Genomic DNA, 57671 nt, shown 5'->3' on the forward strand with positions numbered 1-57671 from the left:
CCTATTTAAAAGTGGTTTTAGCTGCTTTTGCTTTTGTTAACTGTCAAAGTCGGGAAAAGCATCCATATTTATTCCTTTCAGTGCAAGTGTATATGCAATATCCAATTGGTTATTATATCATAAGTTTCAGTTTTATCAAGAAATCTCGTGATTTTACGCCGTTTTTTTATCAGTAAACCGGTTTTTCTTATACTCTTTAAGAATTCTTTGCCCTGCTTAAAGAAAACAGGAATTCCTCACAAATTAAATGCGATGTGATATAATAACATAATTGTATTTATGCAATCTAAAAGTTTTTTAGCAAAAAAAGATTATCAATCCATAACTCGAGGTAAAACAATGAATCGTTTTGAATTAGTTTCCAGCCATGATGACCTGGGTGTCACGCCTATTGAGAATATTTTTATCAATCACTATATGCCCATGGCTCGGGGGGACTACGTGAAGGTCTATCTTTACGGCTTAAAGCGATGCTTCAATCAGGGTCTGACCCCCATCAGCAACGAAGATATCGCCAAAGATCTGAATTTATTAGAAACCGATGTAAAAAAAGCCTGGGATTATTGGGCTTCTGAAAAAATCATCGCCATTGAATACACCGGCACCAGGGATGCGCTGGTTCGTTTCTATAATATCACCGGTACTATTCTCTATAAAAACGAGACTATCCCGGAAACCACAGTTCCTAAAAACGCCCAGTCTTCCAACAGCATGGAGGACCGGATTCAAAGAATGTACACCACCATTCAGGATATGTACGAAAGCCGGACCATCACTAAAAAAGAAACCCTGCTGTTCAAACGCTGGCTGGATGAATACAATTTCACCCCGGAAGCCGTCATTCTGATTGTGGAGTATTCCATTAACATGATCAATAAAAAAGATCGCACCTTTACCCCGGCCCAGGTAGTTTCTTATCTGGAAACCGTCGCCAAGGGTTTTTATACCGCCCAGGTCCGCGATCACATCGAGGCTGAGGCCCATATTAAAGACTCCGCCCATAAACGTACCAGCTATTTCCAGATTTTCAAATATCTGGGCATCCAGCGAAACCCTATGGTTTCTGAGCGGCAGATGATGGATACCTGGTTTAATGACTATGGTTTTTCGATGGAAATCATTGTCCAGGCTTTATCTCGAACCAACAAACCCAATATGAAATATATTGATGGAATTTTGAAGAATTGGCACGAACAGGGCTTTAAAACCCTGGAAGACATTAAAAATGACAAACCGAAACCCAAATTTGATCATAAAGAGTCCCTTGAACCTATGAGTGATTCCCGTAAACAGGCTTACCTGGATATGGAAGTCGATTATGCCGAGGATTTATGGCCGGAACTGGAGATAAACGATGAAGACCTATAATGATGCCTTTGCCCTGCTGCAAGAAAAACAGAATGCCTATCAATTCAAACAGCGCAAAAAAAAGGAAGCCCTTTATGGTCAGATTCCCGAGCTATCTGATCTGGACAATCAAATCAACCGCCTGGGAGTTGCCTTGACCCGGGCTACCATCGCCAGGGAGCTGGATAAAACCGCCGCCATCCGTCTACAGATGAGCGAGATCGAGGCCAGAAAAAAAGCCCTGGCCGGAGAAAAGGCCCCCCTGCTGACCCACTCCTACTATTGTTCCCTTTGTCAGGACACGGGGATTCTCCCGGAGGGGATCTGCTCCTGTCTGAACCAGTGTCTGGCAGAGATCAGTTTTTCCAGCTATGACCTGAAAACCCGGGCCCAGCGGGAAACCTTTGAAACCTTTAACCCTGACTATTATTCTGATCAACCGATCGCTTCCGGATCTGCCAGCCATCGCTCTAATGCCCTCAACATTAAAAACAATATGCTGAAATATTGTCAGAATTTTGAAAATATTGAAGACCAGCTGCTTTTTACCGGACCGCCTGGGGTCGGCAAAACCTTTATGTCCAACTGCATTGTCAATAAATTGACCGAGAAAGGTTATGGGATTGTCTATGTCACTGCGGCTCACCTGGTCGCCAGCATTCAGGATCAGCTGTTCCGGGAGAAGAAAACCTCTACCGAAATTTATGAACCACTGCTGCTCTGCGACCTCCTGATCATCGATGATTTAGGGGCTGAATTTTCTTCAGAATACAGCCAGAAACAGCTCTATGAGGTGATTGACAGCCGCCTTAATGCCGAAAAAAAGATGATCATCTCCAGTAATCTGACGGTTCTCAAAATTAAGACACTTTATGACGAACGGCTTTCCTCCCGGATCTCCGGCAATTTTAAAACCATTCCCTTTTTAGGGGAAGACATTCGTATTCTTAAGGCCCGACGGGGCCGATCCTAAAAAAGGTGTCCGGACTGAGCTCCGGACACCTTTTGTTAATTCTAATTGCTGCGTTTCTGATAAATGCGGGCATTCGACACCACCGGCTCAAATTGATGTTCTAATTCGGCTGGCAGCTTCTGGGTTTGTTCCATGGCCAGATAGCCACCCTCCATCAGAGCCTCATAAAACATCCGGATCACATTAATGCGTTCCTGCTCATTAAAATGAAGCAAAACATTTTTACATAAAACCAATCCAAAGTCTTTCCCAATGCTGTTCAAGGTCAACAGATTATGCTTCTGAAAGGTTACCGCGCCCCGGATCTCAGCGGTGAGCCGATAAGAATCCCGGTTTTCAACCTTGATAAAATATTTTTCAAAAATTTCGACGGGCATCCGCTGCACCTGTTCCCGGGGGTATTCGGCGGCTAATATAATCTTATCAAAAAGGTCACTGCCGTCAATATCGGTTGCCTGTATTTTAACCTTTTCAAAATCACACTGATCCATCCGATCCCGCAGCAGCATCGCCAGGGTATAAGGTTCCGGTCCCATGGCACAGCCGGCATCCCAGATCTTAAGCTCCGGCTTTGAGCGAAGGTCTGGAATGGCGTGGTCGCAGATCAGTTCCAGGGTATGTAAATCTCTAAAAAAATAAGTAAATGCCATCGAACCCTCCCAATATTCTTTCTGTTTCGCAAAAGGCATGAGCGCCGGCATGTGCCCGGAACTATCAAAAATTTAATTTTACTGTTTATTCCGGCTTTTTCATCCCATAGATATCATAAATTTCCTGGGTGTATTCCCCATCTTCATGATAAACAATCAGCGGAGCATCTGTTTTCAACCCCGGCTTACCGCTTTTTCGCCCCTCAATCAAGACCAGATTGGCTTCTTTTTTAATAGACGGATAAACGAATTGCAAATGCTTGACCTCAATTTTATAAAACCGCATCAGTGAAATAATATCCCCCAGCCGCTCCGGCCGGTGAACCAGAAACAGGCGGCCCCGATCCTTCAACATCCGTTTGCTGAAAATGAGAACATCTTCAATGCTGCATAAAATTTCATGCCGTGATATTGTTTTTGTCTCACAATTGTTCTTGAGTCCAGCCTGGGCCCGCATATAGGGCGGATTACTGACCACTACATCATAAGTGTTGGGGAGAATCTCACTGCCCGGCTCTTTAATATCGCCGGCAATGATCTTGATCTGGGCTGATAACCCATTCAAAGCCATACTCCGTCTGGCCATTTCCACCAGAGGTTCCTGTATTTCCAGCCCGGTGATGGAGGCCGCCTTCGTTTTGCCATAAAGCAATAGTGGTATAATCCCCGTCCCGGTTCCCAGATCGATGATGTGAGGAGCCCCCTTTGTTCGCTGGGAAACAAACCAGGATAACAAAACAGCATCCATTCCAAAACAGAAATAATCCGGATTCTGGATTATCCTTAGATTTTTAAGACCTAAATCCTCGATTCTTTCGCCTTTTTTTAAAATGTTATCCACAATTAACTCCTTCTATACGTATAATTTAATAGTTTTCACAAATAATCAACAGACTTATCCACAATTTCGGCAGTTCTATCCACTATATGTGGATAAGTATTGTAAATACTCCACCTTTTCGCCAAAACTTCCCTAACCATGGGCTTTCATGATTATCTTTTTTTCAATCGATCTGTTGATTATTTTTTAATGACTTATCCACATATACACAGACATCCGTTGATACTTATCATCCAAATGATCAAAATCCGGTAAGCAGGCGGTTTAGACTTCTATTTACGATGTTTTTTGATATCATTGCCTGTTGATAAAAAATATTTTTTCTGAATTCATTGCCTTTTTTCGATTTTCCCTTTTATGTAAGCAAAATCTTTGCTATAATGTGTAGTTGTAGAGGACTATTTATAATTTATTATAATGATTCTCACGCCTCTAAAAGCTCCTTTATCATCCACGATTATGATGATAAAGTCAATGACCAAAAAATATTGCAATGAAATTACTTGCGAAAGCGATGGATACATATGAATAATGACAAAATCCAGCCGAGTAAATTGGATATTATTCTCGAAAAAAAACAGCATCTGGATACCACCATCCAAGAATGCGAAATACGAATTGATGCAAAGCTGGCTTCACTCATTGATGACGGTTTCATTTCCCGTGAAGTGAATGCTGAGGTCCTTGAAGCGGCCATTCAGGATCCCTACCAACCCGGTGAACATTTTCTTTCCGGTGTTGATATATCAGATGATGATGCTCTGGATCAAGCTGTTCTCAATTCCCGTCCTTTCGAAACTCGGACCAACCGGCTGGCATTTGATGGTGATCGTCTCACCAATCAACCATCGCCACTCAATGAATCGGCTGGCTTTTCCACCCCCATCGGCGAAATCGAGGATGATGAAGAGTTGCCCACCCTGTCAAAGATACTGGGTCGAACCACCCCCTACGCTTACGAATCGGAGCGCACCGCTTCCATTTCCAGGGTGTCCGTCGCATCAAACGAGGCTGATCAATCCACATCAAATACCGTTGATGCAATTCTCAAATCCAGATTTTCCGAAGTGACCGAACCACAGCCTCCTCCCGAAGCTGTTTTAGAAGCGCAGAAGCCCTCCCCACCACCGGTCCTTAAACAAGCGCCGGAGCCCCCTCCGGATAAACCGATTCTGACTGTGACAGCACCGGTTCAGGAAAAACCACTGCCGCCAGAAAAAAGAAAGGCGGCGAAGACCAAAGATAAGGCTGCCAAGCAGCAAAATACCAAACCACCTAAAAAAACAAACCACCTTCCCCTGAAAAAGCCCAGCTTTACCGATATGGTGCCGCCGCTTGTTTTTTTCTTTATGGGACTGATGGTTTTTGGCGCTTTTCTGATTTTCACCGCTTCAGAATTTAATTTTATTGACTACAGCGTGGTGTTTATTTTATTCACCTGTCTGATCTTTACGATTGCCATGCCCTACGGCGCCAGTATCTTTTTTATGATCTTGTTGCTATCCAGTTATGTGGTTTTATCGCTCATTTCTGTTTTCTACCTTGGCATTCCCTTTAAATTTTATCAGGTCGGCTGGCTGATCGTAATTCCGATGATTTTATGGAGTTCTGCCTTATTGATCAGAAAGGTTCGGGAGCTTTTCCATTTCAAAAAAAATCTGGAGCACCAGATTGCTTCCTACGATAATCTGGAAGAAAGTCCAGGACTAACCATTGAAAAAGCATATTACAAGGATCTTAAATATGCCATGGAACGCGCTTCCCGGGGTGAAACCATTCTGACCCTCGAAATGATTACGGTTCGCCATCTGGACGAACTTAAAACCATGAACGGTTCACGATTCTGGGACGAAATTCTCTATAAAACTTTAAAGATTATCAAGACCCATTGCTACAGCTCCCACCTAATTTATATTCTCGATGGCAGTGTTTTTAGTATTCTCATGGAAAACACCTCCGTCAAAAATCAATTGCTGATTAATCAGGAAATTACCGATGCCTTCAATGCGCTGATTTCGGAATATGAAGCGATTGAACCTGATGTGAAGCTTAACATCGCATCGATTCCCTACACCCGGGATATTACCAATCCCTTCGACTATCGTGCCCTGGTCTTAAGACATCTAAAAAATTAAAGCAGAAACCGCGTGAGAGGTTTCTGCTTTTTTAGTGCTCTTTTAGTGCCCACAAAAATGAAGATAAAAAAGGATGTGCCGCAGCACATCCTTTTTACGTTTAGTTCATTTTAATAAACAATATAGGCTTCCAGGTTCTGTCGTCCAAACTGTATACAGGCTTCGTAGGAATCCATATAAATATCGACAATTCCTTCGGTTACGGCTCCGCCCCGATCTTCAACGGTATAAGTGGTGCCCATAGCCGGGATGTAAATCTTAGTACCAAAGGGTAGGCCGCTCCAAGCTGCTACCGTGTGGTTGGCGGTTGGCATCACACCCGATGCAGTGGCATTTCCTGTTGCCGTATAGGCCGTACACTGGATCACCGTTTTTACCGCACCTTCGGGAATCGTATTAGTGGTAGTTGCCGGAGCCGGAGTTTCGACCACTGGCTCCGGCACTGCTGCTGGGGCTTCGGTAGCCGGTGTCTGAACCGCTGCCGGAGTTTCAACCACTGCCTGAGTTTCAGCTACCGGAACCGGGGCCACAACAACGGCTTTGGTCCCTACTTCGACAATTTCAGGAATCGGCGCAGTGACAATCTCATCGTAAATAATCTCACGTTTGACTTCCACACCATTTTCATAAAGCACCCGTTCAACCTGACTGGCTTCTCCGTCAACGCCAACCTGGACAACCTTGGTTTTGCCAGCTTCCATTTCCGGATTGTCTTTCTTTTGGGTTGTATAGGTAATGACCTGTCGGCTTGGCAGTTCAGCAACCTCAACCCGGATCACGTCAACTTCCTCCACATCTTCCAGGGCGGTTGACTGTCCCGGTTCGACCCGATCAAGGTCGCCCAGTTCAATCTTATACTCTTTAAGCAAATCGCCCACCGTTTTTGCTTCGGTCTGATAAATAATGGTTTTCCCAGCAAATGACAGTTCGCCACTGGCTTTGCTTTTCACTTCGATATTATCAACGGCAAACAGCACCGAGTTGGTATCAACATTGACGGTATATTGATCGCCCAGTTTTATGCCATTGTCTTCCAGCACCTCGCCGACATTCTGGAACATCCCGCCACTAAGCACTCTTTCCTTGTCATCAACGGTTACCTTAATTTCCTTGGCAAAAACAAAGGAACTGGCTGTTCCCACCACACAGGTGATGATCACGCTGGCCATACCTATTTTAAGAAGCGACTTCTTTCTTTTGTTAGGATTTTTATTCTCTTTTTCTATCATAAAACCTCCATTTCCATTTCAATCCTCAGATCGAAACTCCGTTTCGTTACAATTTCTTTACAAATCGATTGTACTTCATTTGCGGATAATTGTCAAGATTAGAATTTACTAATTGACTTTTCTTAATTTTTCATTTAGAATATATCTAATTAGATAAAAACAAACCGTTGATGCGGAGATAACGGTGGAAGATGCACTAACAGAGAGCGAGGTAGGCTGAGAGCCTTGCAGAACGCAATCCATCAAATGGACCGCTGAGGGCATGGTCAAAGGCTGACGCTGAGTATTCCATGACGTGACAACTACGTCAGTGTTGAGGAATATGTTAGTATTCTGCAGAGGCAGGTTTGATCCTGTGAAAAAAGGTGGCACCACGAGTCGTTATACTCGTCCTTTACTTTTAGTAGAGGACGAGTTTTTTGTATTTACAGGCAGCAGTCTGTAATGATTAACAACAGAAAGAAAGGAAACCGCCATGGAAAAGATACCTTATAAGATTTATTTAAGTGAAGATGAGATGCCGAAATCCTGGTTCAATCTCCGGTCCAAAATGAAGGAGCTGCCTGAACCTTTTGTAAATCCCGGCACCGGCGAATATTGCACCAAAGAGGAACTGCTGCCGGTATTCTGCGAAGAGCTGGTGGATCAGGAACTGAATACCACTGATGAATACATTGAAATTCCTGAAGAAATCCAAAGTTTCTACAAAATGTTCCGGCCATCACCGCTGGTTCGGGCCTATTGTCTGGAAAAAGAATTGGACACTCCAGCCGAAATCTACTATAAGTATGAGGGTACCAATACCTCAGGTTCGCACAAACTGAATTCTGCCGCTGCCCAGGCCTACTATGCCAAAAAACAGGGTTTAACCTCATTAACCACCGAAACCGGGGCCGGACAATGGGGCACCGCCCTTTCCATGGCCTGTGCCTACTATAATCTGGATTTGTCTGTTTATATGGTAAAGGTCTCGGCCGAACAGAAACCCCACCGTCGGGCCGTAATGGAAACCTATGGGGCCAAGGTAATCGCTTCCCCTTCTAACACCACCAACGCCGGACGAAAAATCTTAGCTGAAACCCCAGACACCAACGGATCGCTGGGCTGTGCGATCAGCGAAGCCATTGAAGTGGCCGTCACCACCGACAGCTGCAAATATGTTTTGGGCAGCGTCTTAAACCATGTCGGTCTGCACCAGTCCATTATCGGACTGGAAACCAAGATCGCCTGCGATAAGTATGACATTAAACCGGATATCATCATCGGCTGTGCCGGCGGCGGCTCCAATTTACTGGGTCTGATTGCCCCGTTTATGGCTGACCGAATTGAAGGCAAAAATGACATTGACTTTTTAGCTGTCGAACCAGCGTCCTGCCCATCTTTAACCCGGGGACGTTATGCCCTGGATTTTGGTGACACCGGGAAAACCACACCGTTGATTCGGATGTACACCCTGGGTAGTGGCTTTATGCCATCGCCCAACCACGCCGGCGGATTACGCTACCATGGTATGAGTCCGATTATTTCCAAGCTTTACCATGACGGCTACATCCGGGCCAAATCTTATACCCAAAATGAAGTCTTTGAGGCCGCCACTCAATTTGCCCGAATTGAAGGAATTTTGCCCGCCCCTGAGTCCGCCCATGCCATTAAAGCGGCTATTGACGAAGCGCTGGCCTGCAAGGCCTCCGGCCAAAAGAAAACCATCATCTTCGGCTTGACCGGCACCGGCTACTTTGATATGACCGCTTATATGAATTACAATGCCGGCAATATGACCGACTATGTTCCCACTGACGAAGATCTTCAAATCGGCTTTGACAGTCTGCCCCAAATCGAACAAAAATAATTCCCGACCAAATAAAGGCCGCCTGATAATGGCTATTTACCATTATCAGGCGGCCTGTTTTTTTGATTATCGCTGGCGTCCGAATTTTTTCAAGGCCGCCTTGACGGTGGGATAAAGATCAAAGTCGGTATGAGGTAGAAACCGGGAGGCATACATCCGCGAAATAAAATCGGTGGCGGCACCAAATTCCAGATATTCAATCCGTTCCTGGAGCATCGCGACCTCTTCCATTTTCTCGCCATTGGTTAACAGCGCAGTGGCCCCCTTTAACGAACTGTTTCCCAATGAAACAAAACGTTCTCTCGGCAAATCAGGATAAAGGCCAATGGTGATCGCCGACTCCAGATTGATGTAAGTCCCAAAGGCTCCGGAAATATATAACCGATCGACGTCCAGCGGTTCCACCCCCAGCCGTTCCAGCAGATAGCCAACCATGGTGCTGGCGGCGGCCTTGGTGTCGATGAACTGGCTCATATCACTTTGCGTAAAAAGGAGTTCCTGGCCATTGCCGGATTCTTCCCGGCTGGCGTACAGGACTCCATATTCGCCGTCACGAATAACGATCCGTGGCGATTTCTCGGGATTAAAGCGACCGGAAAAATCAATCCAGCCGTTTAACAGCATTTGGGCAATCAGGTCAACAATTCCCGATCCGCAAATGCCCAGCGGCCTGTGCCCGCCGATGGTCGTCAGGACAAGCTCATTCTCGGCGATCACAACTGAATCCACCGCACCGGCGGTGGCCTTCATGCCATTTTTGCTGATGCCGCCTTCCAATGCCGGTCCGGCGGCCCCAGCTCCGGCGACCAGAAAATGCTGATTTCCCAGCACCATTTCGCCGTTGGTGCCAATATCAATAAACAGGCCCAATTCTTCCTTTTCGTGCAGGCCAGCCACCAGCAAGCCGCTGACAGTATCGCCGCCTAAATAGTTAGCCACCGAGGGCAGACAATACAGATAGCCATCGGTGTTGATACCCAGCTCCCGGGCCTCCAGATACCCGGTATGGTTAAACACCGGCGCAAAGGGATACTCAAAGACCGGCCAGGGATCAATGCCCAACAAAAAGTGAATCATCGTGGTATTGCCGGAAACGACCATGATGGAGGATTCCTCCGCCTTGATCCCGGTTGTTTCTTCCAGCTGATGAAGCAGGCCATTTAATGTGCTGACGGTTGCTTGCTGTACCGCGATGAGGTGATCCGGTTTATTTTTGGCATAAAAGATCCGGCTGAGAATATCATCACCATACTGGATCTGGTCATTTAAGATACTTTCTTCACCCAGTACCTTACCGGTATTCAGATCGACCATTTTCATGGCCACTGAGGTGCTGCCTAAATCGACCGCTACGCCAAAATGACGATGCCGCTGATCCCCGGCTTCCAGTTCCACCAGTTCCCAGGTGGTACCGTTTTTGACCAGGGTCAGACTAATCTCCCAATTGGCCTCCCGGCACAGGGGGTATACTTTTTTCAGCAGGCGCCGGGAAAAACGCACCGCCCCGAATTCCCGGGTCAATGCGTTTAGAATACGTTCCTGATCACCAATGATATCCCCACTTCCGGGGGGTGATATTTTTAAAAACACCTTCCTGGTTAATGCTTGTATTTTATGATCTCCCATACCCACCTCATTTTTTCTTTATTTAATGGCTGCCACTCACGGTTTCGTATTTCCAACTACTGATGCCGCCAAGATTATAAACGTTCTGATACCCCATTTTAACCAATTGACTGGCGGCACTTTGAGATCTGCCGCCGCTTAAGCAATAGACAAAGATGGTGGTATTTTTATCTGGTAAGATTTGTCCCACCGCCAGAATATTACTCAGTGGCAGATTGATGCTGTTTGGAATATGCTGATTGGCATACTCGGCTTTTTCTCTGACATCGAGTAGTACAACCGGTTCATTGGCATCCAAACGTTTTTTAGCCTCATCTGGGGATATTCTTTTAACCGAATTTTTAGATTCTGATTTTCTTGATAATAAGTTTAACATAATAATACCTTCCTTTAAATCAATTATTGGTGTAAATTTTTGGTGTAAATTTTAACGCTTCTTGATTATGCTTATATCTTACCGGCTTTTCCGATTTTTTTCTGTGATAATGTCACATAAGCACAGGTTTTCTGAATAATTTTTCAGCCATTAATCAGAACCTGTTCACGCAATAAACACTTAGCAATATTATCCTATTTATATTATAATGAGCAAAAGAGGTGAAGTGGATGTATAAGATATTAATAACTGATGATGAAGAAAAAATCAGAGCACTGATAAAAAAATATGCAATTTTCGAAGGCCATACGGCAGTTGAAGCCTCCAACGGGATGGAAGCCGTAGAGCTGTGCCGCAAAGAAGCTTTTGACATTATTATTATGGATATCATGATGCCGGAGCTGGATGGTTTTTCTGCTGTCAAAGAAATTCGAAAAAGCCAAAATATTCCGGTGTTAATGCTTTCGGCCCGGGGTGAAGAATACGATAAGATTCATGGCTTTGAGCTGGGTATTGACGATTATGTGGTGAAGCCCTTTTCGCCCAAAGAATTAATGATGCGTATTGATGCGATTATGAAGCGGGCCGCCCGGGATCAGCCCCAGGAGCACGACATCTTTGTGAAAGACGGCCTGACCGCTGACTTTACGGCCAGAAGAATCCTCATCGATGACGAAAACATTGAGATGTCGCCAAAAGAATTTGACCTGATTTTTTATATGATCCGAAACAAAAATATTGCCTTGACCCGGGAAAAACTGATCACTGAGGTTTGGGGCTATGATTTCTACGGGGATGACCGGACCCTGGACACCCACATAAAATTACTCCGCAAAAGCCTCGGAGAATATGCCGGACTAATTACCACCCTCCGGGGAGTGGGCTACCGGTTTGAAGGTTAGGCCATTGAAAAGCAAGACATCATCCCCGAAAAAAAGCCGACTCCGTCAAATCAGTATCAAATGGAAGATTTTTCTTTTCCTGCTGGGCTTTTGCGGCGTATTACTATTGCTCCTATGGTTTTTTCAGGTGATTTTTTTAAACAGTTTTTACAAGGGCATCAAAATCAATGAAATTAAAGCCACGGCTAACACCATTGAAAAAAGTATCAATGATGAGGACATCGAAACCATCATCGCCACGGTTTCAGAAAACAACGATATCTGCATCAAAGTTTTGTCAAGTTCTGGTGAGACTATCTATTCGTCACATGTTGTCAAGGGATGTATCATCCACAGCAAGCCGGAATTTGATGAAAAAGCCCTCCATTCCGAGGTGACCAACAACGATGGCGAATTGTTTCAATATTATAATCATGATGGCTATACCAGAGAAACCGAACCGGAAACCGTCCCGAATTCCGATCCTGAGCTTTCTGAGACAACCGAGGTTCAAACAAAACCCCCAACCGCGGAAAAAGAAAAAGATAAGGATACCCTTATTTATTCTAAAACTATCGTCAATGCCAACAATGAAGAATTAACTCTGGTGCTCAACTCAATGATTTCTCCAGTAAATGCCACCGTTAATACCCTGCGGGTTCAGCTTTATTATATTACCGCTTTTATGATCCTATTTTCGGTTATCCTGGCCCTGATCATTGCCAAATGGATCTCCCGACCGATCGAAGCCATCAATAACAGTGCTAAAATGCTGGCTACCGGCGACTATTCCACCCGGTTTAAAGGCACTGGCTATCAGGAAATTGCCGAGCTCTCGGACACCCTCAACTATACCGCCAAAGAGCTGTCAAAGGTTGAGTTACTGCGTCAGGAGTTAATTGCCAATATCTCCCACGATTTACGGACCCCGTTAACCCTGATCAGCGGCTATGCCGAAGCGATGCGGGATTTACCCGATGAAAATAATTCCGAAAATGCCCAGATTATTGTCGATGAAACCAAACGGTTAACCACCCTGGTCAATGATGTCATGGATATTTCCAAGCTGCAAACCGGCAACATCAGCATCCATCGCCAACCCTATAATCTAACAGCCAGCCTGGGCGACTCGATTAACCGGATGAATAAACTGATGGAAATGGATGGCTACCAGATTGATTTTATTGCTGACCGGGATGTTACTCTGGCGGCCGATGAAACCCGGATTTCCCAGGCCTTTTACAACCTGTTGACCAATGCCATCAACTATACCGGCGAGGATAAAAAAATCACCGTCACCCAAACTATTTTCCCAAACCCGGCCGATGACCTGGCCGACTGGGTCAAAATAGAAGTGGCTGATTCCGGCGAAGGGATTGCCGAAGCAGACCTTCCCTACATCTGGGACCGTTATTACAAGGTCGATAAAACCCACAAGCGAGCGGTCACCGGTACCGGTCTGGGCCTGTCCATCGTCAAATCGATTCTCGATATGCACCACGGTGATTATGGCGTTACCTCAAAAATCAATGAAGGCTCGGTTTTCTGGTTTACTTTAAAAATTTAATACCGCTTCAAAAAAAGATGCACCTTGGGTGCATCTTTTTTTTATTTTCAGAACGTTCACAAAAAAAACACAAAGTTAACAAACGCTTAACAAACTGGTCGAGTATACTTTAGAAAAGCAGCGATATTAAATAAAAAACTTTATGGAGGTACTACCATGATCACGAAAACTTTTAAACGCTATGAAAATAAATATCAGTTAAACGAAAGCCAACTCAAACAACTGATGCCCGTGCTGCTAACTCAAATGAAGCCAGATGCTTACACGTCTAAGAATGACGGCTATTCGATTTACAATATCTATTATGATACTGACAACTACGACATCATCCGCCATTCTCTGTCCAAACCTTATTATAAAGAAAAACTCCGGTTACGGAGCTATGCCATCCCCAGCTCTCCCGACGATCAGGTTTTCCTGGAACTGAAAAAGAAAATCGGTGGGGTTGTCAACAAACGGCGGGCAACCCTCAGCCTCAACGAGGCCTCCCGCTTTATTTCTAGATTGGAATACCCCAAAGAAATCAATATCATGAATCAGTTGGTGTTGGAAGAAATTGAATTTTTCTTAAGAAACCATCCGGTCACCCCTAAAACCTACATCGGCTATGAACGGATTGCCTTTGTTGGAAAAGACGACCCGGAACTGCGGGTCACCTTTGACTACAACTTAAAAAGCCGGCAGCATAGTCTGTCTCTGGAAAAAGGGGATTTCGGACATTTTCTGATCCCGGCGGACCAATATCTGATGGAAGTCAAAATCCTCGGCGCGATTCCACTGTGGCTGACTCATGCGCTGACCGAACTGGAGATATACAGTAGCAGCTTTTCAAAATACGGAAAAGCTTATAAAGACTACCGCAAACAGAGTATTGGCAAACTGATCAACCTGCCGATTTACAGCAATGATCCGATCAACAATAAATTGACACCCTGTGTTAATAACTAAAGGAGCTTACCAATGATTGACTCTCTATTCTCTACCACCCTGACCGAAACCCTGACCATCCAAACGGCCTTAAGTGTCATTTTTGCATCTCTGTTGATGGGACTGTTTATCAGCTTTGTCTACACCCGCACCCGCGGTAAAGATGGTTATTCCCCCGGCTTTGTGGTCACCCTGATCATGCTGCCGGCAATAATTGCGATTATCATTCTGCTAGTCGGCAACAACGTCGCCCGGGCCTTCAGTCTGGCCGGAGCCTTTAGCCTGATCCGCTTCCGAAGCGCCCCTGGCGATCCCATTGATATCTCCTATGTGTTCTTCACCCTGGCGGTAGGTCTGGCCTGTGGTATGGGTTATATCTTATATGGCGCCATCTTTGCGGTTATTCTCTGTACCGTAATGGTCATCATCCACATCACCAAATATGGCAAACCGAAGCTTAAAAATATGCAGTTGAAAATCACCATTCCCGAGGACATTGACTTTCAGAACTGTTTTGATGATATTTTAAAAGAATATACCGTCAGTCACAAAATTCAACGGGTTAAAACCAGCGACTTCGGTGCCCTGTTCGAGATTATCTATTGCATCTGCCTGAAAAATGATGTGGATCAAAAAGCATTTATCGACAAATTGCGGTGTCGCAATGGCAACCTGAGCATTGTTCTGAATACTGAAATCACCGACGAAAAAGTTTATATTTAATTTTTCGTAAATATTTTTGCACTCTGACTCGTCACTCAGATACAATCGTCCTTAAAATAAAGACAATTGTGTCTGAGAGGTTGACTTTCTATATATCTGTCGTCGAAATAAAAACACTACCACTTAAAGGGCAGTATCTGTTTTTATTTTGTCATATTTCGGCTCTATTGACAATCTCCGCATTTGATTTATAATGGTAAAGTAAGTTTTTAGTCCAGTATAAGGCTGATTTGATAATTCTTAACGATGCAAATTATCATAATAAATTTACAGATTTTACTAATAAAGAATTTTCAAGGGGGAAAATTTATGAATCTTCAACGACCTAACGGCAATGATGCCACCGGTACCTTCAACCGTTCTAAAAGTATTGTCCCATGTTCTGGTCTCTGTTCACGCTGTGTGGATGGATGTCGCGGAAATTGCGAAGTGTTCAAAGCCACTTTCCGAGGCCGGGAACTGATTTATCCAGGTCCCTTCGGCGATGTCACCGCTGGTGGCGACAAGGACTATCCGGTCGATTATTCACATCTTAATATTCAGGGTTATGCGCTGGGTGCCAAAGGTTTGCCTAACGGCGAAGTGGGCACACCTGATAACGCCCGTTTCCCCAATGTCAGCACCGAATGTGCTTACGGTTGGGATCGCAAAGTAGCCATGAACGTTCCGATCTTTACCGGTGCGCTGGGATCTACTGAAATCGCCCGTAAAAACTGGGATCACTTTGCCGTCGGTGCTGCGGTTTCTGGTGTTACCATCGTCTGTGGTGAGAATGTCTGCGGAATTGACCCACGCCTGGTTCTGGACAAAAACAACATGGTTATCGAAGCACCAGATATGGACCGCCGCATCGAAGCCTATAAAAAATATCATACCGGCAAAGGCGAAATTCTGATTCAGATGAATGTTGAAGATACTCGTCTGGGTGTTGCTGAATATATCATTAATAAACATAAAATTGAAACCATTGAACTGAAATGGGGCCAGGGTGCTAAATGTATCGGTGGCGAAATCAAGGTTAACACCATCGAACGGGCCATGGAACTGCAGCGACGTGGCTACATTGTCACCCCTGATCCAATGGATCCTGTGATTCAGGCGGCCTTTAAAGACGGCGCTATTCACGAATTTGAACGCCATAGTCGTCTTGGCTTTATCAGCGAAGATGGCTTTATGGCTGAAGTTGAACGTTTAAGAGCTTTGGGTTATAAACGGATCACCTTAAAAACAGGGGCCTATGGTTTAAGAGAACTGGCGATGGCCATGAAATGGTGTTCTAAAGCTAAAATTGACCTGCTAACCATTGACGGCGCCCCCGGCGGAACCGGAATGAGCCCCTGGCGAATGATGGAAGAATGGGGGATGCCTTCAATTTACCTGCATTCAGCCGCCGTGGAATTTGCTCAAATTCTGGAAGCCCAGGGCGAACGCGTTCCTGATCTGGCCTTTGCGGGCGGATTCAGCAGTGAAGATGGTGTCTTCAAAGCTTTAGCACTCGGCGCCCCTTATGTCAAAGCCGTTTGTATGGGCCGGGCTCTGATGATTCCGGGGATGGTTGGTAAAAACATCGAACAGTGGATGAAAGAAAATAACCTGCCCAAAACCGTCAGCGAATTCGGTTCCACACCTGAAGAAATTTTTGCCTGCTACGAGGCTGTCAAAGAAATCGTCGGAGCTAAAGAAATTAAGAATATTCCGTTGGGAGCCATTGGGATCTACAGCTACTCCGATAAAATCCGGGTTGGTTTACAGCAGTTAATGGCCGGTGCCCGATGCTTTAACACCGACAGCATCACCCGTAATGAGCTGATGTCCTTAACTGAAGAATGTGCCAAAGTTACCAGAATTCCTTACCTGATGGAATGTGGCCGCGAAGAAGCACTCTCCATTCTTAAAGGCTAAACAGTAATAACTGCATAATAATATCTATCGGCCTTCTGAATTTATCTTAAAGAAAAATTCAGAAGGCCGTTTTAATTTGCTATTTTCCCGATCCTTATGTAAAATGAAAGCAATTAATCAATCAAAAGGAGACCAATCATGGGATTAAAAGATCTATTTAAAGATGTTACCGATCTGGCCAAGGAAAGTATTGATTCAATTCAAACAGAAATTGCCCTTAAAAAAGAAGAACAGGAACGGTTGCGCGCAGAAATGGATCAGCGCATCAAAGCTTATACCGATACCCTGATGGCGCAACTTGTTGACCCCGTAAAAACATCAGGATCTCCCCTGATCAATGCCGGGGATGATGAGGTCGTCGCGTTTACCGGGCATTTCTGTGAGCAGCTGTTATTGCCTGCCAATAGTCCCGTTTCCACCAAAATCGACATGTATCCCTTTGCCGAAAAGGTCTTAAAAAATGTATTAAAAACCTTTCCGAGTTATAACATCCAGGAAAAGTTTTTGTTCCAATTCAAAGATTCCAAAGGTCAAATCCTGCTGCTGACCACCAGTAACCTATATTTTAAAATTCAGTTCCCCGAGAACCAGTCATTCTCTACGGTGGGCGTCATTCCCAAAGACAAACTTTTTTCCCTCGCCATTAATAAGGGTGATGATCACTGTGTCCTCCTCGTTAATACCATCCCCCTGATCACCGCCCCGATTGAAGAAGTCAAAACCATTGACATTGTCACCTTAACCGAGTATCTCTGGCGCCTGAGTAACAATGATTTTGTTATCACCGCGGACCAGATCGATGCCTTTATTGCCGCCAAGCTGGACCCCACCACCCTGGAGATTGTCAAAAACTTCCTGGATCCTGATGAAAAACTGGTCTACTTTGCCTGGGGACTGGGTAGCCTGGTATCAAAAAAATTCATCACCTGTACCAACCAGAAAATTGTGCTCTATGATCGGGATTTGAGCACTAAAAAAAGTTTCCCCTACGACCAGATCTTGTCGATGTCGACCCAACCCAGTACGGTTTCGTTTCTGGACTTATCCCTGACTCTGGGGATGAACCCCAATGATCTGGAGATAAAAACCGCTGATGCCATCGAAACCATCAGCATTCTCTATGCCCGGGAAGCCGAGCGGGTTGTCCAGCTTTATACTGCCCGTAAACCAGAAGGTGCTCCCTCAGCAGCTTCAAGTCAGGCCCCTGGCCAGCCACAAACAGGCACACCCACCACTGATCCGGCTCCCGAAGATCCCATCGCGATGATCGAAAAATTAGCTGTTTTAAAAGAAAAAGGCATCATCAGTGAGGAAGAATTCATTCAGAAAAAACAGGAGTTGCTGGCTAAGTTATAAGACCAGCACCGATTTGTTTTGATCCACCTAAAAAAACCGAGATCCGCACCTAAAAGTGCCGTCTCGGTTTTTTAATTGTTCTTTTAGTTTAAAAGCTCCCACCATGGCCTTCAGCATTTCAGCCTGACCGGTAGTTCCCTGCGCCAGCACCTGTCCACCATAGAAAATATGTCGAGCGCCAATCTCCACCTGGGCAGCGGCCACATCAATATCTGACATAGTGGTACTCAAACTGGCACTAAGTCCCTTCGTTAACTATTGTTGTTTTTGGCCCGAAAACAATGTTTTCAGTCTCCTATTCATTGCGGAAAGCTTTGAAAATTGCCACACACATCATGATAATAATAAATAAAAATGGTAATGCCATGATGATGGAGGTATTTCTCATCGCTACCAGTCCGCCGCTGAACAGTAGCACAATGGCCATCAGTGACAACACACTGCCCCAGATTATTTTTATTTTTCGATCCGGATTCAGATCACCATTTCGGGAAAACATGCCGATGACAAAGGTCGCTGAATCGGCTGAGGTGACAAAGAAAGTGATTATCAGAATGGTCGCAATAAAAGAGATGACATTGCCGATGGGCAAATGAGCCAGGGTGGCAAATAAGCCCACTGTCACATCATTAGTAACCTGGGTGACGATATCAACACCATCAAATATTTCAAAGTATAGAGCGGTTCCGCCAAAAATGGTAAACCAGATACAGCAGAAAATCGCCGGCAGGATGACCACCCCGAGAATAAATTCCTTGACTGTCCGCCCCTTGGATATTCGGGCGATAAAGGTCCCCACAAAGGGCCCCCAGGACAGCCACCAGGCCCAATAAAAAATCGTCCAGGTGCCAATCCAGGGATCCTTTTCAAACGGCGACAAAGCCAGACTCAAAGGTAAAATGTTTTGAATATAGCCACTGAGACTGACAAAAAAAGTATCGATCATAAACACGGTTGGACCAAATAAAAAAACAAACAACAAAAGCAACACGGCAATAATGATATTGGTGTTGCTGAGTATTTTGATACCTTTGTCCAATCCGGTGGTTGCTGAGATTAAAAATAAAACTGTGATGACAATGATAATAATAACTTGGGTACTAAAGGTATTGGGAATATTGAACAGGGTGTTTAATCCGCCGTTTATCTGTAGTGCACCCATCCCCAAGGAGGTTGCCACCCCAATAACTGTTAAAATCAATGCCAGAATATCAATGCCATGACCAATTGGTCCTTTGGTCTTCTCGCCCAGCAATGGATAAAGCGTTGAGCTGATCAGACAGGGCATTTTTTTTCGGAAAGTAACATAGGCCAGCGCCAATCCCACTATGGCATAGATCGCCCAGGGATGAAAGCCCCAATGTAAAAAAGTGTACCGAAAAGACATCATCGCCGACTGATTTGATAGCGGTTCAATTCCCATCGGTGGCTGGGCATAATGAAAAATAGGTTCAGCAACGCCCCAGAAAACCAGACCGATCCCCATCCCGGCGCTGAAGAGCATCGCAAACCAGGAAAAATTGGAATACTCCGGACGATCATCTTCGTTACCTAAACGAATTTTTCCAAACCGACTAAAAGCCAGGTAAAGTGAGAATATCAGGATTCCCAAAACGGTTGCCAGATAAAACCAGCCCAGATCGTTGGTAATAAAGCCAAACAGCTGACTGGTGATCCCTGTCAATTGTTCTGGAAATATAAATCCGAAAATAAGAAACAATAGAATGAGACTAATTGAAATGTAGAGTACCATTAGATTCACTTCCTTTTATTGCAGAAAGGCGCCAAAATTTTTGATCATTTTGGCACCTGTTCTGAGTTGTTAATTTATTGTATCGTCGAACTTAAAGGGTTATCCCAATAATTTTTTACATAGTTCCACTGCTTCATCGGCAGTTTCGGCCCAACCATCAGCGCCAATATCTTCACCCCATTTGGCACTGGTGGGTCCGCCCCCGATGATAACCTTGTATTTATCACGTAATTTTTGGGCATCCAGATATTCTACCAGTACTTTTTGGGATTTCATGGTGGTGGTTAACAATGAGCTGGCGGCAATGATTCTGGCGCCGACTTCGTCGGCTTTGGCGACAAAATCTTCGGCCTTTTGGTCGATGCCAATATCATAAACTTTAAAACCAGCTGAGGTTAACAGGGCTCCGACAATATTCTTGCCAATATCATGGATATCGCCTTCAACCGTGCCAAGAACAATTTTCCCCTTATCTTCATAGGCGCCGTCACCTTCACCTGCTGCCAACACCTCTTCCAGAACATCCATTCCGGCTTTCATAGCATCGGCGGCCATCATAACATCTGGTAAAAAGGCTTCGCCACTGGTCCATGCTGCGCCAACTTCTTCAATTCCTTTAATAAAGCCCAGTTGAACGGCTTGAACCGGATCGATCCCCTCGGCGACAACTTTTTCCGCCAGTTCAATCGCTAAATCTTCATCACCTTCGACAATTGCATCTTTAATTTCTTCAAATATTGGGTTCATTATTTTTCTCCTTTTTTCTAATATAATTTGAATTTCGTTATTTCAATAATTCTTTTGAACGTTTTTCAATAAAGGCTTCCACTTTTTCTTTAATGGCCGGATCCAATTCTGGTGGGGTGTAATTGGCTAATACTTCCTGCCATTTCAGTTTTGCCCGCTGATTGGTATCCAATGAATCTTTAGACCAACCGTCAAAGGATTGACGGTCACTAAGAGCCGGTCGGAAGAATTCGGTTTTAAAGTTCTTACGGGTATGTTTCTGAGTCAGGAAGTGACCACCTGGGCCAACCGCTTCAATGACATCATAGGCCATTTTTTCATCGCTGTCCGTATCAAATCCTTTCAGGTAACGTAAGACCATCCCGGCAATCTCATCATCGACCATGAATTTTTCATAGGACATGGCCATGTAATACTGCAGAATCCCGGCGGTATGAAGAACAAAATTGACACCAGTGGTGCTGGCGGCAAAGAGGACCATCATTGATTCATAGCCGGCTTGGGCATCAACGGTTTTGGCATCGGTTAATCCACCGCCGCCACGGCAGGGCACGCCATAAAATCGTGAAAACTGAGCACTGGCTGAGGTAAACAGGGCGTTTTCAGGATTTCCAATCGATAGTGATCCGGTTGACATATCAGTTACGGCTGAGGTTGAGCCATAAACTACTGGTGTTCCCGGATTGATGCACTGGGTCAGGGTAATGCCGGCCAATACTTCAGCATTCTGCAGCGACAAGGCGCCGGCCATGGTGGCCGGTCCGGTTGAGCCGGCCATAACCAATGAGGCGATAACCATCGGTTGTCCGGTTTCGGCATAAGCCATTAACCCCCCCAGCATCCGGTCATCATATTTTAGCGGCGTCACGGAGTTGACCAGGCAGATCAGGGCTGGTTTTTCTTTGATCACGTCCATGCCGCCATGGAGGACGGCTGTCAATTTGATGGAATCCATCGCATGTTCATAACCGGATGAACTCCCCATAAAACACTTGTCGGAGTTGATAATATGGCTGTAGGCCATTTTTAAATGTCTGATTTCATCTTCAACATCGGTGGGTTCCACTACGGTACCGCCGGTCATGTGCATGTTTTTGCTGGCGCCGGCCAGTTTCACAAAATTGTCATAGTCGGCCATGGTGGCATCCCGTTTACCGCCGTCAGCATCATATACAAAGGGAGCGCCGTAACCAGGCATATAAATAACGTTTTCACCACCGCAAACCAGATTATGTTCCGGATTACGGGCATGGAGGGTAAATTGAGCCGGTGCTTTTTCGACCATGTTTTCAACAAAGTCCGGATCCAGAAAGACCCGGTGGCCTTCAACTCGTTGACCATGTTTTTTAAACACTTCGATAGCTGGATCGTAGGAAAACTCAACTCCGATTTCCTGGAGAATTTTTAAACTGTTTTTATGAATCTTATTAATCTGTTCATCCGTCAAAACATCAAATTTTGGTAACATATTCACATACCTCTTTTTCTATATTTTTTATTCCTGGACATCGGCAACCGGTGCCTGACTGCTGCCCATATCATTAAGTCCTGTTTTGTTCATCAGAAGCTGGGTTTCGGCATAGTCTGCTTTCAGCGCTTTGAAAATACTGAAACACATGACCAGCATAACCAGCATATAGGGGAAAGCTGCTACAATCGAAGCTGTCTGTAAGGCCTTTAAGGCCGACGTGCCACCGACTAAAATCAGCATGATGGTGATCAAGCCCTGGGCGATTCCCCAGCCGCCGCGCAATTTTTTATCCGGATCCATATCGCCGCCGGAGGTCAGCATTGCCAATACATAGGTTGCTGAATTAGCAGCACCAACAAAGCAGACCACGATCAGGAAAATCGCCAGAATTGAGGTAATCCCATAGAGTGGCAGCTGTTGTAACAGCGCATAGAGGGCGGTGGTATAATCGGCGCCGACAGCTGCTTCAATAGCGCCACCGGAAATGGTATTGAGATTAAAGGCAGCGCCACCGTAAATGGCAATCCAGATCAGCGAAAATCCTGACGGTAACAAGGATACGGCTAAAATAAATTCCCGAATGCTGCGACCTTTAGAAACGCGAGCAACAAATTGTCCGACGAATGGAGCCCAGGCAATCCACCAGGCCCAGTAGAAAATGGTCCAACCGTTAAGCCACTCAACATTACCCATCCAGAAGGTTTGACCGACAATATTCTGTAGGTAGGTGCCGAGGGTATTGGTAAAATTATTGAGAATAAATACTGAGCCACCAAAAACAAAGATAAATACCATAAAGGCAATCGAAAGCCAGATTTTAATATCGGCAGCCATCTGCATCGCCTTATGCAGACCAGATACGGTTGCCAGCGTAAAAATCACCGTGATAACAGCAATGATCAGCGATACGGTCATCGGGGTAGATTCGATCCCCCACATGTATTCCAGACCGGTGGCAATTTGGGTTGATCCCAGACCAAGACTGGTGGCAACACCGAAAATGGTGGCAAAAACGGCCAGAATATCAATTGTTTTACCAATCGGTCCATGAATCTTTTCACCGATCAGCGGATAAAAGGCTGAGCTGATCAAGAATGGCAGATCTTTACGGAATTGGAAATAGGCCAGGCCTAAGCCCCCAATCGCAAAGATTACCCAGGGATGGAGTCCCCAGTGGAAAAAGGATACCCGCATGGCCAATTCCATGGCTGCCGGTGTGGCCCCTTCACCCATCGGTGGGCTGAGATAATGCATAATCGGTTCCGATACCGACCAGAATACCAGGCCGATTCCCATTCCGCCACCAAACAACATTGAAAACCATTGAAAGTTTGAGAATTCCGGTTTGTCATCATCTTTCCCCAATTTTATTTTCCCAAAGGGGCTGATCACCAGACCGATGGCAAAAACAATAAAGAGACCCACTGCCAGCAAATAGAGCCAGCCAAAACCAGTCGTAATCAGGGCAAATAATTGATTAAATACTTCATTTGTTGCCTCGGTAAATAGCATACTCAACAGAACAAATACCAGTGCAATTGCTGCCGACACGTATAAGACAGTTTTATCTTTCGCTTTTGTCGTTGTTTTTTTCTCTTCCATCACTACTTATCCTCCTTCTAAATTTTTGATTTTCATCTCTAGAATATTTTCATTAGCGGTGTTTCCATTGTTCCCAGTTTTGTACCCGTGATCTTATTACAGTAAGACATCATTGCATCGGTGGTGGCGGCGGCCTGATAGACCCAGGCGGCGTTGGCCATTGGTCCGTATAGAATGAAATCAGCACCATGGGTTAATGGGAAGGTAAACACTGATGCTCCCGCTGCTTCAAAATAGGGGCTGCCCTTGGAACGCATTTTTTTCCATAAATAAAGGGCGTTAGAGGAAGCACAGCCACCAGGCAAACCGTGTTGTTCTTTAATGTCACGGATCGCCATGGCGGTCCAACTGCTGCTGGCAACATCCAGAACCCCGGGATCAATCAGAAATTGTTCGACTCCGGCTCTTTTTGCTTTGGTCAGTAAGCCTTCATTTTTTTCATCACCAATCAGGAGTTTCACCCGCTTGGCCGGCTGCAGATGTTTTTTGCTGAAAGCCAGAATAACCGCGGTTTTTACACCACATTCTTTCATTACTTCCAGTTCATGCTCGGTGCAGCTTTCTTCCAGTGAATTGTAAATGATCCGACTCATCGCAACCGGATCGTTGGCAAAATGTTTCAAGGTTTCAATTCGCACCTCCGGGCTGGGACTGTCAAGCAGGATCGGTGAGGTGGTGTTCTTTAAGACAAACTCAACATGCTTGGTCAGGGCAACCTCGGTGTCACCCAGCACATCGACGATTCTGGGATTGCCGGTTTCGGCTGACAATTCGGCTTCCTTGTCCAATAAATCTTTGGCCGCGGCCTGATCAAACAAACCTTTCTCAGAATCCTGGGTGATCTTATGGCCCCGATAAAAAATACTGCCGATTAAAACGGTGGGAAATTCCCCCGGTTGTCCTCCAATTTTGGTCCCATTGATGTCATAAACAAATTGATCTGCTGTAAATCTAAACATTTTCTTCTCCTTCATAAACTTATAATTAATTATTGCGAAATTCACAACTAACACTTTATTGTCCTATTACCCGCTTTATCAGGGGTACAATCTCCTGGACGTCTGTTTTTCTTTCTCGTAGCCTAAACGATTACACTTACATTTTTCTCCTTTCTATATTATTTACGAGATGTCATGTTAATTCTTGATAACATGTATCGCAATAATCGTGCCAATACAATCATTTCACATTATATTAACTTTATAGCCATTTCGAGCATTTCGTAACACAAATATCCTTTCCAATTTTGAGAAAACGTCCTTTTTAATTTTCATTTTTGGGAATATTCCTTTTTTTCCTCTTGTATCTGCGGTTATTTTGATTTATTATCAGTTTTATCAATGAAATCGTTTATGAATTGCATATTTTCTGAAAAATAAGATTAAAATAGACCTTAGCTTAAAAATAAAATAACACCACCCATTGGGGTGTGATAAAGGGAAAACTTATGATAACGAATGAATTTAATCACAGCCAGGAATACTTGGACTATTTAAAAACCCTATCCAGTGAATTCTTCCTGGATATTCTGGAAAACAGTTTTATTGAGGTTACCGTTACGGATAAGGACGGCAATGTCCTTTATGCCAACCCCGCCTGTCTGGAATACCATGGGATCTCGGCCGAAAAAATGTGGAAGCTTAATTTTCTAACTTCCTTTCAAGGTTTCTGGACGCCCCCTTCCACTGCTACTGCGATGGAAAAAAAGCGCACCATCATCTCGCGGCAACGCTCGCTGCTGACCGATGAAGAACACATTACTATTACCACACCCCTTTATAATCCCGAACATGAACTGGTGATGCTGGTTTACAACACCCTAAAACGCGAATCTTTCGTGGAGTTTGACCTGGATTATCTCAATCCAGAAAAGGACACCGATGAAGATGGTGCACTCAAAGATAAAAAAGGCTCCCGGGAAGAACGGACCAAAGCCAGCAATAACATTGTCGGACGCAGCTATATTCTTTACCAGACCCTCCATAAACTCAAAAAAGCCGCTAAGTCTGATATCCCCATTCTGTTGTTGGGCGAGAGCGGGGTTGGTAAAAGCCTGATCGCCAAATTTATCCACGATTGCAGTCCCCGTAAAGCAAACCCCTTTGTTTCGATTAACTGTGCCTCCATTCCCGATAATCTGATCGAGAGTGAACTGTTTGGCTATGTCCCTTACGCCTTTACCGGTGCCAGCCCCAAGGGCAAAAAAGGACTGGTGGAAATGGCCCATAATGGCACCCTCTTTTTGGATGAAATTGGCGAATTGCTTCCTAATATCCAGGTTAAACTGCTGGATTTTCTGGAGAATCAGCGTTTTACCTCAGTGGGCGGACTGGAGTCAAAAACCGTTAACACCCGGATCATCACTGCCACCAATAAGAATCTGGAAGAATTAGTGGCCAAGAATATCTTTCGGGAAGACCTCTACTGGCGGATTAACGGTATCACCCAGACCATTCCCGCGCTCCGGGAACGACGGGATGATATTTTCCCCATCGCCCAGTATTTTCTGAAAGAGTACAACAAAAAATACAATCAGAATAAGGTGTTTTCCAATCCGGTGATTGAATCACTAATTCAATATGACTGGCCAGGGAATGTCCGCCAGCTCAAAAATGCGGTGGAGCAAATGGCAGTGATGAGTCTTGGCAGCGTTATCGGTATTGATAAATTACCCGAACAGCTGACGGCTTTTATGGCAAAAACGAGCATTCAAAAGAAGAATATTATTTTTGATGACCTGGTCGAAAATTACAAACGGGGAATTATTGAAGATTACTATGAGATTTACGACAACATCAACGACATGGCCGAATCTCTGGGGTTAAGCCAGACCACTGCTTATCGGCTGGTGAATAAATACATCAAAAAATAACAACACCATAAACAGGGGGCTACAAAGCTCCTTGTTTATGGTGTTTTATTGGTATGGGTTATCCCCCCAAATCACAAATAAAAATTCTTCACAATTAAAATATCAGGGAACGATCTTTTGACCAAAAAGATTTCTTATCCCAACTGAACTCGACATCGGCATGAATCTCGGAAAAATAATTTTTGATTAAATCATTCAAATCATCGAGATTATCAAAATGATTGGCTTTGTCCATGGATTCGATCCACATGCTCTGCCCACCGCAGGCATCACTTAAATGAACCTTATAGGCCAAATCCCGCTCTTTAATGCGTCGGTTCACTTCACTGATATTGTCCCAGGTAATTATCATCTCCAGATACTCCTTTCATTAATGATTTCTTATTAGTCCATCTACCCCAATAAGTTAATATTATTCATAAAATTTTAGCCCGCCAAAAATTTTTCAGCTGATAAATGGCCGACTGGTTGATCCCGGTGCAGCGGTCCCTTTGGGCACAACCCGGATTTCGATGGCTTCAAGCCGCAATGACTTACCTTGTGTTCCCGAACTGCCGCCATTTTGGGCCCAGTCCAGCCAACCATAATTTTGACTGTGAACCCGGTAATAGATGTCGTAGTTCGCCGCGGCAGTCCCAGTCAGCCGAATTTGAATAGCCTCCAGCCGCAGCGATTGACCATAGGTTCCGCTGGTTTGGCCGTCGCCTTTAAAACCCTGCCAGCCAATATTTTGAACATGGGTCTGGTACTCAACCCCAAGGTCAGTTCCGAGATCATTCATCTCGATTTCGATACCTTCCAGCCGCAACGACTGGCCTGAGGTGCCACTGATCTGGCCGTCATATTTCCAGCCCTGCCAGCCAACGTTCTGGACATGGGTGCGATAGGTGCTCCCAACCGTTTCACTGGCATTGATCGAAGCCACTGCCGCATTTAACTGAATCAGGCCACTACCATAGTAGGCATCACTACCCGGTGTTCCCAGATCCAGGGCGGTATTTTTGAGGATCGTCTCAACCTCATCGGCATCCAGGCTTGAATCAGCGGCCATCAGTACCGCACAGGCTCCCGCGACAATAGGACTGGAGAACGATGTACCACTGGCATATTCGTACCCGCCGCTTCTGGCGGTAGTTAAAACGGATTGGCCTGGCGCACATAAATCGACCCGGTCATTATATTGGGAAAAGGAAGAACGAGTATTATCCTTATTAATCGCACCAACCGAAATAACATGGTCGTAGGAGGCTGGATAAGAGTATTGTCCCACCCGGGCATTCCAGGACTCTCCTTCGTTGCCTGAAGAAGCCACCACCACTTTCCCGGCATTGACCGCCTCGTTGACCGCCACTGCCAAAGAAGAAAAGGTTCCATATCCCCCAAAACTCATATTGATAACCTTAACCTCTGGCCGTTCCGCTGCTTTGAGAATAGCGGCACAAATGTAGGCTACATCCAGTTGCGTATCACCACTGTATGCTCCCCCAGCCCGGTAGGGGGCGATTTTTACATTGGCCAGCCCGGTAATTCCGGCGCTGCCAACCCCATTATTGGTGACGGCCGCAATGCAGCCGCTGACAGCAGTTCCATGACCGGCCAGATCCACCACATTGGTTTTACCAGTGACAAAATCATAGCCGGCCACGACATTGCCAATCAGATCGGGATGATTAGGATTTAAACCGGTATCAATAACAGCCACCACCACCGGGTCAGCATTGGATACCTGATTCCAGGTCTGGTCAGCACCAATCCGCTGAAACTGCCAGGCTGAGCCGTTGCCAACATAGGGATCGTTGGGCAGGGCTGTCACTTCGATTTTTTCGTTTTTATCCACTGCCAGGACATTTGGGTTCTGTTCCAGATCTGCCATTAATGCTTCCACATTTGTTTCCACACTGACTTCAATAATATCAACCCGATTAGACACCTGCTCACCAGAAACAATCTCTGCGGTTGTCAAGGCCAGGTCTTTGACATTATCTTCACCGCTGTCGGCATAAACAACCACAATTTGCTGATCTACATTTTCGTTGATATTAACCTCCGGCACCTGCTCCAGGGTTTCAATCTCATTGGTTGTTTCGCTTGCCTGTTCAGATCCGCCCTTTAGCGGTACACTCAAATTATCCGGCGTTGTTGTCGCAACGGATTGATCGCCCGGATTAACTGATTCTTCTGCCAGACTCCCAGCTGGAAACAGCAAGAAGAAAACCATCATGATTGCCAGCCATCTTGCAATCCGTTTTATCATTTCTATTTTCTTATTCATGATGCCTCCCTTCGCCCTGCCGGTGGTCTCATCCTGGTAATATTATCTTTCATTGTGTAATCCTTTACTTTTGTCGTACCAATTTCATTTAGTATATTACTATAACATAATTCTTTTAAATTCTGCCATTATTTCAGATAATGCTTAAATATTTTAATATTATTTTCACCTAAGCTTCTCGATCGACTTTATCCAATAAAAAGAATCCAGCTAACAAAGCTCACTTTTATCGCCAAGAGGTTTTATCGCCAGACTATATTTAACTCAGCCGGACAATGATCCGATGCAGCACATCCACCGTTTCTTCCAGGTTTGTTGACGCATCTTTAATATGATGATAAACCTCCCGTTTTTTTATCGCCGCCATTGGATCGGCCCCGGCAAAGACAAACACCATGCCATCCATATAGAGTTTTTCAATTTCCCGGTGGGTCGCTCTCATTTTAACCACCGCTTCTTCAGACTTACCATGATTCTTTTTCAGATCGCTCACTGCGGCGGCAAAGATATCCACGCCTCTATTTAATTGTTCAACCATATTGATAATAGTATCATTGGCTTTGACATCAAATGTTTTCATCGACACCAGGGTTGATTCGGCATATTTCAATACCCGATTCATCCCCACCGAAATTGAGTAAATATCGCCTCGGTCAAAGGGCGTAATAAAGGCTTCGGTCAGGTTCTTTTCCATCTCCATCCGAATGGCGTCCGCTTCCTTAACACACTGCAATAATGCCTGGCTATCGGTGTCGGTTCCGCTGTTCAACCAATTGTACAGGGCTTCCACTCCGGAGGCGTTGCTTTGCGCCTGCATGAATAACATCTGATGAAAATGGTACTTAATCGGAAAAATCCGGTCAATAATATTCCTTTTTTCCATTATTTCATTCTCCCTCTAAATCACCTTAAAGATAAACATCGCTACGGTATAAATCAACGCTGAAACCAGGGCTGACAGGGGAATCGTAATACACCAGGCAACCAGGATTTCTTTAACAATTCCCCAATGGACCATTTTATATTCATCGCCTGCGCCAACGCCCATAATCCCGCCGACGACCACATGGGTGGTGGAGACCGGTGCGCCCACCAGGGTTGCCCCGAGAATTGCTGTCACCGAGGATAATTGTGAATTTAAACTATGCAGCGGTTTAATGTCAAAAATACCACGCCCCAAAGTCTTCATAATGCTCCAGCCCCCCAGTAGGGTGCCGATAAACATCACCAGACCGCCACTTCCCCGGACCCAAAGCGGTGCTGATTCAATGGCTGTCCCACTCCAGGCCGCCAATGCCAGGGTAAAGATTCCGATAATTTTTTGGGTATCATTGGAGCCGTGGCTGTAAGAAAGACCGGCAACAATGATCCACTGCAACTGGTTAATACGGCGGTTAAGCGAAACCCGGGCATTTCTTAATAATAGTTTTGATGTTTTCTCCAGCAAAAATGCGACTAAGAATCCAATTACGGGTGATAAAAACAGGGCGGCAATGACTTTGGTAATCCCGGTTAGCTCATGGTTTGCGCCGATTAATTCAGACCAGCCCCAAACAATATTGTCAACTCCAGAGGAAACAACCACCGCTCCGATAATACCGCCGATTAATGCGTGGGTGGAACTGGAGGGCAAACCGAGCTTCCAGGTAATTAAATTCCAGAGTGTCGCCCCGGTGATCGCCGCGAAAAGGATGGTTAGTAACGCTGTATCGGTGGGTAAATTTATTAATTCTGAGATCGCATCGGCCACCAGACTACCGCCGAGAACCGATCCTGCCAGTCCAAAAAAAGATGCCACGGCAATGGCCTGTTTAGGGCTGGCGGCACCACAGTTGATAAAGGTAGCCACCACCGAACTGGCATCATGAAGGCCGTTTGTCAAAGCAAAAATAAGTCCGATTAGAATGACTGATACTAAGATGATTGTTGCACTGACCGTTATCATTTTTCAGCTCCTAAATAAAATTTCGTCTCTAGTTGTTTATTTTTCCTACTATATCAGCACCTTGACAAAGATGCAACCAGAACTGCGATTTTCCAAAAAAAAATGTCTCTATCGGCCCGCAGGCAAATTGAGACATTTTGGTTTATTATTAATCAAAAAACATCACGTTGTTTGTGGTTCCATCTGTTAAAAAGACGGCCTGAAGCATCGTGCCATCCTGATTGACCCAGACCCTGATGTAGCTCACCTTGTTATCTTCAAAGGGAATCTGGGTGGCACTGGTTTCGGTACCATCTCCGCCCAAAATGGTTTTTACTTCATCATAGGTGGCTCCATCCGGAATACTTTCTGCCTGTTCCTCGGTCACTGCCTTCGTGGTTAAAAAAGCCAGATCTTCCGTCATCGGATAAAATAAAGTTTTACTCGTGGCCACTCCATTTTCATCAAACAGAACACTCACCCCAAAACTGGTATTATCATTCACATAGGTAAAGCTGTTCTTGAGTTGGGAGCTTTCGGTGGGAATGACTCCCAATTCGGCATCCACCTGTTCCTTGGTTTGGTCCAATTGTACCTTGTCATAAAACTCATAAACGGTATCTCTTGAAACATTAGACGGACCGGCCGTGCTATTGCTGGTGCTACTGCCTCCGCAGCCTGCAAAAATTGCGACCAATCCCATGGTGATCCCCATTACTAACAATAACTTTAACTTATTCATTTATCACCCTCACCTTTCTTGACCAGCCTTGTTTTAATCAGACGCTGCGCCTCTGTGATATTGTGTTTTATTTGATTTACCCCAATATCATCAAACTAATCACTTTATCTTTCTGCCTGATTGATGCCATCACTAACTAAGCGGAACACGAACCCTTCTGTTTCAGGATAAAAGGGTTTTTATCCAAAGAAATCTTAAAAAAACATTAGCTTCTTGGCTACGGATCGTTGCACCCATATCAACGATCCGTGTAACCGAGTACAGGGCTTGACTGTGTGGTTTTGGCATACAACTGAACGCCAATCAAAAACACAAATTGCATTAATTTGCAAAATACATAATGTAAAAACTTTATTTTATTTAATCACAACAAGAAATTTTTGTGGTAATTATCTGTCTTTATAGTATAATTATAAAACTCCATCTTATCTATTACAATAGGGGATTTTTCAATCATAACACTTACTAAGGTTTCTTTCTGTGACGATGGATATATATTATATAGAAGGAACTATAAAATTCTCATATTTAAATAATAAATTCGATTGAATATCCATTCAGTCAATAGGATTCTGTTCATTACAAAAAGATTTTTCTGAGGAAGGTTAAAATGCGTATGAAACACACTAGTTTACCACCAAAGCAGGGACTTTACGATCCTGCTTTTGAACATGATGCCTGTGGTATTGGAGCGATTGTCCATATCAAAGGAAAGAAATCACACGATATTGTCCAACAGGCTTTAACGACTCTTGTTAATTTACAACACCGAGGCGGCCGCGGCTCGGAACAGAATACCGGTGATGGTGCCGGAATTCTAATCCAGATCCCCCACCAGTTTCTGAAAAAAGCTGCTATTAAAGAAGGCTTTACCCTGCCCCAACCGGGCGATTATGGTTTGGGGATGTTATTTATGCCCACCGATGCCGACGAAAGAAGCCAATGTGAAAAAATTCTGGCCGATATTATCGTCGCTGAAGGTCAAACCCTGCTGGGCTGGCGTGATGTTCCGGTTGATCTCTGCGATCTCGGAAAAACCGCCGTTGCAAGCATGCCTTTCCTCAAACAGGTATTTATCCAAAAAGATCCGGCCATTACCGACACCATGGCTTTTGAACGAAAGCTGTATACCATTCGAAAACAGGCCGAAAAGAAAACTAAAAAGCTGGGTCTGTCTTTTTATGCCGCCAGCTTTTCCTCCCGCACCGTTGTTTATAAAGGAATGCTGACCGAAGATCAGGTGGGTGAATTCTATCTGGATCTTCAGGACCCGGATGTAACCACCGCCATCGCCATGGTCCATTCCCGTTTCAGCACCAATACTTTCCCCAGCTGGGAAAGAGCCCACCCCAACCGTTATGTCATCCATAATGGCGAAATCAACACCCTCCGGGGCAATGTCAACTGGATGTATGCCCGCCAGTCCCTGCTCCAAAGCGAACTCTTTGGCAATGAACTGGAAAAAACCTTTCCGGTTGTTGATGTTGACGGCAGTGACTCGTCGATCTTTGATAATGCCTTCGAATTTTTGAGCTTAACCGGACGTTCTCTGGCTCATAGCGCGATGATGATGATTCCAGAGCCCTGGTCCAAACATCAAACCATGAGCCCGGAGAAAAAAGCCTTTTATAATTACCATTCGCGGATGCTGGAACCCTGGGACGGCCCTGCCGCCATCGCTTTCACTGACGGGATCCGTCTGGGTGCGGTTCTTGACCGGAATGGTCTGCGACCTTCCCGTTACTATGTGACCAAAGATGACATGGTTATCTTGTCCTCAGAAGTTGGTGTTTTAGATATTCCCCCTGAAAACATTCTCTGCAAAGAGCGTTTAAAACCGGGTCGGATGCTGATGATCGATACCGAAAAGGGTGAAATCATCAATGATGAAGACCTGAAATATTCGGTGGCTTCCCAGCAGCCTTATGCCAAATGGATTGCCGAACATAATATCACTCTGGATAAATTGCCGGCACCAAAAGTTGAAATAAAAGCCGATAAAGAAAGCCTGGTTCAGCGCCAAAAATCTTTTGGTTATACCTATGAAGATTTAAAGGCCCTGATCATTCCGATGGCTAAAGACGGTGTCGATCCGATTGGTGCCATGGGTAATGATATCCCGCTGGCAGTCTTGTCCGATAAATCTCAGCTCCTGTTTAATTACTTCAAGCAGATGTTTGCCCAGGTAACCAATCCGCCCATTGATGCCCTCCGGGAAGAACTAATCACCGGAACCGAGGTTTATCTTGGTGGCGAAGGCAACCTGATCCAACCATTGCCCGAAAGCTGTCACCAGATCAGTCTCGACATGCCGATTCTCAGCAATGAAGATCTGGAAAAAATCCGCGAACTGGATGATCCGCTGATCAAAACCATTACCCTATCCACCTTGTTTGAAAGCAATACCGGTGGTGATGGTCTGGAAAAAGCTATGGAAGACCTGTTTGTTGCCGCTGACCAAGCCATCGCCGAAGGGCATACCATTATTGTCCTTTCTGATCGTGGTGTTAATGCCAAGATGATGCCAATACCGTCGGCACTGGCGATTGCTGGTCTCCATCATCATTTAATCAACAATCTGACCCGAACCCGAGTCAGTTTAATTGTGGAATCCGGCGAACCCCGGGAAGTCCATCATTTTGCCGTGCTGATCGGTTATGGTGCCACTGCCATTAACCCTTATCTGGCTTTCGAAACCGTGGAAGACCTGATCGAAAAGGGTTTGTTAACCGATGTAAGCTATGAAAAAGCGGTTAAAACCTATATCAAAACCGTCAGCAAGGGCGTTATTAAAGTGCTGTCAAAAATGGGGATTTCAACCATCTTAAGTTATCACGGCGCCCAGATTTTTGAAGCCGTAGGGATTAATTCCGACGTCATCGACAAATACTTTACCCGAACCCCATCCCGTATTGAAGGGATTGGCATTAATGAAATTGCCCGGGAATCGCAAATGCGTCATGATGAAGCCTATTGCAATCCCTTTGCCGACGCCAATACCCTTGAATCTGGCGGCAATTTCCAATGGCGGGCGGATGGTGAATATCACACCTATAATCCCGAAGCCATTTATAAACTACAGACTGCCTGCCGTAACGGTGATTACCAAACCTATCAGGAATATACGGCCCTGATTAACGAACAGAGTCAACGTACCTGCACCTTAAGAGGGATGATGACCTTTAAAGATCGTCAGCCGATTTCGATTGATGAGGTTGAATCGGTCGAAAGTATCTGCACCCGCTTTAAAACCGGGGCCATGTCTTATGGTTCGCTAAGCAGCGAAGCCCATGAAAGTCTGGCCATTGCCATGAACCGCATCGGCGGCAAGAGCAATACCGGTGAAGGCGGCGAGGATCCCGAACGACATATCCCACTGCACAATGGCGATTCCCGTCTCAGTGCGATTAAACAGGTCGCTTCCGGTCGTTTTGGCGTCACCAGCCATTACCTGTCCAGTGCCCAGGAAATTCAGATTAAAATGGCTCAGGGCGCCAAACCCGGTGAAGGCGGTCAGCTGCCGGGACGTAAGGTCTATCCCTGGGTTGCTAAAACACGGTTCTCCACCCCTGGTGTGGGCCTGATTTCACCACCACCTCACCATGATATTTATTCGATTGAGGATTTAGCGGAACTGATCCATGACTTGAAAAATGCCAACCGTGAAGCTAAAATCAATGTCAAACTGGTTTCTGAGGTCGGCGTTGGAACCATCGCTGCCGGTGTCGCCAAAGCTAAAGCGGATGTTATTTTGATCAGTGGTTATGACGGTGGTACCGGAGCTTCGCCCCGAACCAGTATCCGTCATGCCGGTCTGCCCTGGGAACTGGGCCTGGCCGAAACCCACCAGACATTAGTACTTAATAATCTAAGAACCCGAGTAAAAGTTGAAACGGATGGCAAGCTGTTAACCGGTAAAGACTTAGCGGTCGCAACCTTACTGGGAGCTGAAGAATACGGATTCGCCACCGCCCCACTGGTTATTCTTGGTTGCGTCATGATGCGGGTCTGTCATCTGGATACCTGTCCGGTTGGGGTGGCAACACAAAACCCTGAACTGCGTAAGCGATTTACCGGTGATCCCGGACATATTGTCAATTTCATGAAATTTATTGCCCAGGAACTGCGCGAAATCATGGCTGAACTTGGTTTTAGAACCATTGATGAAATGGTTGGCCGTTCCGATAAACTGGAAATGAACAAAGCGATTGACCACTGGAAAACCAAAGGACTGGATTTCTCCAGTATTTTATACCAGCCTGAAGTTCCCGAAGGCGGCGGGTTATACTGTCAAATCGAGCAAAACCATAATATTGAAAAATCCAAGGATTTAACCGAACTCCTGGATCTCTGTCAACCTGCTTTGGACAAGGCTGAAAAAGTGGTCATTGATACCACCATTAAAAATGTCAACCGGGTTGTCGGTACCATCATCGGAAATGAAGTTACCAAACGCTATGGCGAAGCCGGTTTACCGGAAGACACCATCACCCTTAACCTGAAGGGTTCTTCGGGCCAGAGTCTGGGCGCCTTTATTCCCCAGGGGATCACCATTAAACTGGAAGGTGATGCCAACGATTATTTCGGCAAAGGCTTGTCCGGCGGGAAAATGGTCATTTACCCACCGAAAGAAGCGACCTTTGTTCCGGAAGATAACATCATCGTGGGCAATGTGGCCTTCTATGGGGCCACCCAGGGCGAGGCCTATATTCGGGGTGCTGCCGGCGAACGTTTCTGTGTCCGCAACAGCGGGGTTACCGCAGTGGTTGAATCAGTGGGCGATCATGGCTGTGAATATATGACCGGCGGAAAGGTTGTTATCCTGGGTAAAACTGGACGTAACTTTGCCGCAGGGATGTCTGGCGGAATCGCTTATGTGCTGGATCTGGATGAAAAATTCTGTGAATCATGCAATGCTGAAATGGTAGATCTGATTAAAATCACCGATGCTGCCGAACTGGCCGAACTTAAAGCATTAATCACCAAACACCGGGATTATACCAACAGTTCACTGGCCCAGAAAATTCTCGCTGACTTTGATCGCTATGCGAAACTGTTTACCAAGGTTTTACCTCGAGATTACAAACGGATGCTGGATGCCATGGAACGCGTTAAAGCCCAGGGTCTCACCGGCGACGAAGCCTTAATGGCAGCTTTTGATGAAAATAACCGGGATCTGTCCCGGGTAAGCGGAAATTAGAGAGGAGGTAAACAATTATGGGAAAATCAACAGGATTTTTAGAATATAACCGGGAAGTACCCAAGGATCGGGAACCTCTTGAACGCATTAAAGACTGGAAAGAGTTCCATTTAGAACTGACCGAAGAAAAACAACGCCTTCAGGGCGCCCGCTGTATGGATTGCGGCGTGCCTTACTGCCATTCCGGCATGATGATTGCCGGCGGAGCCTCAGGTTGCCCCATTCATAATTTAATTCCGGAATGGAATGATATGATTTACAAGGGTTTATGGAAAGAGGCCCTGGTCCGACTGCTCAACACCAATAATTTCCCCGAATTCACCGGCCGGGTTTGCCCGGCTCCCTGTGAAGGGGCCTGCACCGTCGGACTCAACGAACCCCAGGTAACCATCAAAACCAATGAATGCACGATTATCGACCATGCTTTCAAAGAAGGCTGGATTACCCCCAATCCACCGAAACAACGGACTGATAAAAAAATTGCCGTGGTGGGCTCCGGTCCAGCGGGACTGGCCTGCGCCGCCGAGCTGAACAAAGCCGGCCACAACGTCACCGTCTACGAACGGGCTGACCGGATTGGCGGACTGTTAATGTACGGCATCCCCAACATGAAACTGGATAAAATCGACGTGGTTCAGCGTCGGGTTGACCTGATGACTGCTGAAGGCATCAACTTTGTCACCAGCACCGAGGTCGGCAAAGACTATCCGGCAGCCGCTTTAACAGCGGATTACGACGCCGTGGTCTTATGCGGTGGCGCCACCAAACCCCGGGATCTACCGGTGGAAGGCCGTAATCTTCAGGGTGTTGATTTTGCAATCAACTTTTTGTCAGCCAATACCAAAAGCCTGTTAGACTCCAACCTGACCGATGGTAACTATACATCGGCCAAGGACAAGCATGTGGTTATCATCGGCGGCGGCGACACCGGCACCGACTGTGTTGCCACATCAATCCGTCACGGCTGTAAAAGCGTGCTGCAATTAGAAATTATGCCCAAACCGCCGGCCACCCGGGCTGAAAGTAATCCCTGGCCGGAATGGCCTAAAACCTATAAACTGGATTATGGTCAGGAAGAAGCCGTTGCGCTTTATGGCAGCGATCCCCGCCAATACTGCACCACCACTAAAAAAATAGTCGGTGATGCCAACGGCCACGTCAAAGAAGTGCATACCGTGGAAATTGAATGGCTGGCCGACGAAGCTGGACGGATGACCATGAAAGAAATTCCCGGAACTGAAAAAGTTCTGCCCGCTGACCTGGTTTTGCTGGCGATGGGCTTTCTGGGACCGGATGACCTGTTAGTTGACCAACTGGGTCTGGAACGGGATCCCCGCTCCAATGTCAAAGCCGATTACGGCGTTTACCAGACCAGTGTCGATAACATCTTTGCTGCCGGCGACATCCGTCGCGGCCAAAGCCTGGTTGTCTGGGCCATCAATGAAGGCCGGGAAGCTGCCCGAGCCTGCCACCATTATTTAGCTAGAAAATAGTTTGCTCCTTAACATAGCTAAAACAACCACAAAATCCGCACTGGATCTTGTGGTTGTTTTTTCTTTGCATAATAACTATTTAATTATATGAAGCATACATTCCGTTAATAAAGATGGCATTATCCCCCAATGGATTACAGTCAATTGAAAAACTGTGGGTTCCGGCATCAACAGTCCCGATGGTACCGTTATTTCCCGGCGAAATATTGAAGCTGTAGACATCATCGAAATAATCGCTGCCACCATCAGTGACATTGACTCTTCCACCGCTGAAGGTATAATACAAAACAAACCCGCTGGAATCCCGGACCTTCCAGGTGCCATTGATATTACTCTCAAATTGAGCCCGTTCATCAGCGTTCGTTGCCGCCGTGGTTGTGGTTTGGGTGGTTGCCTGCTGAGGAATCGCAATAGTGTAGGTAGCGGTTTTTACGCTGCTCTGATTGCCTTTTTTATCAATCGCGATGCTTTTAAGCGTCGTATTGGTCTGCAAGACAATGGGGTTCTCATATTTAGCTGACTGGGCCGTTGGATCGCTTCCATCAATGGTATAATAAATCTGTACCGCTTCGCCGGCTGGTTTATTTATTTCCACTTTCTGCTCAGTGGTATATGATCCTTCATTTAATGAATAGACCGGTAATTCTAAGGCGGCCGCATTGGTTTCACTCTGAACCGCTGCTCCCGATTTTCCTGCAAGACTAATGTTCTGACTGAGCCACCAGAAGGCTATGCCAGCGATTAATATGATCACTCCCAATACGATTGAAATAATGATAATTGGCATCCGGGATGATTTTATCTGTCCCTGATTTTGGGGTAACGGCTCCGGGGTTTGTCTTTGATCATCAAATTGCTGATTCACAGGGTTTCCAACTAATTTTTGCTGATCTTCCGGTTGGATCGTTTCATTGAAATTCACCACCGTTTCGGTATCAAAACCACAGTTTCCGCAAAATCTTTCGCCAGCCTCAATTTTCGTCCCGCACTTGGGACAAAATCTCAATTCACTCATACTTTTCCTCCTTTAATCCGGGGATTAGGTGATTGTTTTTACACAATCACAATCTCACTATCTTGAATCCCAGCGTTGTTCACTTTTTCAAAATAGTTGAAAAGGCTGGTTCTAATATCCTGAACCACCTCCAGACTGTAGTCTTCCAGTCCGTAAGCAGCCATATTCGCTTTCATCATTGCGATCTGCTCCGGGGCATAAACCTCCCCTATCAGATCCAATCGAAGATTTTTATTATTCGGGTCAACGGTTGCTCTCATCGCGGTAGTTGTCGATGAATCGACTTCCGTGTTCACAAATGATTCAACCTTACTGGTCAGATTATTGTCCATAATCGAATTGACCGACACATAGATTGCTGAAACCGCTGCTGGAATGGTGATCAAAATCATCCCGATAATGATCCCCCGCTTTAAAATTTTATTAAAGCGCTCTTTAACAACCGCTGCCTGTTTGAGTTGTAGCAGTTTGCAAAAGGCAAAGGTTGCCAGCATGATAAAAAAAGCATTGATCAAGAATAAATACGCGGCCGGGAAAATATAATCCGGGTTGCTGTTGGCAATTCCATAACCAACAGTACACATTGGTGGCATCAATGCCGTCGCGATCGCTACGCCGGGAATAACATTGGTTTTTTCTTTTCTAGTCACCCCAATAACCCCAGCCACTCCACCAAAAAAGGCAATCAGCATGTCAAAAAAGGAAGGGCCGGTTCTGGCCATTAATTCACTGGTAGCCTCATGAATAGGGGTCAGGGAAAAATAAATGGAAGCGCCAATCAGGGCAATGATAATCTGAATCATAAAATTAAGGGCGGCATTTCGCAACAGTAACCCGTCGTAGGTTGCCAGGCTATAACCCATGGCAATTATCGGATTCATCAACGGGGATATCAGCATGGCCCCAATGATGACCGCCGTTGAATTGGTATTCAGGCCAACCGAAGCCACAATAATGGCACAAAAAAGAATAATCAGAGGCGCCCCTTTCAGCTTGACCCCGGATACGATGCTTTCGTGGATGGCATCGGCATCCATTTGATCAGATCGGATGTCGAACAAACCATTTTTTAGATAATCAATCATGCTAAATCTCCTCCACCTCTTGCTTATTGTCTTTTTCTACCCCATTTAACCATTAAACTAACCCCACTTTTTAATGATTATAGCAAAGTAATCGTCCGGATTCCATGCATTTTGAGTGCCTCTTTTTATTTTAAAGCCCCTTCCGACACAAAAAATGCTGAAAGCCGATTCCACAATTATTTCTGTAGAATCGGCCTCAGCTTACAATCTCAGTTGTCATTTTTTGGGACTCACCCCTTTCTGTTTTTCAAAAATCTTCCTATTCGCTTTTCCACTGTAAATACTTCACTTGTTTTGGGGATTACCTTACTTTCTATTTTCGCTTCTATTACCCTTTTGGCAACTAGCTCATTGAGTTTTTATAAGTGAAATAAATTTCTGAACAATCTGTTCTTTCGTCCAAATTTCTCCCTTTGTTTCTCTGAATTTCAATTGAAAATCATCTTCTCTTCTCACATCGATTACCTATCCTTGATCTATTATTTTTATTATGACCACAGTTAATTTTATGTGGGGTATCATAATGTGAATACCGATCGCCAATAAATCTGATTGCGATTAACAATGTACTTACCAATTCTCATGGTGTTGAGAATTTTTCCATCGTAGAGTCTATGACCGATAAAATCAACTCCTCGAAGCTTATCTCTGATTTTTTATTATCAGCAGATAATTTTCTCCTAAATCTTATCATTCAGTCAAGTGTTTATTTACTTTTCAATGATCCTGTCATTCAATTGGAAAAGGATTGGTTGATCCTTGATTTAGTTATATTGTATCATCTTTTTCCCATAAGTAAATAGCTACATTGTAAACGTTTGTAACTCTTTTGTAAATAAGCAATCCGGCTTTATGATGCGGTTTCTAAACCAGGACAAAAATCTATTTTTTCAAATATTTATAGCAAGTGGCTAATAAATTCCTTCTTTGTGGGTATTAAACTTATACACTTATATTTCCTTAAAGAGAGGTGTTTTTATGGTAAGAGTTGAAGACATCGATATGAGTTACCGTATTTACGGAGACGGGTATCCTCTGCTTTTAATAATGGGTTATGGTGGTACCATGAACCTTTGGGAGGAACGGTTGCTTCGTTCCCTGGCCAAAAAATACAAGGTCATTGTTTTTGATAATCGCGGTATGGGCGAAACCAGTTCTGGTCATAAGGATTTTACGATTGAACAATTCGCTGAAGACACCTATGAATTCATGCTTGCCTTAAAGATCGAAAAAGCTCATGTTCTGGGTTGGTCCATGGGTGCTTCAATTGCCCAGGAATTAGCCTTAAGACATCCTGAAATCATCAACAAGCTGATCCTCTACGCTTCTCTTTGCCATCCAGAAATTTTTCCGCCCGAGCCGAAGGTACTTTCCCGACTTGAAAACACCCTGGGAATCCCTTCTGACAAAGCTTATGAGTGGTTACGGCTTATTTTCCCATCAGCGTGGATAAAAAACAATCAGGATCGGATTCGGGAAATATTCTATCGGCCGCTGGGGACCATGAATCCCGATGCGATCCGCAAACAGGCAGAAGCCATCAATAAATGGGAGGGTTCCTGTAATCGAATCCCCTTTCTCCAACACGAAACCCTGGTTATCGACGGAAACGACGATCTGATTCTGCCCTCCGAAAATTCCGCTTATCTGGCCAGTAAGCTGCCCAACTCCAAACTCGTTTTAATTGCCGAAGCAGGACATGGTTTAATGTTTCAAAACCCGGATAAATTCAATTTAATAATCAATCTGTTTCTGGACTGACCAATTGAGAATTGGTTCCCTCAGTTTTGTAAATTCACAGTGATGCTGTTCGATTATAGATGATTCTTTCAACAGACAACGTGAGGCTGGTTCCTATACTTAATAGGAACCAGCCTCATTAAAATTCCGCTATTTCATTTTCAATCATATCATTTTTACTAAAGATCTAACCGAAATCCATTATTGTTACTGTCTTTTTATACTTTCTCGGCAATGGTACGAATCAGTTCTTCCGATGCCTTCCAGCCCAAACAGGAATCAGTGATAGATTTTCCATAAACCCCGCCATCAACCGGCTGATTGCCTTCTTCAATGTAGCTTTCGATCATCAGACCCTTGACGTATTTTTTTAAGTCCGCATCATAATGGCGATTGCGCAGAATTTCCCGGGCGATTCGGGGCTGTTCGCCAAAACGCTTGTTGGAATTGGCATGATTCAAGTCGATGATAATGGCCGGACAGGCAAAATCCCGTTTTTCATAAAGTTTAATCAGATGCATGATATCCTCATAATGATAATTTGGATAATTACGGCCATGCTGATCAACCGAACCGCGCATGATCGCATGGGTCAGAGGATTTCCCGAGGTTTTCACTTCCCAGCCCCGATAGATAAAGGTATGACCGGCCTGGGCGGCCTGAATGGAATTCAGCATGACGGTAATATCGCCGCTGGTGGGGTTTTTCATGCCGACTGGGATTTCCAGTCCGGAGACGGTTAACCGATGCTTCTGGTTTTCCACCGATCGGGCCCCAATGGCCACATAGCTCAACAGATCTTCCAGATAAGCATAATTTTCCGGATACAGCATTTCATCAGCACAGGATAAGCCCGTTTCTTCAATGGAACGGATATGCAATTGGCGAATGGCTTTGATCCCCTCGACCATGTTGGCTTTTTTGTTGGCATCGGGCTGGTGGAGCATCCCCTTATAGCCTTCGCCGGTGGTTCGCGGTTTATTGGTATAAATGCGCGGAATGATGACAATTTTATCTTCCACTTCTTTTTGAATCACACTTAAACGGTTCACATAGTCAATTACCGCGGTTTCATTATCGGCCGAGCAGGGACCGATAATTAGTATAAAACGATCATCTTTGCCTTCAAAAATATCTCTGATCATCTGATCCCGTTGCGTTTTTATTTTTTTGCCGGCCTCAGACAGCGGCATCAACTTAAAAATCTCACTGGGTGACGGAATTTCCTGGATCAACTCAAAACTCATTTGTTACTCCCTCTAAAACTATTTTTTGCCATATCTATCACCGATCTGGTTTTTATTAGCCATTACATCCTGGCTGTTAAATCGGCATTTTTCTTTGTATTTATTATAGAGATTAATGTTCCAGCTGACAAGACTTATTATTGATTCCCAACTCATCTCGTTGAGTTGGGAATGCTCCTACCTTTTTATGACTTTTATTAGCCAATACAACCGAAACCCGGAATATCTCATCATCCTGTTGAAAACGTGCCTCGCCATCATACTTCTGCGCGATGGCCTTCACCGAAATGATGCCGATGCCCGCTTGTTCATCTCTTTTTTGGGAAAGGTAGACGCCATTTTTTAATCGGATTTCGCCACTACAGCGATTGTCTACCGCAATATACAACTTGTTACCGATAAACCGGGAGCTCAGTTTAATAAATTTTTCCCCCACTGCGATACGCCGACAGGCTTCCAGGGCATTTTCCAGGATATTTCCAAAAACTACGCATAAATCCGTTTCATCGATTTCCAAATCATGGGGCACCATCGTCTCAATGGTAAAAGCAATGCCTTCCTGCTTACAGATATTGGCATAATAGCCCAAGATAGCGTTGACAGCATCGTTACCACAGTGCAGAATGTCCGCAATATTCAAGCGGTTTCCCAGCAGTTCGGAAACATAGCTTTCGACCTTTTCCCCGTTCTGCTGTTGGATCAATCCCAGCACGGTGTTTAAATGATGCCTCAGGTCGTGTTCGCCTTTGCGGGTCTCTTCAATACACTCGCCAAATTTTTTATAATATTCCAACTGAAACAACAGCTGCTGTTTGATGACCTGATTGCTTTCGGCCAGAATAATATTTTTTTCTGATTGTTCCAGCATTTCGATGACCACATAATAAATCAGGTAGAATCCTAAAAAAGAGACCAGATTAAAGATTAAAAACTGCCATTGAGCAATCAGATTGGCATTCATAGCGCCAAATGCCAAACTGATAATGTAGTAGACCAGCGGGATAATCCACAGGTATCCCCAGGCTTTGTTATGGGTTTGCATGACATGGGCGATTTTTTTCCTGAAAAAAATCCATATCAGTGGATAGGTCATCATCAAAACCAGACATTGAAACAGGTTAAAGTAAAATGAAAAAGATGTCTGGACATAAACCCGGTGTAATCCATAGGTCAGGTAGGAAACCTCAAAGAACTTGGCCATGTTGACAATAAAATCAGCATAACTTTTGACCAGAAAAGCGATAAACAGGAGTTTTGATGGGGTTCCTCGAACCACAGCCGTATATACCCCAACATACAGCAACAGAAAAAAAACACTGTGAAAAAAACGTAGACTGTTCCACTCTGGCACCATTTCAATGATCAGGATCACTGAAACAATATTCAGGAGCATACACAGGGTTCCCACGGTGATCACAGTCTTTTTTGAATAGCGAAGCTGGTTCCAGACCGGAATAAAGGCCAGAATAAAATAGGGAACGATCGAAAGACCAATTCCCCAGACAATGTTCAGGTTACTGCTAAGCACCAGCTTCACCCCTGACTTTTGTAAAAACATAGTCCAGATACTGCTGTCGGACGGCAACACTGTTACTTCTGGGAATCCCAACTGTGTCGCCATTTTTCATAATAAAATCGGCATTGGTATAATCCTCGACAAAATTCATATTAACGATGCTGCAACGATGACAACGCAAAAAAGGCGGGCCACCCAGTCGTTTTTCCAGCTCAGCCAAGGGCAGATACGTGTTTATTTCGGCATTGATGGTATGAATCACCGAAATCTTATTGAAAACCTCAACGTAGATAATATCCTTCAAACGCACGGAGACTTCCAGTTTCCCAACAGGAAGTCGAATCGCTTTCATATCCTCTGTCAGCGTTGCCAGGCACCGATTCAATGCTTCAACTATTTTTTCTTCGGCAATTGGTTTGATAATATAGTGCTGCGCTTTTAACTCAAATCCTTCGATGGCAAAATCTCTGCTTGAAGTAATAAATACAATTTGGCAGTCCTCACCCAAACTCCGAAGTTTTTTGCCAATTTCAAGGCCATTGTCGTTTTCTAAATAAATATCCAAAAAGACGATATTGAAGGCTCCCGGTTGGTAATGTTTCCAAAAATCTGCCGCGGTCGAAAAAAAAGAGAGCTCGAAATCGCAACAATTGATGGATTCGTATTTTTTTACGAAACTACTGATTTTATCCTGGTGCTCCTGTTCGTCTTCACAAACTGCTATATAAACCACGCTGTCCTCCATTTGACTATTGATTTATTGACGTTTTTTTTTAATTTTATCATATTGAATCCCGCTTCACAATTTATTTGCAACTTTTTCATTCGCGAAATGATATTTTTGTTCGTGAATTTGAATTGCCCCCCTGATTATTTGTTGTTATGATTGTATTAACATGAATATATTTAAGAGGTGAAAAGAATGAAAAAAATGAAATTATTCAGTGTGTTAATGGTTTTTGCTTTGTCGGTATTTATTTTTGCCGGCTGTGGCGGTTCATCTGCGTCAGATGATTCTTCATCAGCTGATGAAGGTACCGTTTATTCCCAGGATTTCACGGTCGTAAATGAAACCGGGATTGAAGTCTACGCTCTCTATGTTTCCCCAACAGGCGAAGCAAGCTGGGGTGATGATATCTTAACCACCGATACCCTGCCAACCGGAAGCTCCACCGATATTGTCTTCGACACTGAAGTTGAAGAACAATACTGGGATCTGATGATTGCCGACTCGGCTGGTACCACCATCGAATGGTCGAATATTGATTTATTCGCGGTATCGGAAATCACGCTAAAAATCGAGAACGGCCAACCAACTGCCACATTTAAGTAAAAAAAATTACGAGAGACATTAAAACCGCTGGGAATTTTCTCCCAGCGGTTTTATATTTCTCGCATTTTTAAATAGTCTGATTTATCTAGTAGCTTTGCTTAACTAGAACATCAACTTGCTCATTTTATCAATGGCTTCGTCGTTTGATTCATAAACACCTGGGAAACAGCCAAAATTTAAGCCATGGCTGGCCCCGGGAATAAAGTAAAGCTTGCCACAACGTTCGCAGGCTTCTTTTGTTTTTTCAAAAATAATTTCTGGAGTCCAGCCCGGGAAGTCAATAACACCACTGTCGATATCGCCCATAAAGGAAATTTGTCCGCCATATTTTTTGATCAGTTCTGGTACATTGTTGGTTGTCATAACCCCCTGCCAGATATCAATGCCCATTTCAATCATCGCCGGAACCAGGTTGGCGGCATAGGAGTCACTATGGTGTACGATCAGTTCAACGCCGTTTTCCTTATAAAAGCCGTATATTTTTTTATAAGCAGGGACGAAGAATTCAGCAAACATTTCTGGCGAAACGAAGGAAGAACGCTGGCTACCCCAGTCATCATGATGGAAAATACAATCCGGATGAAGACGGCTGATCATTTCTTTGGCATAAGCCAGTTCATATTCAACCAGATAGTCTATCAGATCATGCATATCTTCCGGTTCTTCATATAAAGCCATTAAAGCATCTTCCATGCTCATCAGATGATGGGTCATTTCAAAGATTCCTGGTGCTACAAAGGCGGTGGCAAATTCTTCATTACGATCGATGGCATTGGCGTGGGCAACCGCTGCCGCCCAGGCTTCGTCTGATGTTTCCACCGCTGGCGCTTTAACCTGATTGCGCCAGTCAGTGATGTCTTTTAAAACCTTATGTTCGTCGTCATGAATCGGGAAACCGCCCAGTTGACCTTCCGGCCAGGTAAAAGTAATGCCCCAGCCATTTTTAATGGTCTGGCCCGGTCCGCACATTGCCCCGATTGGCGCTTCCATGATGATATTCATAAACTCATATTGTTTTACAAATCGATCGGGATTTCCACCTTTGATGGTTTCCAGCAAATTCTGTCTTTTTGTTAACATTTTTATACCTCCTGAATTTTTTTGTAATGATGAAAGTGCCATACATTTGGCAAGTTTTATCTTAAAATTAAGCGTTAACGCTATGCAATAACCAGTTCTTTAGCTTTGACTGCAGCACTGCCGGCATCCGGTGCGTATCCGTCAGCGCCAACTTCAGCTGCGTATTCCGGGGTTACCGGCGCACCGCCAACAATAACTTTTAAATCCGGATAAGCCGTTTTAATGGTTTGAACGGCTTCTTTTAAGGCGGGCATGGTAGTGGTCAACAGCCCCGAACAGGCCACCAGTTTGACATTGGTGTTATCTTTAACCGCCTTAACAAAGGTATCGGCAGGGACATCAACGCCGAGGTCAACCATATCAAAACCGGCGCTTTCAATCATCATTGAAACCAGATTCTTGCCAATATCATGGAGATCGCCAGCCACCGTACCGATGACGCAGGTGCCCAAAGAAGCGGATCCATCGCCGGCCATCAATGGTTTTAAGACTTCCACGCCTTTAGACATGGCTTTGGCAGCAATCAGCATTTCCGGTACAAAAATGTCGCCGGATGAGAATTTATCCCCCACTACGCCCATGGAATCGACCATCGCCTGCAGAATTTCGCCTGGCGCGCTGCCGGCATCCAGGGCTTCCTGTACCAGTCCGGGGACCAGTTTTGACTTTCCGGCTTCAACCTTTGCTTTGACTTCTTCAATTTTTGACATGTTTTTCCTCCTGTTTAATATCCAATTTATTCGTGATACCAGACGATATCAGTTGCATTAACGATCCCACGTGTGTGCGTGTAACCACTAATTTTCCAGTTGATTCAGGGAAATTCTCTGATAGAGCCCAGTTTATTGGGATCCAAAACGAATAGCCGCGGCCATATTGACAGCGATTACATTTAAGTGCCTATCGGGTTTTCGCCTAAATTCTCTAATCCCGTCGTTTATCTTTTCTTTGACTTAAACAAATTTTAAATCAATTTAAAGTTTATGTCAACCTTTATTTATAAAAAAGTTATTTTTTACTAATTAGTAATATCAATCTCTTTACCGATATTCATCGTTCCTCATAATAACCGGCTTTCAAGCAAAAAAACTGATCCTGACCAACTTTTTTTGTCGGTCAGGATCAGGCAGTTTTGGAGACTTTTCAGATATGTTTGATGCCGTTTTTAAACCCGTTATTCAATTATCTTAATTAAATAAAACACAACCAACATAGGTCAGGGTGTTCGGTCCGTAGTAATATTCAATGTTATTTAATTTACACAGATCACTGACCAATATCCCGAAGGCTTCCATGGATGAAAATGCCTTCTCGGGAAAGCGACAGGCTTCATCTGGATAGGTGCATTTTTTGCATAGTGAACAACAGCCATCGCCCAATGGTAACATGTCGGCTTTCATTTCAAACATGGTATTAACCAGCCGATCAAAGCTGGCGTTATGTTTTTCTTTGACTTCTTCCATCCCTTCAAAATCAAAACTGTCCTCCAATTCGCCGGTGGTTTGAACAATCACCCCGTATTTGTATTTTTTGACTTTTTCTCCGCATTCATCCAAAGTTCCGCAACCCGGCGGACAGGCCCAATTGGTATCATAAATCTGACACTTGTTGTCGGCACACATTTGTCGCACTGCCGGATTTAAATCAACGGTGGAAACTTCAAGCTCCGCTGCTCTCGTAAACCCGCTTTTGTTTGCCAGATCCAATACGTCTGCTAATTCGATCATTTCAATTTCTCCGTTTTCTGTGAGAATTTTTAGTTCCCACTAAATTATTAACTATTCTAGCACATCTTTTTGCATAAATATAGCCTTTTCTCATTCAATGATAAGGTCAATCGTACTTAGCTGGATTTAAATATAAACTATGCTCGACTGGTTTCCATAATATGATAGCGACTGTTCACACCAGCAGATAACTGATTATGGGAATGGTGACCACCGAAGCCAGGGTCGTAATAAATACCCCTTTTGTCGCCAGGGCAACATTATTCTCATAGCGGTTGGCAAAAAGAACTGAGGATGTAGCCACCGGCATCGCAATAATCACAATGACAATTCCCAATAAATAAGGGTTTGCAATCACATTTTTTAAAATCACCCAGGCCAATAAGGGCAGTACAATCTGTTTGATAATCACATAGGGGTAAAGCCTGATCTCGGTAAAAACACTCTTAACTGGAATCCCTGACAAGGCGATGCCAATGACAATCATGGCCAGCGGCGTGGTCGTGTCGCCGACGGTTTTTAGCGTGTCGTTGAGCAGCTCCGGCAATTTAAGATGGGCGGAAAACATGATAACAGCCGCAATTGAAGACATCATTCCCGGCGATAAAAACTTTTTTAAATCCAGCGCTTTTCTGCCGTCCTTTGACATCAGCATAATCCCAAGGGTAAAGTTACTGACATTAAAAATCAAATTGAAGATTGTGGCATAAAAAATAGCGCCTTCACCAAAAATCGATGCAATCACCGGAAAACCCATAAAGCCGACATTGGACCAGATCGTCATATACATGTATAAATGGCGGTCTTCTTTTTTTACCATGAGTATTCTCGCAATAAAATAGGCAATGAACGGCATCACCACATAAAAAAGGATTGAGATGATAAACATCATTATGACATCTAAATTATTGGTATCCGCAGGCATGGTTGCCACCGAAGCCAGCATCATACATGGCAGGGTAATGCTTAAAATAAAGTTTGAAAGTTGCGATCCAAAATTCGGACTGACAACCTTTTTCTTGGCGGCAATATATCCTAATGCCAGAATCAAAAACAGCTCCAGCATCTGGCTGACTACTAATTTAATGTCCATAAGCCTTCTCCTTTAAATAAAACTAGGCTATCATAAGCAGGGTTTAAATTCAACCCTGTTCTTAGTTAGACGCTTAAATCTGCAACCGTTTTTAGTCATCCGGCTGACTGCCACCGTCCTTGGCTATATCGCAATTCCAATCATTCTTGAGTAACAAAGTATTTTTAATTTTTTTTTTAAAAACGAGAAATAAATTACACATTTGTATGATTTTCTGCTACAATCAATTTTAGACGGGTCAGCATGGACGATGCTGGACCTTAGATCTGATTTGTGAAAAATTCGAGGTAAAAATGAGAAAGAAAGCCACCCCCAAATTAAGAATAAAAAACTTGCCCCGTTTCCTGACATTTTCTGCAATGAGTCTTTTTCTTATTGTCATGATTATCATGTCTATGTTTTTTTTAATGAATAAAATGGCTGAAATTTTCAATACTCAAAAACAAATCCTCCAGACATCTTCGTCTGCAAATTCGTCTGCATCTAATGCACCCAAAACAGAAGCAGTCACAGTGAATAATACCAACAATCAGAGTGCCAAAACCGCTACCGCGCCTCAAGCGGATGATGCGGATCCCCTGGCTGATATAAAGTCCCGACTACGCAGTGGCGACACAGCCGGAATCAAGGTTGTCTTTCTGACCTTTGATGATGGCCCCAGTGAAAATACTGGCGAGCTTCTCGATATGCTAAACGAATATAATGCCAAAGGCACTTTTTTTACCACCCTTCACGACAATGACAATGCCAAAGCCATGTATCGGCGGATTGTGGATGAAGGTCATACCCTGGCCAATCATACCTGCAGCCACGACTACAGTCTCTATAATAATCCCGAAGCCTTTTTTGCCGACGTTAACGAACTGGATCAGTTCCAAAAAACAGTAACTGGTCAAACCGAAACCAGCCACGTCTTCCGTTTCCCTGGTGGTTCAACAAACTCCAATGAAGCCTGTGTTCAGGGAATGGTAAGCCGGGGCTGGAATTACAGTGACTGGAATGTTTCTTCCGGCGATGGCTGTTCCGATCCACCGTCAAGTGACGTCATTGCCCAGATGATTATTGAAGGCTGTCGGGAACACGATGTTTCAGTCGTTTTATCACATGCTGAACTCAAAGACTCCAGTCGTGAAGCGATGCCGATTGTGATCGAAACGCTGCAGCAAGAAGGTTATACCTTCTTGAATATGGAATCCGACTATACTTATCCCCGTCATTTAGAGGTTTAAAACTGAGTGATCAAAAATTTTCGACCTTAAAAACCACCGTTTTCACGGTGGTTTTGTTATTTTTGCCGGGCTCTTATCGCGGCGCTTTCATATTGTTTGTGACGATACATATTATCTTCAGCCCGTTTAAAAATTTCTTCAATGTCATCAGCTTCTTTTTTCTTGGTTTCATATCCAAAAGAAATGGAAACCGCCATTCCGCCGACCTTTTCCACGGCTACCAATTTCTTGATCCGCTGAATGATTTCTGCTGCTACCTTACTCTCAGTCTTTGGTAAGATCACAATGAATTCATCACCGCCAAGCCTGGCGACAATGTCGTCTTTGCGACATACCTGATTGATAATCCGGGCGGTTTTAATCAGCAGCTCATCGCCCATCAGATGTCCCAGGGTGTCATTGATCAGTTTTAATCCATTGACATCGCCCAATAAAAGAGTTAATGGCAGGTTTTCCTTTTTGTCCAGCATTGCCAGCTCCTGTTCATAATAGCGGCGGTTATACAGACCTGTTAAATAGTCGTGGTAACTGAGATATAGAATTTCCTTCTCAATTCGCCGCTTCTCATTGATAAAACGGGCTTGCAACAGATTCTGAAAGGCCAGATTCGACAGCTGATTGGCAATTGTATACAGCAGCTTGGCTATTTTTTCAAAGCGCTGAAAAGACATTTGCGGGACATCGGCGAATGCTTGCAAGGCTTCGGTTTCATCAGCACCAATCTCCCGGGCATAGGCTGTCAGTTGATCGACCTTCATATTTTCATCTCTGACCTGGCCAATCAGCCAGTTGGCCACATGCTTGCCACCAACGGTGATGGCCGCTCCGGCATCCCACAAACCCCCACTTAAACAGCTTTTGATGATCGGTCCCTCGGCCGAATAGGCGCCGATGACAGCATCCGACTTGTAACAATTTTCACAGCCTTTTTCGGTCTCTCGGATGATCGTTTCGCACAGTCTGGTAAAGTTAGAGGTTCTGGTAATCGGCGAGCCATCAGTATGAGTGATCACCGAAGCGACTCCCGTTGCATCGGAAAATTCATCCTGCAGTTTTTGTATCGTATCGATATCAATCAATTCCGTGAAATCAATATCACCGGCATCTTCCAGGGGCCTGGTCAACTCCAGCATTCGTTTTTCCAGTCGTTGCTCCAACTTTTTGCGATCGGTAATATCCCTGGCAGCCCCAAAAACCAGCTTTCCCTGGAGCCAGGAATTCCATTCAATCCAGTGATAGCTGCCATCTTTGGCCCGATAGCGATTGATGAAACTAACCACCGGCTGTTGCTCTCTGAGATGATACATGACCTCCCGGGTGGCAATAACATCCTCCGGGTGAACTAAATCCAGGTAGCGGGTCTGGGTCAATTCTTCATCCGTATAGCCCAATACTTCTTCCCAGGCCTTATTCGTTTTAATGAAATTCCCCTCCATATCCGCAATACATAAAAAATCCGGATTCAATTCAAAAAAATTGTTCAATTCTTCCAGTTGCATTTTTTCTTTGGAAACATCAACAAAATGAGTGGTAAAAAAGCCTTGGGCTGGCGAATAAACAGTAACCCGGCACCAGATATTCAGAGCCCCCGCAAATTGTTCAAATTCTTTCTCTCCGCCATTTAAAGCAATATCACCATAAAAAGCAATCCAGTCAAAGGCATCATTGATTATTTCCGGCAGAACCTGCGTGATCCGCTTCCCGATAATATCTGTGCCAATCAGACCAGTCAGTTTTTCAAAAGCCGGATTGACTTCGATGAATTCGTAATCACAGGGGTTCCCTTTCTCATCACAGACAATTTTATGAAAAGCATACCCGACCGGGGAGTGTTCAACTACTGCTTGATAAAAATTATCATTCATGGGTTTGCCCCCTTTCCGTTTTATTGTCTATCTTTTTTATGTATACCCTTTCGATTGAAAAAAATGTATCGTTTATTAAATAATATCAATATCATATTTCAGTATCGGAAAATTTTATCTGACATGCCTCAATCTTTTTTTAGATCATAAAAAGGGGATCTATCCGGTTATGGATAAATCCCCTTCAATTTGACTTAAGAACCTACTTAATTTTCTTTCTTGCTAAAAAGCGGCCTTGTAAATGGCAATCACATCTTCTTTGGTTGGGCATTTGGGATTTCCACCGGTGCAAATATCGGCCAGCGCCAGGTCCGCCAATTCGCTGAAATCTGCTTCTTTAACGCCGATTTCTTCCAGCCCGGTCGGAATACCAACATCTTTTGATAATGTTTTAATGGCTTCAATAGCCAGTTCGTTGATTTCTTCCTGGCTATTACGGGTGGTATCAACACCCATTGCTTCGGCAACTGCTTTTAACCGATCGCCAACTGCATCGGCATTATAGGCTGCAACATAAGGCAGGAGAATGGCGTTGCAGACGCCGTGGGGCAGATCATAAAAGCCGCCCAGCTGATGAGCCATGGAGTGAACGATTCCCAAACCGCCATTAGAAAAACCCATCCCGGTGACAAATTGACCATAGGCCATGTCGTCCCGAGCATCCACATCTTCGCCATTGGCAACAGCTTGTCTTAAACTGCCTGAGATAGCTTTGATCGCTTCCAGGTTAAATAAATCAGTAAAGCGGGAAGCACCGGCGGTGGTATAACCTTCGATGGCGTGAGTTAAAGCATCCATCCCGGTTGCTGCGGTTAAGGATTTTGGCATTTTTATCATCAGTTTCGGATCATTGACAGCAACCGTGGCCAGACAGTTCGGATCAACAATAACCATTTTCAATTTACGGTCTTCGTCAGTGATAACATAGTTAATTGTTGCTTCGCTGGCGGTTCCCGCGGTCGTATTAATCGCCACGATCGGCAGGGATTTATTAGCTGTTTTACCAACCCCTTCGTAGTCCCGCAGGTCCCCGGGATTAGTGGCCAGAATAGCGATTCCTTTGGCTGTATCCTGGGGCGAGCCACCGCCGATACTAACCACAAAATCACATTCGTTCTCCTGTAATGCCTGAAGACCGGCATTGACATTGGTAACAGTCGGGTTTGGTTTAACATCAGAGAAGATGACATAAGCCACTTTGGCATTATCCAGGACGTTTAATACTTCCTGGACAATACCGGCTTCGATAAGGACCTTATCGGTTACAACTAGAGCTTTCTTGACGTTCATTCGAGTGATTTCCGGAGCGATCAGTTCGATTGCGCCGGGTTCCATAATTACTACTGGTGGAAAATAATAGGTTCTTGCCATTGTTTGTACCTCCAAATTTTTCGTAACTGTAAACAGTTACATTTTCTGTCTATATTTTATCAAATTCCAATTCGGATTCAATTGACACCGGCCTTTGAGTGTCACATAAATGACAATTTTCCAAAAGTGTAACCTGAATAAAATAAAAAACCAACCCTTATCTGATTTGCCCGATAATCAGATAGAAATTGGCCTTTTTTAAATACAACACCTTCTTCTACAAGAACAATAAATATTGTCTAAGTTTCTCAGGGATTGCGTCAATCAGCAATTTAGCAAACTCCGCTGGCTCCATGACCATTCCTTCAATGACCCATTTAAATGTCATATCCATCGATCCCTGACAATACATATCCAATAAAAACTGATCATCCTGCTCCAGCGGTTTCCCGGTTTTTTGGACAATGCGGTTGGTGTAATAATCTGTAATTAGCTTTAGATCATAATCAAAAATCGAATTACAGTCACTGGATTTAAATGCTGCCGTAAAAAAATCTTTTTCGGCCCGAACAAAGGCAAATTTTCGGGTCAATCCTTCTTCCAAAGTGAGACTGATGCCCATCTGTTTGATGGATTGTTGGGCCAATTTATCAAAATACCAATTAACCAGATCATATTTATCCTGAAAATATCGGTAAAATGTTTGTCTTGTTAATTCACTTTGATCTACAATTTCCTTAACGGTTATTTTATCTAAAGGTTTATTAACCATCAGCGTTTTTATCCCTTTAGCCAACCTTTCTTTTGTTCGATCATTTGCCTCCATTGATATCCCTCTTAATAAATATTTTGAATCTGCTTGAATGAATCACCCGTTTCTTTTCTCATGTTAATCTTATCCCTCGCCGTAATCGATGTCAATGAAATATTTTACCAAAAATGTTAAAATAATCCGATTCGTTTTGCTTATTAGCAAACTAAAAAGAACTCCTTTTTCTCATCTTTTCTTGACGAATCGACTAGAAATCGGAGTTCTTTTTTAATAACAAGTGAAGTCAGCTAAAACCATCAGTTTTAGGCTGCTGCACCGCTTTTCTTTGTGAATAGTGGGCGTTATCCTTTGATTTCTTTTTTGCTGATCAGATAAGCCATACCCATCAGTGCCAATAGTCCCATTGTAGCCATTAAAGCATCCTGAGCCATGTCCTGAGCACCAGTTTTAGGATTGTCAGATTTTGTATAGCAAAGATATGGTTCCAGATACAGACAAGATGCGCTAAGATCTACATCGCCGTAACAAGGACTGATCCAAACACCTTCGCCACCATAGATAGCTAAAGGATCAACGCCGCCTGAAGTACAAAGATCCAGGATACCATCTCGGATAATAACCCAGCTGCCTGCATATAAAGCAGTTGCTACGCCAGTATCGGTGGTTGAACGGACCGTTGTGTATCCACCTTTAACGATCGCATCGTCGCCAGCGCCAATACCCATGCTTTGACCGTTAACTGAATCAGTAATAACATCGATATCGCCGCCATTGATTACGAGATCATTGTCTGCCCATAAACCAACTGCGTCAAAATCGCCAGTAGCAGCAACGGTAGAATCGATCCAACCATCATTAATGATCAGGTCGCCATTTGTTACGTCGATACCATAGGCATCACTGTCATTTGAACTTGCATAGAGTTCATAGTCGCCATCATTAATAACGAGATCGCCGTCCATTACATGGATCGCCCGATTGTCACCGATTGCGATAAGTTCGCCATCGCCACTCATGGTCAGATTACCAGTTACATCGACGGCACAGCCATCAGCATTGGCAATCACGTTTTCGCCTTTAAGGATCATCGCAAAATTACTGCCCATATCGGTTGCAACCACTTGTTTGCCAACAAATCCGTTAAGGGTCAAGGCATTGGTTACTGCATCATACGAATAGTCTGCACCGACGGTAGTAGCAAGTACATTAATAAATGTAACAGCGTCTCGCCATAATCCCAATGAAACTGCACTGACTTCAATGGTTCCTTCTTCAGCTGCAGTTTCAACTACTGGTTCTTCAGCAACTGGTACTGTCGCTGCCGGCGCTTCAACAGCTGCTGGTGTTTCCACTGCTGCTGCTTCAACCACTGGTTCGACAGCCGCTGGCTCTTCAACTACGGGTGTTTCTGCCGCTGGCGTTTCTACCGCAGTATTTAACACCTCATCAACCGGTGCGCCCTCAACTTCTAAAACAACGAGCGTAGGTTCTTCCACAACTTCTTCGGCTGCAAAGGCTGATACCGGGACCAGCATTAACACCATCATCACAACCAGCAACAAAGCCATCAATTTCGACATTTTTTTCACTTCACTATTCCTCCTTTCAAGAGAATTGTTTTCTGTGTACATCACACCCCAATTGATGTGAAATTACACAGTTATACATTACGTTATGATTTTTACCCTCTTTTATGATAAATAACACAATTAATTAAAAATTTTTAATTAATTAAAATCTTTTTTTGTTAACCGCTTGCCTATACTTGATATTTCCATCTGATTTTTATATTTTCGACCGCATTTTCTAATTCAAACTGCTCGCAAACGGAACGGCGGTTGCTCCCGGTGCTGCCGATCCATTTGGTACCACGAAGATCTGAATTCCTTCTAAACGCAGACCCATCCCTTCGGTTCCGGCACTTTGACTGTTCTTAGCCCAGTCCATCCAGCCATAATTCTGGGCATGGACCCGATAGTAAACATCATATTTACCGACATCGACACCATCAAGTTCAATCCGGATTCCTTCGAGCCGCAGGCTCAAACCTGTCGTTCCGCTAAGAGCGCCGTTACTGACCATCGATTGCCAGCCAATATTCTGAACATGGGTCTGATACTGAATCACCACATTGACTTCGCTGTTATCTACCAGGATTTTGATTCCTTCCAATCGCAGGCCCTGACCAACAGTGCCACTG

46 protein-coding genes (1 of these 46 running past the window's edge) are annotated in these 57671 nt (G+C 44.5%); 16 read left to right on the plus strand and 30 right to left on the minus strand.

All coding sequences use genetic code 11. The features are described from left to right. Window positions 1–339 precede the first annotated feature (339 nt). Both ABGU93_RS00875 and ABGU93_RS00880 read left to right on the plus strand, forming a co-directional pair. Window positions 340–1368, plus strand: a complete 1029-nt coding sequence (locus ABGU93_RS00875) for a DnaD domain protein (protein WP_347411618.1) — start codon at window positions 340–342, stop codon at window positions 1366–1368. Then, the gene (locus ABGU93_RS00880) at window positions 1355–2320 is read left to right on the plus strand and encodes an ATP-binding protein (protein WP_347411619.1); all 966 of its coding nucleotides are present in this window, start codon (window positions 1355–1357) and stop codon (window positions 2318–2320) included. Before ABGU93_RS00875 ends, ABGU93_RS00880 begins: the two co-directional genes overlap by 14 nt. Window positions 2321–2361: 41 nt before the next feature. Here the strand turns inward: ABGU93_RS00880 and ABGU93_RS00885 are convergent, their stop codons facing one another. Continuing rightward, on the minus strand, window positions 2362–2970 hold the full coding sequence (locus ABGU93_RS00885) for a CheR family methyltransferase (protein ID WP_347411620.1): 609 nt from the start codon (window positions 2968–2970) through the stop codon (window positions 2362–2364). 85 nt (window positions 2971–3055) lie between these two features. Further along, window positions 3056–3811 carry a tRNA1(Val) (adenine(37)-N6)-methyltransferase gene (locus ABGU93_RS00890; RefSeq protein ID WP_347411621.1) on the minus strand — a complete coding sequence of 252 codons (756 nt, stop codon included), beginning with the start codon at window positions 3809–3811 and terminating at the stop codon, window positions 3056–3058. Window positions 3812–4335: 524 nt separating this feature from the next. On the opposite strand from ABGU93_RS00890, the gene ABGU93_RS00895 reads away from it, so the two are divergent. Then, window positions 4336–5946, plus strand: a complete 1611-nt coding sequence (locus ABGU93_RS00895; protein WP_347411622.1) for a hypothetical protein — start codon at window positions 4336–4338, stop codon at window positions 5944–5946. A gap of 110 nt (window positions 5947–6056) precedes the next feature. Here the strand turns inward: ABGU93_RS00895 and ABGU93_RS00900 are convergent, their stop codons facing one another. Continuing rightward, entirely contained in the window at window positions 6057–7175 is a 1119-nt protein-coding gene (locus tag ABGU93_RS00900) for a G5 domain-containing protein (protein WP_347411623.1), read from the minus strand. 475 nt (window positions 7176–7650) lie between these two features. On the opposite strand from ABGU93_RS00900, the gene ABGU93_RS00905 reads away from it, so the two are divergent. Continuing rightward, a complete protein-coding gene (locus tag ABGU93_RS00905) occupies window positions 7651–9024 on the plus strand; it encodes a TrpB-like pyridoxal phosphate-dependent enzyme (protein WP_347411624.1) in 1374 nt (457 codons plus the stop codon). 66 nt (window positions 9025–9090) lie between these two features. Here the strand turns inward: ABGU93_RS00905 and ABGU93_RS00910 are convergent, their stop codons facing one another. Both ABGU93_RS00910 and ABGU93_RS00915 read right to left on the minus strand, forming a co-directional pair. Further along, window positions 9091–10650, minus strand: a complete 1560-nt coding sequence (locus tag ABGU93_RS00910; protein ID WP_347411625.1) for an ASKHA domain-containing protein — start codon at window positions 10648–10650, stop codon at window positions 9091–9093. 22 nt (window positions 10651–10672) lie between these two features. Continuing rightward, entirely contained in the window at window positions 10673–11026 is a 354-nt protein-coding gene (locus ABGU93_RS00915) for a rhodanese-like domain-containing protein (RefSeq protein ID WP_347411626.1), read from the minus strand. A 230-nt stretch (window positions 11027–11256) separates the two neighbouring features. On the opposite strand from ABGU93_RS00915, the gene ABGU93_RS00920 reads away from it, so the two are divergent. The 6 genes from ABGU93_RS00920 (at window position 11257) to ABGU93_RS00945 (ending at window position 18382) form a co-directional block, all read left to right on the plus strand. Further along, entirely contained in the window at window positions 11257–11928 is a 672-nt protein-coding gene (locus ABGU93_RS00920; protein WP_347411627.1) for a response regulator transcription factor, read from the plus strand. A gap of 4 nt (window positions 11929–11932) precedes the next feature. After that, window positions 11933–13474, plus strand: a complete 1542-nt coding sequence (locus ABGU93_RS00925; RefSeq protein ID WP_347411628.1) for a HAMP domain-containing sensor histidine kinase — start codon at window positions 11933–11935, stop codon at window positions 13472–13474. Between the two features lie 156 nt (window positions 13475–13630). Next, window positions 13631–14422: a polyphosphate polymerase domain-containing protein gene (locus ABGU93_RS00930; RefSeq protein ID WP_347411629.1), complete on the plus strand. Its 792-nt coding sequence runs from the start codon at window positions 13631–13633 to the stop codon at window positions 14420–14422. 12 nt (window positions 14423–14434) lie between these two features. Next, on the plus strand, window positions 14435–15124 hold the full coding sequence (locus tag ABGU93_RS00935) for a DUF4956 domain-containing protein (protein ID WP_347411630.1): 690 nt from the start codon (window positions 14435–14437) through the stop codon (window positions 15122–15124). A 309-nt stretch (window positions 15125–15433) separates the two neighbouring features. Continuing rightward, window positions 15434–17026, plus strand: a complete 1593-nt coding sequence (locus ABGU93_RS00940; RefSeq protein WP_347411631.1) for an FMN-binding glutamate synthase family protein — start codon at window positions 15434–15436, stop codon at window positions 17024–17026. Window positions 17027–17164: 138 nt separating this feature from the next. Continuing rightward, the gene (locus ABGU93_RS00945) at window positions 17165–18382 is read left to right on the plus strand and encodes an SHOCT domain-containing protein (RefSeq protein ID WP_347411632.1); all 1218 of its coding nucleotides are present in this window, start codon (window positions 17165–17167) and stop codon (window positions 18380–18382) included. Between the two features lie 27 nt (window positions 18383–18409). Here ABGU93_RS00945 and ABGU93_RS00950 read toward each other — a convergent pair whose 3' ends face one another. The 6 genes from ABGU93_RS00950 to ABGU93_RS00975 all read right to left on the minus strand — a co-directional run bounded on the left by ABGU93_RS00950 (window position 18410) and on the right by ABGU93_RS00975 (window position 24914). After that, window positions 18410–18601, minus strand: a complete 192-nt coding sequence (locus ABGU93_RS00950; RefSeq protein WP_347411633.1) for a hypothetical protein — start codon at window positions 18599–18601, stop codon at window positions 18410–18412. Window positions 18602–18677: 76 nt separating this feature from the next. Beyond that, window positions 18678–20135 carry a BCCT family transporter gene (locus ABGU93_RS00955; protein WP_347411634.1) on the minus strand — a complete coding sequence of 486 codons (1458 nt, stop codon included), beginning with the start codon at window positions 20133–20135 and terminating at the stop codon, window positions 18678–18680. Window positions 20136–20234: 99 nt separating this feature from the next. Continuing rightward, window positions 20235–20882, minus strand: coding sequence for a corrinoid protein (locus ABGU93_RS00960; RefSeq protein ID WP_347411635.1), 648 nt, complete (start codon window positions 20880–20882; stop codon window positions 20235–20237). 37 nt (window positions 20883–20919) lie between these two features. After that, a complete protein-coding gene (mtgB, locus tag ABGU93_RS00965) occupies window positions 20920–22350 on the minus strand; it encodes a glycine betaine--corrinoid protein methyltransferase (RefSeq protein ID WP_347411636.1) in 1431 nt (476 codons plus the stop codon). Between the two features lie 27 nt (window positions 22351–22377). Then, window positions 22378–23955, minus strand: a complete 1578-nt coding sequence (locus ABGU93_RS00970) for a BCCT family transporter (protein WP_347411637.1) — start codon at window positions 23953–23955, stop codon at window positions 22378–22380. A gap of 38 nt (window positions 23956–23993) precedes the next feature. Continuing rightward, window positions 23994–24914, minus strand: coding sequence for a tetrahydromethanopterin S-methyltransferase subunit H (locus ABGU93_RS00975; protein ID WP_347411638.1), 921 nt, complete (start codon window positions 24912–24914; stop codon window positions 23994–23996). 488 nt (window positions 24915–25402) lie between these two features. Between ABGU93_RS00975 and ABGU93_RS00980 the strand changes: the two genes are divergently transcribed. Next, window positions 25403–26827, plus strand: a complete 1425-nt coding sequence (locus tag ABGU93_RS00980) for a sigma 54-interacting transcriptional regulator (RefSeq protein WP_347411639.1) — start codon at window positions 25403–25405, stop codon at window positions 26825–26827. A gap of 94 nt (window positions 26828–26921) precedes the next feature. Here the strand turns inward: ABGU93_RS00980 and ABGU93_RS00985 are convergent, their stop codons facing one another. The 5 genes from ABGU93_RS00985 to ABGU93_RS01005 form a co-directional block, all read right to left on the minus strand. Continuing rightward, complete coding sequence (locus ABGU93_RS00985) at window positions 26922–27179, minus strand: hypothetical protein (protein WP_347411640.1); 258 nt, start codon at window positions 27177–27179, stop codon at window positions 26922–26924. 93 nt (window positions 27180–27272) lie between these two features. Next, window positions 27273–29099, minus strand: a complete 1827-nt coding sequence (locus tag ABGU93_RS00990; protein ID WP_347411641.1) for a S8 family serine peptidase — start codon at window positions 29097–29099, stop codon at window positions 27273–27275. Window positions 29100–29358: 259 nt separating this feature from the next. Beyond that, a complete protein-coding gene (locus ABGU93_RS00995) occupies window positions 29359–29982 on the minus strand; it encodes a DUF47 family protein (protein WP_347411642.1) in 624 nt (207 codons plus the stop codon). Window positions 29983–29997: 15 nt separating this feature from the next. Continuing rightward, window positions 29998–31044, minus strand: coding sequence for an inorganic phosphate transporter (locus ABGU93_RS01000; RefSeq protein WP_347411643.1), 1047 nt, complete (start codon window positions 31042–31044; stop codon window positions 29998–30000). A 148-nt stretch (window positions 31045–31192) separates the two neighbouring features. Further along, window positions 31193–31765 carry a hypothetical protein gene (locus ABGU93_RS01005; protein WP_347411644.1) on the minus strand — a complete coding sequence of 191 codons (573 nt, stop codon included), beginning with the start codon at window positions 31763–31765 and terminating at the stop codon, window positions 31193–31195. A 616-nt stretch (window positions 31766–32381) separates the two neighbouring features. On the opposite strand from ABGU93_RS01005, the gene gltB reads away from it, so the two are divergent. Both gltB and ABGU93_RS01015 read left to right on the plus strand, forming a co-directional pair. Beyond that, window positions 32382–36965: a glutamate synthase large subunit gene (gene gltB, locus ABGU93_RS01010; protein WP_347411678.1), complete on the plus strand. Its 4584-nt coding sequence runs from the start codon at window positions 32382–32384 to the stop codon at window positions 36963–36965. A gap of 17 nt (window positions 36966–36982) precedes the next feature. Further along, window positions 36983–38458, plus strand: coding sequence for a glutamate synthase subunit beta (locus tag ABGU93_RS01015; protein WP_347411645.1), 1476 nt, complete (start codon window positions 36983–36985; stop codon window positions 38456–38458). 79 nt (window positions 38459–38537) lie between these two features. On the opposite strand, the gene ABGU93_RS01020 is transcribed toward ABGU93_RS01015, so the two are convergent. Together ABGU93_RS01020 and ABGU93_RS01025 are read right to left on the minus strand one after the other, a co-directional pair. After that, window positions 38538–39473: a chitobiase/beta-hexosaminidase C-terminal domain-containing protein gene (locus ABGU93_RS01020; protein ID WP_347411646.1), complete on the minus strand. Its 936-nt coding sequence runs from the start codon at window positions 39471–39473 to the stop codon at window positions 38538–38540. A gap of 38 nt (window positions 39474–39511) precedes the next feature. Further along, a complete protein-coding gene (locus tag ABGU93_RS01025) occupies window positions 39512–40558 on the minus strand; it encodes a DUF389 domain-containing protein (protein ID WP_347411647.1) in 1047 nt (348 codons plus the stop codon). Window positions 40559–41536: 978 nt separating this feature from the next. Between ABGU93_RS01025 and ABGU93_RS01030 the strand changes: the two genes are divergently transcribed. Next, complete coding sequence (locus ABGU93_RS01030) at window positions 41537–42319, plus strand: alpha/beta hydrolase (protein ID WP_347411648.1); 783 nt, start codon at window positions 41537–41539, stop codon at window positions 42317–42319. A 197-nt stretch (window positions 42320–42516) separates the two neighbouring features. Here ABGU93_RS01030 and ABGU93_RS01035 read toward each other — a convergent pair whose 3' ends face one another. From ABGU93_RS01035 to ABGU93_RS01045, 3 genes are all read right to left on the minus strand, one after another. Beyond that, window positions 42517–43545, minus strand: coding sequence for a 3-deoxy-7-phosphoheptulonate synthase (locus ABGU93_RS01035; RefSeq protein WP_347411649.1), 1029 nt, complete (start codon window positions 43543–43545; stop codon window positions 42517–42519). Window positions 43546–43657: 112 nt separating this feature from the next. Then, complete coding sequence (locus ABGU93_RS01040; protein WP_347411650.1) at window positions 43658–45166, minus strand: GHKL domain-containing protein; 1509 nt, start codon at window positions 45164–45166, stop codon at window positions 43658–43660. Continuing rightward, window positions 45066–45794: a LytTR family DNA-binding domain-containing protein gene (locus tag ABGU93_RS01045; protein ID WP_347411651.1), complete on the minus strand. Its 729-nt coding sequence runs from the start codon at window positions 45792–45794 to the stop codon at window positions 45066–45068. Before ABGU93_RS01045 ends, ABGU93_RS01040 begins: the two co-directional genes overlap by 101 nt. A 189-nt stretch (window positions 45795–45983) precedes the next feature. On the opposite strand from ABGU93_RS01045, the gene ABGU93_RS01050 reads away from it, so the two are divergent. Continuing rightward, the gene (locus ABGU93_RS01050; RefSeq protein ID WP_347411652.1) at window positions 45984–46394 is read left to right on the plus strand and encodes a hypothetical protein; all 411 of its coding nucleotides are present in this window, start codon (window positions 45984–45986) and stop codon (window positions 46392–46394) included. Between the two features lie 102 nt (window positions 46395–46496). Here ABGU93_RS01050 and ABGU93_RS01055 read toward each other — a convergent pair whose 3' ends face one another. The 4 genes from ABGU93_RS01055 to ABGU93_RS01070 form a co-directional block, all read right to left on the minus strand. Next, window positions 46497–47474 carry a uroporphyrinogen decarboxylase family protein gene (locus tag ABGU93_RS01055; RefSeq protein ID WP_347411653.1) on the minus strand — a complete coding sequence of 326 codons (978 nt, stop codon included), beginning with the start codon at window positions 47472–47474 and terminating at the stop codon, window positions 46497–46499. Window positions 47475–47554: 80 nt separating this feature from the next. Further along, on the minus strand, window positions 47555–48184 hold the full coding sequence (locus ABGU93_RS01060) for a corrinoid protein (RefSeq protein ID WP_347411654.1): 630 nt from the start codon (window positions 48182–48184) through the stop codon (window positions 47555–47557). Window positions 48185–48661: 477 nt separating this feature from the next. Next, window positions 48662–49201 (minus strand): DUF2284 domain-containing protein, encoded by a 540-nt coding sequence (locus tag ABGU93_RS01065; RefSeq protein ID WP_347411655.1) that lies wholly within the window; start codon window positions 49199–49201, stop codon window positions 48662–48664. A gap of 175 nt (window positions 49202–49376) precedes the next feature. Beyond that, a complete protein-coding gene (locus tag ABGU93_RS01070) occupies window positions 49377–50294 on the minus strand; it encodes an AEC family transporter (RefSeq protein ID WP_347411656.1) in 918 nt (305 codons plus the stop codon). 512 nt (window positions 50295–50806) lie between these two features. Here ABGU93_RS01070 and ABGU93_RS01075 point away from each other — a divergent pair. After that, a complete protein-coding gene (locus ABGU93_RS01075) occupies window positions 50807–51523 on the plus strand; it encodes a polysaccharide deacetylase family protein (protein ID WP_347411657.1) in 717 nt (238 codons plus the stop codon). 56 nt (window positions 51524–51579) lie between these two features. Here ABGU93_RS01075 and ABGU93_RS01080 read toward each other — a convergent pair whose 3' ends face one another. The 5 genes from ABGU93_RS01080 to ABGU93_RS01100 form a co-directional block, all read right to left on the minus strand. Then, complete coding sequence (locus ABGU93_RS01080; protein ID WP_347411658.1) at window positions 51580–53388, minus strand: PocR ligand-binding domain-containing protein; 1809 nt, start codon at window positions 53386–53388, stop codon at window positions 51580–51582. 222 nt (window positions 53389–53610) lie between these two features. Next, entirely contained in the window at window positions 53611–54759 is a 1149-nt protein-coding gene (locus tag ABGU93_RS01085) for an iron-containing alcohol dehydrogenase (protein ID WP_347411659.1), read from the minus strand. Between the two features lie 217 nt (window positions 54760–54976). Further along, complete coding sequence (locus tag ABGU93_RS01090) at window positions 54977–55525, minus strand: TetR/AcrR family transcriptional regulator C-terminal domain-containing protein (RefSeq protein WP_347411660.1); 549 nt, start codon at window positions 55523–55525, stop codon at window positions 54977–54979. A 287-nt stretch (window positions 55526–55812) separates the two neighbouring features. Then, window positions 55813–57060: a hypothetical protein gene (locus tag ABGU93_RS01095; RefSeq protein WP_347411661.1), complete on the minus strand. Its 1248-nt coding sequence runs from the start codon at window positions 57058–57060 to the stop codon at window positions 55813–55815. Between the two features lie 217 nt (window positions 57061–57277). Beyond that, window positions 57278–57671 carry the final stretch of a leucine-rich repeat protein gene (locus ABGU93_RS01100; protein ID WP_347411662.1) on the minus strand. The gene runs 779 nt beyond the window's last position, so 394 of the gene's 1173 nt are visible here — the last part of the coding sequence; its start codon lies off the right edge, out of view — the gene reads right to left on this strand; it ends in the stop codon at window positions 57278–57280.

It is taken from the genome of Acetobacterium sp., from assembly GCF_039830195.1.
GTDB lineage: Bacteria > Bacillota > Clostridia > Eubacteriales > Eubacteriaceae > Acetobacterium.

Excerpts from the sequence above, each read along its gene's own strand:
- ABGU93_RS00875 (WP_347411618.1), top strand. The coding sequence starts at position 340 with ATGAATCGTTTTGAATTAGTTTCCAGCCATGATGACCTGGGTGTCACG.
- ABGU93_RS00880 (WP_347411619.1), top strand. The coding sequence starts at position 1,355 with ATGAAGACCTATAATGATGCCTTTGCCCTGCTGCAAGAAAAACAGAAT.
- ABGU93_RS00885 (WP_347411620.1), bottom strand. The coding sequence starts at position 2,970 with ATGGCATTTACTTATTTTTTTAGAGATTTACATACCCTGGAACTGATC.
- ABGU93_RS00895 (WP_347411622.1), top strand. The coding sequence starts at position 4,336 with ATGAATAATGACAAAATCCAGCCGAGTAAATTGGATATTATTCTCGAA.
- ABGU93_RS00900 (WP_347411623.1), bottom strand. The coding sequence starts at position 7,175 with ATGATAGAAAAAGAGAATAAAAATCCTAACAAAAGAAAGAAGTCGCTT.
- ABGU93_RS00905 (WP_347411624.1), top strand. The coding sequence starts at position 7,651 with ATGGAAAAGATACCTTATAAGATTTATTTAAGTGAAGATGAGATGCCG.
- ABGU93_RS00910 (WP_347411625.1), bottom strand. The coding sequence starts at position 10,650 with ATGGGAGATCATAAAATACAAGCATTAACCAGGAAGGTGTTTTTAAAA.
- ABGU93_RS00915 (WP_347411626.1), bottom strand. The coding sequence starts at position 11,026 with ATGTTAAACTTATTATCAAGAAAATCAGAATCTAAAAATTCGGTTAAA.
- ABGU93_RS00920 (WP_347411627.1), top strand. The coding sequence starts at position 11,257 with ATGTATAAGATATTAATAACTGATGATGAAGAAAAAATCAGAGCACTG.
- ABGU93_RS00930 (WP_347411629.1), top strand. The coding sequence starts at position 13,631 with ATGATCACGAAAACTTTTAAACGCTATGAAAATAAATATCAGTTAAAC.
- ABGU93_RS00935 (WP_347411630.1), top strand. The coding sequence starts at position 14,435 with ATGATTGACTCTCTATTCTCTACCACCCTGACCGAAACCCTGACCATC.
- ABGU93_RS00940 (WP_347411631.1), top strand. The coding sequence starts at position 15,434 with ATGAATCTTCAACGACCTAACGGCAATGATGCCACCGGTACCTTCAAC.
- ABGU93_RS00945 (WP_347411632.1), top strand. The coding sequence starts at position 17,165 with ATGGGATTAAAAGATCTATTTAAAGATGTTACCGATCTGGCCAAGGAA.
- ABGU93_RS00950 (WP_347411633.1), bottom strand. The coding sequence starts at position 18,601 with ATGTCAGATATTGATGTGGCCGCTGCCCAGGTGGAGATTGGCGCTCGA.
- ABGU93_RS00955 (WP_347411634.1), bottom strand. The coding sequence starts at position 20,135 with ATGGTACTCTACATTTCAATTAGTCTCATTCTATTGTTTCTTATTTTC.
- ABGU93_RS00960 (WP_347411635.1), bottom strand. The coding sequence starts at position 20,882 with ATGAACCCAATATTTGAAGAAATTAAAGATGCAATTGTCGAAGGTGAT.
- mtgB (WP_347411636.1), bottom strand. The coding sequence starts at position 22,350 with ATGTTACCAAAATTTGATGTTTTGACGGATGAACAGATTAATAAGATT.
- ABGU93_RS00970 (WP_347411637.1), bottom strand. The coding sequence starts at position 23,955 with ATGGAAGAGAAAAAAACAACGACAAAAGCGAAAGATAAAACTGTCTTA.
- ABGU93_RS00975 (WP_347411638.1), bottom strand. The coding sequence starts at position 24,914 with ATGTTTAGATTTACAGCAGATCAATTTGTTTATGACATCAATGGGACC.
- ABGU93_RS00980 (WP_347411639.1), top strand. The coding sequence starts at position 25,403 with ATGATAACGAATGAATTTAATCACAGCCAGGAATACTTGGACTATTTA.
- ABGU93_RS00985 (WP_347411640.1), bottom strand. The coding sequence starts at position 27,179 with ATGATAATTACCTGGGACAATATCAGTGAAGTGAACCGACGCATTAAA.
- ABGU93_RS00990 (WP_347411641.1), bottom strand. The coding sequence starts at position 29,099 with ATGAATAAGAAAATAGAAATGATAAAACGGATTGCAAGATGGCTGGCA.
- ABGU93_RS00995 (WP_347411642.1), bottom strand. The coding sequence starts at position 29,982 with ATGGAAAAAAGGAATATTATTGACCGGATTTTTCCGATTAAGTACCAT.
- ABGU93_RS01000 (WP_347411643.1), bottom strand. The coding sequence starts at position 31,044 with ATGATAACGGTCAGTGCAACAATCATCTTAGTATCAGTCATTCTAATC.
- ABGU93_RS01005 (WP_347411644.1), bottom strand. The coding sequence starts at position 31,765 with ATGAATAAGTTAAAGTTATTGTTAGTAATGGGGATCACCATGGGATTG.
- gltB (WP_347411678.1), top strand. The coding sequence starts at position 32,382 with ATGAAACACACTAGTTTACCACCAAAGCAGGGACTTTACGATCCTGCT.
- ABGU93_RS01015 (WP_347411645.1), top strand. The coding sequence starts at position 36,983 with ATGGGAAAATCAACAGGATTTTTAGAATATAACCGGGAAGTACCCAAG.
- ABGU93_RS01020 (WP_347411646.1), bottom strand. The coding sequence starts at position 39,473 with ATGAGTGAATTGAGATTTTGTCCCAAGTGCGGGACGAAAATTGAGGCT.
- ABGU93_RS01025 (WP_347411647.1), bottom strand. The coding sequence starts at position 40,558 with ATGATTGATTATCTAAAAAATGGTTTGTTCGACATCCGATCTGATCAA.
- ABGU93_RS01030 (WP_347411648.1), top strand. The coding sequence starts at position 41,537 with ATGGTAAGAGTTGAAGACATCGATATGAGTTACCGTATTTACGGAGAC.
- ABGU93_RS01035 (WP_347411649.1), bottom strand. The coding sequence starts at position 43,545 with ATGAGTTTTGAGTTGATCCAGGAAATTCCGTCACCCAGTGAGATTTTT.
- ABGU93_RS01040 (WP_347411650.1), bottom strand. The coding sequence starts at position 45,166 with ATGGCGACACAGTTGGGATTCCCAGAAGTAACAGTGTTGCCGTCCGAC.
- ABGU93_RS01050 (WP_347411652.1), top strand. The coding sequence starts at position 45,984 with ATGAAAAAAATGAAATTATTCAGTGTGTTAATGGTTTTTGCTTTGTCG.
- ABGU93_RS01055 (WP_347411653.1), bottom strand. The coding sequence starts at position 47,474 with ATGTTAACAAAAAGACAGAATTTGCTGGAAACCATCAAAGGTGGAAAT.
- ABGU93_RS01060 (WP_347411654.1), bottom strand. The coding sequence starts at position 48,184 with ATGTCAAAAATTGAAGAAGTCAAAGCAAAGGTTGAAGCCGGAAAGTCA.
- ABGU93_RS01065 (WP_347411655.1), bottom strand. The coding sequence starts at position 49,201 with ATGATCGAATTAGCAGACGTATTGGATCTGGCAAACAAAAGCGGGTTT.
- ABGU93_RS01070 (WP_347411656.1), bottom strand. The coding sequence starts at position 50,294 with ATGGACATTAAATTAGTAGTCAGCCAGATGCTGGAGCTGTTTTTGATT.
- ABGU93_RS01080 (WP_347411658.1), bottom strand. The coding sequence starts at position 53,388 with ATGAATGATAATTTTTATCAAGCAGTAGTTGAACACTCCCCGGTCGGG.
- ABGU93_RS01085 (WP_347411659.1), bottom strand. The coding sequence starts at position 54,759 with ATGGCAAGAACCTATTATTTTCCACCAGTAGTAATTATGGAACCCGGC.
- ABGU93_RS01090 (WP_347411660.1), bottom strand. The coding sequence starts at position 55,525 with ATGGAGGCAAATGATCGAACAAAAGAAAGGTTGGCTAAAGGGATAAAA.